The sequence below is a fragment of the Streptomyces tubbatahanensis genome, from assembly GCF_022699385.1.
In the GTDB taxonomy this organism is placed as follows: domain Bacteria; phylum Actinomycetota; class Actinomycetes; order Streptomycetales; family Streptomycetaceae; genus Streptomyces; species Streptomyces diacarni.
Window position 1 is genome coordinate 3,202,844 of sequence record NZ_CP093846.1, and the last position, 57,671, is coordinate 3,260,514.

Annotated in this window: 44 protein-coding genes, 1 tRNA gene and 1 pseudogene (1 of these 46 cut by a window edge); 17 read left to right on the forward strand and 29 right to left on the reverse strand. The window is 72.4% G+C overall.

Going from position 1 to position 57,671, the window contains the following annotated elements:
- Positions 1–41: 41 nt before the first annotated feature.
- The 6 genes from eno to MMF93_RS13700 form a co-directional block, all read right to left on the reverse strand.
- Positions 42–1,322, reverse strand: a complete 1,281-nt coding sequence (gene eno, locus MMF93_RS13670; protein ID WP_242751564.1) for a phosphopyruvate hydratase — start codon at positions 1,320–1,322, stop codon at positions 42–44.
- Between the two features lie 179 nt (positions 1,323–1,501).
- A complete protein-coding gene (locus MMF93_RS33350; RefSeq protein ID WP_274709462.1) occupies positions 1,502–2,623 on the reverse strand; it encodes a transglycosylase family protein in 1,122 nt (373 codons plus the stop codon).
- Positions 2,624–2,782: 159 nt separating this feature from the next.
- Positions 2,783–4,027, reverse strand: coding sequence for a cytochrome P450 family protein (locus tag MMF93_RS13685; RefSeq protein ID WP_242757547.1), 1,245 nt, complete (start codon positions 4,025–4,027; stop codon positions 2,783–2,785).
- A gap of 201 nt (positions 4,028–4,228) precedes the next feature.
- Complete coding sequence (locus tag MMF93_RS13690) at positions 4,229–5,209, reverse strand: nucleoside triphosphate pyrophosphohydrolase (protein ID WP_242751565.1); 981 nt, start codon at positions 5,207–5,209, stop codon at positions 4,229–4,231.
- Between the two features lie 141 nt (positions 5,210–5,350).
- Positions 5,351–6,010, reverse strand: a complete 660-nt coding sequence (locus tag MMF93_RS13695; protein WP_242751566.1) for a SurA N-terminal domain-containing protein — start codon at positions 6,008–6,010, stop codon at positions 5,351–5,353.
- Positions 6,011–6,243: 233 nt separating this feature from the next.
- Positions 6,244–7,014 (reverse strand): HNH endonuclease family protein, encoded by a 771-nt coding sequence (locus MMF93_RS13700; RefSeq protein ID WP_242757548.1) that lies wholly within the window; start codon positions 7,012–7,014, stop codon positions 6,244–6,246.
- Between the two features lie 398 nt (positions 7,015–7,412).
- Here MMF93_RS13700 and MMF93_RS13705 point away from each other — a divergent pair, with 398 nt between their 5' ends.
- A complete protein-coding gene (locus tag MMF93_RS13705) occupies positions 7,413–8,678 on the forward strand; it encodes an FUSC family protein (RefSeq protein ID WP_242751567.1) in 1,266 nt (421 codons plus the stop codon).
- A gap of 215 nt (positions 8,679–8,893) precedes the next feature.
- Here the strand turns inward: MMF93_RS13705 and mfd are convergent, their stop codons facing one another.
- From mfd to MMF93_RS13730, 5 genes are all read right to left on the reverse strand, one after another.
- Positions 8,894–12,460 carry a transcription-repair coupling factor gene (gene mfd, locus MMF93_RS13710; protein ID WP_242751568.1) on the reverse strand — a complete coding sequence of 1,189 codons (3,567 nt, stop codon included), beginning with the start codon at positions 12,458–12,460 and terminating at the stop codon, positions 8,894–8,896.
- A 366-nt stretch (positions 12,461–12,826) separates the two neighbouring features.
- Positions 12,827–13,759 (reverse strand): cellulose-binding protein, encoded by a 933-nt coding sequence (locus MMF93_RS13715; protein ID WP_242751569.1) that lies wholly within the window; start codon positions 13,757–13,759, stop codon positions 12,827–12,829.
- 88 nt (positions 13,760–13,847) lie between these two features.
- A complete protein-coding gene (locus MMF93_RS13720; RefSeq protein ID WP_242751570.1) occupies positions 13,848–14,858 on the reverse strand; it encodes an LCP family protein in 1,011 nt (336 codons plus the stop codon).
- A gap of 123 nt (positions 14,859–14,981) precedes the next feature.
- The gene (locus MMF93_RS13725; protein ID WP_242751571.1) at positions 14,982–17,729 is read right to left on the reverse strand and encodes an SUKH-4 family immunity protein; all 2,748 of its coding nucleotides are present in this window, start codon (positions 17,727–17,729) and stop codon (positions 14,982–14,984) included.
- A 7-nt stretch (positions 17,730–17,736) separates the two neighbouring features.
- Complete coding sequence (locus tag MMF93_RS13730) at positions 17,737–18,717, reverse strand: SMI1/KNR4 family protein (RefSeq protein WP_242751572.1); 981 nt, start codon at positions 18,715–18,717, stop codon at positions 17,737–17,739.
- A gap of 283 nt (positions 18,718–19,000) precedes the next feature.
- Between MMF93_RS13730 and MMF93_RS13735 the strand changes: the two genes are divergently transcribed.
- Together MMF93_RS13735 and MMF93_RS13740 are read left to right on the forward strand one after the other, a co-directional pair.
- Complete coding sequence (locus MMF93_RS13735; RefSeq protein WP_242751573.1) at positions 19,001–19,657, forward strand: YwqJ-related putative deaminase; 657 nt, start codon at positions 19,001–19,003, stop codon at positions 19,655–19,657.
- Positions 19,654–20,136, forward strand: a pseudogene (locus MMF93_RS13740) (SUKH-3 domain-containing protein); the annotation flags it as partial. The gene MMF93_RS13735 and the pseudogene MMF93_RS13740, both read left to right, overlap by 4 nt.
- A gap of 277 nt (positions 20,137–20,413) precedes the next feature.
- Here the strand turns inward: MMF93_RS13740 and MMF93_RS13745 are convergent.
- Positions 20,414–22,186, reverse strand: coding sequence for a sensor histidine kinase (locus tag MMF93_RS13745; protein WP_242751574.1), 1,773 nt, complete (start codon positions 22,184–22,186; stop codon positions 20,414–20,416).
- 179 nt (positions 22,187–22,365) lie between these two features.
- Between MMF93_RS13745 and MMF93_RS13750 the strand changes: the two genes are divergently transcribed.
- The 6 genes from MMF93_RS13750 to pth all read left to right on the forward strand — a co-directional run bounded on the left by MMF93_RS13750 (position 22,366) and on the right by pth (position 27,986).
- Complete coding sequence (locus tag MMF93_RS13750; RefSeq protein WP_242751575.1) at positions 22,366–23,235, forward strand: hypothetical protein; 870 nt, start codon at positions 22,366–22,368, stop codon at positions 23,233–23,235.
- Between the two features lie 7 nt (positions 23,236–23,242).
- Positions 23,243–23,315, forward strand: a tRNA-Gln gene (locus MMF93_RS13755).
- A gap of 162 nt (positions 23,316–23,477) precedes the next feature.
- Positions 23,478–25,028 (forward strand): bifunctional UDP-N-acetylglucosamine diphosphorylase/glucosamine-1-phosphate N-acetyltransferase GlmU, encoded by a 1,551-nt coding sequence (gene glmU, locus MMF93_RS13760; RefSeq protein WP_242751576.1) that lies wholly within the window; start codon positions 23,478–23,480, stop codon positions 25,026–25,028.
- 153 nt (positions 25,029–25,181) lie between these two features.
- Positions 25,182–26,159, forward strand: coding sequence for a ribose-phosphate diphosphokinase (locus tag MMF93_RS13765; protein WP_242751577.1), 978 nt, complete (start codon positions 25,182–25,184; stop codon positions 26,157–26,159).
- Between the two features lie 446 nt (positions 26,160–26,605).
- The gene (locus tag MMF93_RS13770) at positions 26,606–27,217 is read left to right on the forward strand and encodes a 50S ribosomal protein L25/general stress protein Ctc (RefSeq protein WP_242751578.1); all 612 of its coding nucleotides are present in this window, start codon (positions 26,606–26,608) and stop codon (positions 27,215–27,217) included.
- A 175-nt stretch (positions 27,218–27,392) separates the two neighbouring features.
- A complete protein-coding gene (pth, locus tag MMF93_RS13775) occupies positions 27,393–27,986 on the forward strand; it encodes an aminoacyl-tRNA hydrolase (protein ID WP_114024560.1) in 594 nt (197 codons plus the stop codon).
- 8 nt (positions 27,987–27,994) lie between these two features.
- Here the strand turns inward: pth and MMF93_RS13780 are convergent, their stop codons facing one another.
- Positions 27,995–28,642: a DUF421 domain-containing protein gene (locus tag MMF93_RS13780; RefSeq protein WP_242751579.1), complete on the reverse strand. Its 648-nt coding sequence runs from the start codon at positions 28,640–28,642 to the stop codon at positions 27,995–27,997.
- Positions 28,643–28,823: 181 nt separating this feature from the next.
- Here MMF93_RS13780 and MMF93_RS13785 point away from each other — a divergent pair, with 181 nt between their 5' ends.
- Complete coding sequence (locus tag MMF93_RS13785) at positions 28,824–29,339, forward strand: hypothetical protein (RefSeq protein ID WP_242751580.1); 516 nt, start codon at positions 28,824–28,826, stop codon at positions 29,337–29,339.
- A 108-nt stretch (positions 29,340–29,447) separates the two neighbouring features.
- Here the strand turns inward: MMF93_RS13785 and ppc are convergent, their stop codons facing one another.
- Positions 29,448–32,207, reverse strand: coding sequence for a phosphoenolpyruvate carboxylase (gene ppc, locus MMF93_RS13790; RefSeq protein WP_242757549.1), 2,760 nt, complete (start codon positions 32,205–32,207; stop codon positions 29,448–29,450).
- Positions 32,208–32,549: 342 nt separating this feature from the next.
- Between ppc and MMF93_RS13795 the strand changes: the two genes are divergently transcribed.
- From MMF93_RS13795 to MMF93_RS13805, 3 genes are all read left to right on the forward strand, one after another.
- Positions 32,550–33,659 carry an acyl-CoA desaturase gene (locus MMF93_RS13795; protein ID WP_242751581.1) on the forward strand — a complete coding sequence of 370 codons (1,110 nt, stop codon included), beginning with the start codon at positions 32,550–32,552 and terminating at the stop codon, positions 33,657–33,659.
- 307 nt (positions 33,660–33,966) lie between these two features.
- Positions 33,967–34,569: a TetR/AcrR family transcriptional regulator gene (locus MMF93_RS13800; protein ID WP_242751582.1), complete on the forward strand. Its 603-nt coding sequence runs from the start codon at positions 33,967–33,969 to the stop codon at positions 34,567–34,569.
- A 259-nt stretch (positions 34,570–34,828) separates the two neighbouring features.
- Positions 34,829–35,431, forward strand: a complete 603-nt coding sequence (locus MMF93_RS13805) for a GNAT family N-acetyltransferase (protein WP_242751583.1) — start codon at positions 34,829–34,831, stop codon at positions 35,429–35,431.
- Positions 35,432–35,514: 83 nt separating this feature from the next.
- On the opposite strand, the gene MMF93_RS13810 is transcribed toward MMF93_RS13805, so the two are convergent.
- The gene (locus MMF93_RS13810; RefSeq protein ID WP_242751584.1) at positions 35,515–35,943 is read right to left on the reverse strand and encodes a VOC family protein; all 429 of its coding nucleotides are present in this window, start codon (positions 35,941–35,943) and stop codon (positions 35,515–35,517) included.
- Positions 35,940–36,731 carry a trans-aconitate 2-methyltransferase gene (locus MMF93_RS13815; RefSeq protein ID WP_242757550.1) on the reverse strand — a complete coding sequence of 264 codons (792 nt, stop codon included), beginning with the start codon at positions 36,729–36,731 and terminating at the stop codon, positions 35,940–35,942. The genes MMF93_RS13810 and MMF93_RS13815 overlap by 4 nt, the downstream gene beginning before the upstream one ends.
- A 71-nt stretch (positions 36,732–36,802) precedes the next feature.
- Between MMF93_RS13815 and MMF93_RS13820 the strand changes: the two genes are divergently transcribed.
- The gene (locus MMF93_RS13820) at positions 36,803–37,300 is read left to right on the forward strand and encodes a MarR family winged helix-turn-helix transcriptional regulator (RefSeq protein WP_242751585.1); all 498 of its coding nucleotides are present in this window, start codon (positions 36,803–36,805) and stop codon (positions 37,298–37,300) included.
- 79 nt (positions 37,301–37,379) lie between these two features.
- Positions 37,380–38,141, forward strand: coding sequence for an SDR family NAD(P)-dependent oxidoreductase (locus tag MMF93_RS13825; RefSeq protein WP_242751586.1), 762 nt, complete (start codon positions 37,380–37,382; stop codon positions 38,139–38,141).
- A gap of 1,160 nt (positions 38,142–39,301) precedes the next feature.
- Here MMF93_RS13825 and MMF93_RS13830 read toward each other — a convergent pair.
- The 5 genes from MMF93_RS13830 to galT form a co-directional block, all read right to left on the reverse strand.
- Entirely contained in the window at positions 39,302–39,733 is a 432-nt protein-coding gene (locus MMF93_RS13830; protein ID WP_242751587.1) for a PPOX class F420-dependent oxidoreductase, read from the reverse strand.
- Positions 39,734–39,805: 72 nt separating this feature from the next.
- Positions 39,806–40,768, reverse strand: a complete 963-nt coding sequence (locus MMF93_RS13835) for a response regulator transcription factor (protein ID WP_242751588.1) — start codon at positions 40,766–40,768, stop codon at positions 39,806–39,808.
- Positions 40,769–41,056: 288 nt separating this feature from the next.
- The gene (galK, locus tag MMF93_RS13840; protein ID WP_423835419.1) at positions 41,057–42,262 is read right to left on the reverse strand and encodes a galactokinase; all 1,206 of its coding nucleotides are present in this window, start codon (positions 42,260–42,262) and stop codon (positions 41,057–41,059) included.
- 8 nt (positions 42,263–42,270) lie between these two features.
- Entirely contained in the window at positions 42,271–43,254 is a 984-nt protein-coding gene (gene galE, locus MMF93_RS13845) for a UDP-glucose 4-epimerase GalE (RefSeq protein ID WP_242751589.1), read from the reverse strand.
- The gene (gene galT / locus MMF93_RS13850) at positions 43,251–44,501 is read right to left on the reverse strand and encodes a galactose-1-phosphate uridylyltransferase (protein WP_242751590.1); all 1,251 of its coding nucleotides are present in this window, start codon (positions 44,499–44,501) and stop codon (positions 43,251–43,253) included. The genes galE and galT overlap by 4 nt, the downstream gene beginning before the upstream one ends.
- Before the next feature lie 280 nt (positions 44,502–44,781).
- Here galT and MMF93_RS13855 point away from each other — a divergent pair, with 280 nt between their 5' ends.
- Together MMF93_RS13855 and MMF93_RS13860 are read left to right on the forward strand one after the other, a co-directional pair.
- A complete protein-coding gene (locus MMF93_RS13855; protein ID WP_242751591.1) occupies positions 44,782–46,452 on the forward strand; it encodes a sodium:solute symporter family protein in 1,671 nt (556 codons plus the stop codon).
- 28 nt (positions 46,453–46,480) lie between these two features.
- Positions 46,481–46,858 carry a hypothetical protein gene (locus MMF93_RS13860; protein WP_242751592.1) on the forward strand — a complete coding sequence of 126 codons (378 nt, stop codon included), beginning with the start codon at positions 46,481–46,483 and terminating at the stop codon, positions 46,856–46,858.
- 123 nt (positions 46,859–46,981) lie between these two features.
- Here MMF93_RS13860 and MMF93_RS13865 read toward each other — a convergent pair whose 3' ends face one another.
- The 8 genes from MMF93_RS13865 to MMF93_RS13900 all read right to left on the reverse strand — a co-directional run.
- Positions 46,982–47,659, reverse strand: a complete 678-nt coding sequence (locus MMF93_RS13865) for a LuxR C-terminal-related transcriptional regulator (protein WP_242751593.1) — start codon at positions 47,657–47,659, stop codon at positions 46,982–46,984.
- Positions 47,660–47,929: 270 nt separating this feature from the next.
- A complete protein-coding gene (locus MMF93_RS13870; RefSeq protein WP_242751594.1) occupies positions 47,930–49,789 on the reverse strand; it encodes an outer membrane protein assembly factor BamB family protein in 1,860 nt (619 codons plus the stop codon).
- 355 nt (positions 49,790–50,144) lie between these two features.
- Positions 50,145–51,983, reverse strand: a complete 1,839-nt coding sequence (locus MMF93_RS13875) for an ABC-F family ATP-binding cassette domain-containing protein (RefSeq protein ID WP_242751595.1) — start codon at positions 51,981–51,983, stop codon at positions 50,145–50,147.
- A gap of 94 nt (positions 51,984–52,077) precedes the next feature.
- Positions 52,078–52,941 (reverse strand): DMT family transporter, encoded by an 864-nt coding sequence (locus MMF93_RS13880; protein ID WP_242751596.1) that lies wholly within the window; start codon positions 52,939–52,941, stop codon positions 52,078–52,080.
- On the reverse strand, positions 52,938–53,426 hold the full coding sequence (locus tag MMF93_RS13885) for a YbaK/EbsC family protein (protein ID WP_242751597.1): 489 nt from the start codon (positions 53,424–53,426) through the stop codon (positions 52,938–52,940). Before MMF93_RS13885 ends, MMF93_RS13880 begins: the two co-directional genes overlap by 4 nt.
- Positions 53,427–53,547: 121 nt before the next feature.
- Positions 53,548–55,194 (reverse strand): penicillin-binding transpeptidase domain-containing protein, encoded by a 1,647-nt coding sequence (locus MMF93_RS13890; protein WP_242751598.1) that lies wholly within the window; start codon positions 55,192–55,194, stop codon positions 53,548–53,550.
- Between the two features lie 313 nt (positions 55,195–55,507).
- Positions 55,508–55,942, reverse strand: a complete 435-nt coding sequence (locus MMF93_RS13895; protein WP_242751599.1) for a TIGR03668 family PPOX class F420-dependent oxidoreductase — start codon at positions 55,940–55,942, stop codon at positions 55,508–55,510.
- A gap of 42 nt (positions 55,943–55,984) precedes the next feature.
- Positions 55,985–57,671, reverse strand: partial view of a dolichyl-phosphate-mannose--protein mannosyltransferase gene (locus MMF93_RS13900; RefSeq protein ID WP_242751600.1) — the 3' portion only. Its footprint extends 110 nt past the window's final position; 1,687 of the gene's 1,797 nt are visible here — the last part of the coding sequence; its start codon lies beyond the right edge, outside the window; the stop codon is at positions 55,985–55,987.

The following is a 57,671-nucleotide window of genomic DNA, read 5'->3' on the forward strand; positions in this document are numbered from 1 at the left end:
CCGGGAGACCGGGCGGGGCCGGGGCGCTCGCGGCGCCCGCGTCAGCGCTTGTAGCGCGGGAACGCCGAGCGGCCGGCGTAGACCGCCGCGTCGTCGAGGATCTCCTCGATGCGCAGCAGCTGGTTGTACTTGGCGACACGCTCCGAGCGGGCGGGGGCACCCGACTTGATCTGACCGCAGTTGACGGCGACGGCCAGGTCGGCGATCGTCACGTCCTCCGTCTCACCGGAGCGGTGCGACATCATGCACTTGAAGCCGTTGCGCTGGGCCAGCTCGACGGCGTCCAGCGTCTCGGTGAGCGAACCGATCTGGTTGACCTTCACCAGCAGGGCGTTGGCGCAGCCCTCCTCGATGCCGCGGGCCAGGCGCTCGGGGTTGGTGACGAACAGGTCGTCGCCCACCAGCTGCACCTTCTCGCCGAGCTTGTCGGTGATGGTCTTCCAGCCCGCCCAGTCGTCCTCGAACAGCGGGTCCTCGATGGAGACCAGCGGGTAGTCCGCGACAAGCTGCTCGTAGTACTCGGTCATCTCGGCGGCCGAGCGCTTCTGGCCCTCGAACGCGTAGACGCCGTCCTCGTAGAACTCGGAGGCGGCCACGTCCAGCGCCAGCGCGATGTCCTGGCCCGCGTTGTAACCGGCCTTCTGGATGGCCTCGATGATCAGGTCGAGCGCCTCGCGGTTGGAGCCGAGGTTCGGCGCGAAGCCGCCCTCGTCGCCCAGGCCCGTGGCCAGGCCGCGCTCCTTGAGGACGCTCTTGAGCGCGTGGTAGACCTCGGCGCCCCAGCGCAGCGCCTCGGAGAACGACTCGGCGCCGATCGGCGCGATCATGAACTCCTGGATGTCCACGTTCGAGTCGGCGTGCGAGCCGCCGTTGAGGATGTTCATCATCGGCACCGGCAGCTGGTGCGCGTTGGGGCCGCCCAGGTAGCGGAAGAGCGGCAGGTCGGACGCCTCGGAGGCGGCGTGCGCGACGGCCAGCGAGACGCCGAGGATGGCGTTGGCGCCCAGCGAGGACTTGTCGGCGGTCGCGTCCAGGTCGAACATCGCCTGGTCGATCAGGCGCTGCTCGGTGGCGTCGTAGCCGACCAGCTCGGGGCCGACCTGCTCGATGACGGCGAGGACGGCCTTCTCGACGCCCTTGCCGCTGTAGCGCGCGGCGTCCCCGTCGCGCAGTTCGAGCGCCTCGAAGGCGCCGGTCGAGGCGCCGGACGGCACGGCAGCACGGCCGGTGCTGCCGTCGTCGAGGCCGACCTCGACCTCGACGGTGGGGTTGCCTCGCGAGTCGAGGATCTCGCGGGCTACGACGACGTCGATGGACGGCACGAGGTTTCTCCTTCGTGTGGGACGGACGGCTTTCTCCGCCCCGAGCCTAACCGTCCCGCACGCCCGGCCCCCGCCCCGCCGCACGATGAGGCCCACGTGCGGGTTCGCGGGGACCTCCTCGCGGCTCACCTGTCGGCGAGGCGGCTCACACGTGCCGGCTCACCTGTCGGCACAGCGGCTCACACGCGCAGCTGCTGGCCCGGCTTGATCAGGTCGGGGTCGTCGCCGATCGCGGCGCGGTTGTGCGCGTACAGCTCCGTCCAACCGCCCGGAACATCCTCTTCCGCGGCGATTCGGGAGAGGGAGTCGCCGGGCCGGACGGTGACGCGGTGCTTACCGCTCCCCTCGCCCTTGTCCTCCCGGTCGCCGCTCCGCGAGGCGCGGTCGCTCCCCTCGTCGGGCTTGCCCCGGTGCTTGCCCGTCCCCGGGGAGAGGACGTGGCCCTGCTCCCCGGACGAGTCCCTGAGCCGCTCCGGGCTGGACGGACCCTGGTTCGACCAACCGAAGCCGCCCTCGGCCGGGTCGGACGCGCCGGCGTCGGCGGGGTCGCCGGTGTCGGCGTCCCGCGAGTCCGAGGGGCTGGAGGGCGACGGGGTGGCGGACGGCCGCTCGGAGGCGGACCCGTCGGAGCCTCCCTCACCACCGGAACCGCCGTCCTCCCCTGCGGCCCCCTCCTCCCCCGAGGCCTTCTCGCCCGAGGGCTTCTCTTTGGAGGACTCCCCGTCCGACGCCTTCCCGTCGGAGGAGTTCTCTGAGGGGGTCTCCTCTTCGGACGGCTTCCCGTCCGACGCCCCGGCCTCGGGCGACTCCTGACCGGAAGGGTCACCGCCCGTGGCGCCGTCCTCGGCCCGGTCGCCGCCGTCCGGGTCCGTACCCTCGTCGGCGCCCGGGTCCGTGCCGTCGGGCGTGCCCAGATCGACGTCCGGGCTCACCTCGCCCGCGAGGACGGACCCGCAGTGCGGGAAGGAACGCGGGCCCTCCGCCTCCAGGATCTTCTCCCCGATGGCGATCTGCTGGCTGCGGCTGGCCAGGTCGGGCCGGTCGGCGTACACCGTGCCGCCGTAGTACTTCCAGGTGTCCAGGTCCAACTGGAGCCCGCCGTAGTACCCGTGTCCGTTGTTCGCGCTCCACACGCCGCCGCTCTCGCAGTCCGCGACCCGGTCCCAGGGCGAGGCGTCGGCGGCGTGCGCGCCGGTCGCGCCCAGCAGCGGCAGCGCGATGCCCGCGCCGGTGACCCCGGCCGCGACGAACAGGGCGGGTGCCTGGCGGGGGCGGCGGTGCCGACCGTTCCCGGAGCGCATGGTGGACCTCTCGTAAGGGACAAGCGGGACGACGACGGAGGACACCGGAAAGGGCAACCGAAGTCGGCGACCGAACGTAACCGCGAACGCCGGGCGTCACAAGCGAATGTCGCGGACATCACGCCGTGGTCACGTGGGTGACGGCCCCTCACACTCTCCTCACGCGCGGGCGGTGAACTCCACCGGCAGCGTCCGCAGGCCACGCATGATCAGCCCGCCGCGCCACCTCAACTCCTCGGGCTCCGCGGCGAGTCGCAGGTCGGGCAGCCTGTGCAGCAGCGTGGCGAGCGCGGTTCGGCCCTCCAGGCGGGCCAGTGGCGCGCCCAGGCAGTAGTGGATGCCGTGCCCGTATCCGAGGTGCTGGTTGTCGCTCCGCGTCAGGTCCAGAGTGCCGGGTGCGTCGAACTTGTCCGGATCACGGTCCGCGGCCGCGAGAACGACCAGCACCGGGTCCCCCTCCCGTACCCGCTGCCCGCCCAGCGTCAGCTCGCGGGTGGCGAAGCGCCAGGTCGCCAGTTCCACCGGCCCGTCGTACCGCAGCAACTCCTCGACGGCGGTGGCCAGCAGCCCGGTGTCCCCGTCCGCGACCGCCCGCTGGAGTACGGCCCGCTGACCGGGGTGGCGCAGCAGCGCGTACGTGCCGTTGCCGATCAGGTTGACGGTCGTCTCGAAGCCGGCGAACAGCAGGATGAACGCCATCGCCGCCGCCTCGTTCTCGCTCAGGTGCTCGCCGTGGTCGGAGGCGCGGATGAGACCGGAGATCAGGTCGTCGGCCCCCTCGCCCCTGCGCTCCAGCTCGGCCCTCTTGCGGTGGATGAGCTCGGCCAGGTAGCCGCGCATCCTCTTGACCGCGCGGCCCACACCGCCGCGCGGGCTGCCGGGCTGATGGATCATCATTCCGGCCCAGGAGCGGAAGTCCTCCTGGTCCTGTTGCGGGACGCCGAGCATGTCGCAAATGGCGTAGATCGGCAGCGGGAACGCGTACTCGTGGATCAGGTCCGCCGCACCGCGCGCCGCGAAACCGTCGATGAGCGTGTCGGCCAGCTCCCGTACGCGGGGCGCGAAGGCGGCGACGCGGCGCGGGGTGAAGGCCTTGGAGACCAGGCGGCGCAGCCGGGTGTGGTCGGGCGGGTCGATGTTGAGCAGATGCGTCATCAGGTTGGCGCTGCGCTCTCCGGGGATGCCGACCTTGCCCTTGCCGTGCGCGCCCTGTTCGCCGTGGTGGTGCGGGTTCTTGCTCAGCCTCGGATCGGCGAGCGCCTGCCGGGCGTCCGCGTACCGGGTGACCAGCCAGGCCTCCACCCCGCTGGGCACCCGCGTCCTGTGCACGGGCGCGTGCTCGCGCAGCCACGCGTACGCGGGGTAGGGGTCGGCGGCGAACCGCCAGTCGAAGAGCGACGGCATCTCGGGCACGGACGCCTCGGAGGGAGGCGAGACCGGCGTAGACGCGTCGGAGGGGGGCGAGACCGGCGTGGACGCGTCGGAGGGGGGCGAGGCGGGGCAGGCGGGGTTCTGGTCGTGCACCCACACGACCGTAGACGCACCCGCCGCCGACCGCACCGGCGGCCATGGCCCCCGGCCCCTTGCCGCCGTCCCGGCGCGCTCTCAGCCGTGCTGCTCCGCGGCGCGGATCGTGTCGCGGTAGGTGCGGGCGGCGGCCCGCAGGGCGGCCTCCGGATCGATGCCCTGCTGCTCGGCCTCCACGGCCAGGACGAGGAGCGCGTAACCCACGTCCCCGCGCGCCCCCTCGACGGGGACGTCGAGCCCGGCCGCACGGGCCCGGCCCGCCAGCTTCGCGGCCAGGGAGAGCGCCGGCTGGCCCAGCGGCACGCCCTCGGTCACCGAGACCCGCTCGTTCTTCTCCTGCGCCTTGCGTCGCTGCCAGTGCGCCTCGACCTCCTCGGCGGACTCGGCGACGTCGTCACCGAAGACGTGCGGGTGGCGGTGGACCAGCTTCGCCACCAGCGTCCCCGCCACGTCGTCGATGGAGAAGGCCTCGTCCGGGTGGTCCTGGGCGATGCGGGCGTGGAAGACGACCTGGAGCAGCACGTCGCCGAGTTCCTCGCGCAGTTCCACACGGTCGCCGCGCTCGATGGCGTCGATGAGTTCGTAGATCTCCTCGACGCCGTACTTGAGCAGGTCCTCGTGGGTGCGCAGCGCGCTCCAGGGACACTCGCGGCGGATACGGTCCATGACCTGGACGGCGTCCAGCAGCCGGGCCCCGGGCAGGTCGTAGGAGCCGGGCAGCAGTTCGAGAGCGGGCATCGTCTGGCGGCCGGAGCCCGCCAGGCGCGCGAGGCCGTCGGTGAGCGCCGGCTCGCCCTCGGTGGTCGCCAGCACCACGAGCGAGCGGCCGCCACCGCGCCCGCACTCGTCCACCAGCTCCCGCGCGTCCAGCTCCACCCCGGCCGCCACCTTCACGCCCGCGTCACGCACGTACGGCAGCTGCGGATGCGAGGGATCGGCGCACAGCACGCGGTCGGCCCCGCGAAGCGCCTCCCACGCGGGCCAGGACAGCAGCCCGGGCGCCACCCGGTGCGTGGTGGTGAGCAGGACGATACGGCCGGTCTCGGGGATCTCGTTCACCCTACGAACCTAACCCGATCGGCCCCGGCCGGGCCCGCAAGCCCCGGGGCCCGGAGACCCAGGCGGCCCGGAAGCCGCGAAGCTCCGAGCCACCGCATCAGGCATCAGGCATCAGGCACCAGCTGCCGGCGGGCGCGGACGTCACGCTCCCTGGGCGCGGTCGGCCTCGCCGGACAGCTCGCGCAGCCACGGCGCCTCATCCCCGCCCAGCGAGGAGGTGCGCGTGTTCCACTCCCCGTAGCGCGGGTTCACATTGATCTTCATGTCGTCCGCGACACGCGACAGCTCCGCGTTGATCCGCTGCGGCCCCTCCGGGGACATCAGGTCGATGCCCTTCGCAGCGGCGATCTTCTCGATGCGCAGCTGCATCCGGATGAAGTCGTCGATGTCGTCGGGTGCGAGGTGGTGCTGGCGCAGCCACACCGCCTCCAGCTGCTTCTTGCCGCCGGCCTGCTTGTCCAGCTCCCCGCGGACCTGCTGGACCTCACGGCGGCTGACGCCGGCCCCCGCGTCCTTCGCCGCCTGCGCGACGACGCGCTCGCGGATCATCCCGTCGAGCGTGGCGCGCGTCAGCTTGCCGCTCTGCTTGATCATCTGTTCGCCCTGCGGTTCCGCGCGCTGGGCGTCCCGCACGGCGCCCACCCGCGACTGGAGCTGCGCCATGCTGATCCGGTCCCCCTTCACCAGGGCCGCCGCACCCGGATGCGCGTCGTTGCCGCACGCCGTGAGCAGCGGGGCCGCGGCCAGAAGCGCCGCGACGGCGGAGAGGGTGAGCGCGGACCTGCGGCGTGGGCTTTCCATGGGGCCTCCCGGCGGCGGCGAGGGTCGGGCTCCGGCGCACGACCTGGCGATGATCGATGGTAGGGAGTCGAACGGCTCCGTGACCACCGGTTCGACACCAAATCGACCAACGATTCGGGGGCAGTTGAGTCGCTGCCCCGTTCACCGGTTCGGGTCGACACCCCGTGTTCCGGCACACCGGTTCGGGTCGCCACCCTGTTCGGCGGCGTCGGCTCGGGCGCCGGGCGCGGGCCTCAGCCCCCGCACTGCGCGAGCATCGTGCGCTTGTCGGGAGAGGTGACGGCCAGCTCGTACTTGTGCGCGACCTGGGCGAAGCGGACCGCGTAGGCGCAGCGGATCGTTCTGGAAGGCGGCAGCCAGGAGGCCGGGCCCGAGTCACGTTTGGCGGAGTTCGCGGGGCCGTCCACGGGCAGCAGGTTCAACGGGTCGTTGGCGATGCGCCGGCGCTTGTCCTCGGACCAGTGGGCGGCCCCCATCTGCCAGTCGTAGGACAGCGGCATGACGTGGTCGATCTGCACGTCCGTGGCGTGCCGCTTCGTCCAGTCGATGCGCCGTCCGGTGTAGGGGTCCTCCAGCGTCATCGACGCCACGACGCAGTCGGACCCTGAGCGGTGCCGCACCTTCGCACCGTCGCGCCGCAACACGTCGTTGCGGGTGTCGCAGCCGTTGCGGGCGAAGGGGACACCGTCGGCGGTGTCCATCCAGGCGTAGCCGAACGCGTCCCGCTCGTATCCTGTCCTCGGACCGCGTCCCTTGGTGCGCAAGTCCGCTATGAGGCCGCGGGCCTTCGCCCGGTCGGCGTCGGAGGTGACGGGCGCCAGGCCCGGCTCGGTGCCGTCCGGGTTGCTCAGCGGGCTGACGGCCCGACCGCCTGTCCCCCCGCCGCCGCCCGGCGAGGCGCTCGCGTCCTGTCCCTCCGGCATCCCCACCCCGTCGCACCCGGTGACGAGCGTGACGGCCGCGAGCACGACGGCGAGGGCGGCCCCCGCACGGCGCCCACGTATCCGGGGGACGCTTTCACGGGGCCCGGGTATTCGGGGGCGGGCGGGGCGCGGCTGGACGGCGTCGGCGATCACCGGCTGAGCATAGCCGCGGGACGACGGCACCTCGCGGGACGACGGCTCCTCGCGGGACGACGACACCTCGCGGGACGACGGCACCTCGTGAGGCGACCACGGCCGGCACCCCGGCACGGATCCGCCCGGCTCCCCGAGCGGTACCGCCCCCGTCCGCGAACGCCCCGCCGCCCCGGCGAGCGACGCGGCGGTGTGCGACGCGGCGGTGTGCGACGCGGCGGTGTGCGACGCACCTGTGAGCGCCGCACTGGTGAGCGACGCGGCCCGCGTCACCCCGACGGCGCTCTGCCTGTGGCAAAAGAGGGCAAAGCGGGCAGGAACGTGGGGTGCGCGAAGTCACCGACCCTCTGCTGAAACTGGTGCGGCGCCCGCACCACGAGCCCGTGGTCGCCCAGACGGCCCGCTCCACCATCGCCGCCGTGATCAGCTACGTCGTCGCCCTGCAGCTCAGCAGCGAGCCGGCGCCGCTGACCGCGCCACTCACCGCGTTGCTGGTCACCCAGGTCACCCTGTTCACGACGTTGCGGACCGGCGTCCGCCGCGTCAACGCCGTGGTGGCGGGCGTGCTGCTCTCCAGCGGTTTCAGCGCTCTGGTCGGGCTGACCTGGTGGAGCCTGGGCTTGGTCATCCTCGCCGCGCTGATCGTCGGCCGGTTCGTGAAGGCCGGCGAGTTCGTGCCCGAGACGGCGATCAGCGCCATGCTCGTCCTGGGCGTGACACAGAGCCAGGTCGCCTCAATGGCCTGGGACCGGGTGCTCGAGACGCTGATCGGCGCCATCGTCGGGCTGGCTTTCAACGTGCTGTTCGTGCCCCCCGTGTGGGTGCAGCCGGCCGGAGACGCCGTGCTCGACCTCGCGGGCCGCATGCGGAACCTGCTGTCCGGACTCGGCGACGACGTCCGCGGTCACACCCCCGTCAGCCGGGCCGCCGAACGGCTGCACCAGGCACGGCGGCTCGACCACGACATCGTCGAGGTCGACGTCGAGCTGCGGCGCGCGGAAGACAGCCTCCGGCTGAACCCGCGCGTACGGGAGGGGCTGCTCTCCCGCGTCGTGATGCGCACAGGACTCGACACCCTGGAGATCTGCGCCGTCGTGCTGCGCACCACCTGCCGGACGGTCACCGACCTGGCCAAGAAGCGCACCAGCGAACCGCTGTTCCGCGACGACATCGCCGAGGGCATGCACGAGCTGTTCGTCGAGATGGCCCGCGCGGTCGAGGCCTTCGCCGAGCTGATCACCACGCCCGTCAGCTCCAACGCGGAGGAGGCCGAGGCACAGCTCGTGCGCTCCCTGGAAGCCAGCCGCACCCGCCGCGACACCGTCGCCTTCCAGCTGCTGGACACCGTCCGCGCCCATCCGCGCCAGTGGCAGCTGCACGGAGCGCTGCTCGCCGAGGCCGACCGCATCCTCGACGAGCTGGACGTCGAGAAGCGTTCCGAACGCCTGTGGGAGGAGCTCGACCGCCAGTCCCGCGAGAAGCGCGAGAAGAACCCCCTCCTGCGGGGCCTGCGCCAGTTCCGGCACCGCGAGCGCTCCCGCCGCGAGGAGAAGGAGGAGGAACGCGAGCTGGAGTGGGAGGAGGATCGCTAACCCGTACTGTCCGGTGTCCACCAGGGTGGTGGCGTACTGCTTGCGCAGGGCCCGCACCACGGGCGAGCCCTCGCCGTAGGCGACCACCGCCATCGGCAGCGCCCGCCCGCCGCCGTTCTCCCCCTGACCGCCGCCACACACTGACCGCCCCGCCCGGCTCCGGGCCGCGCCCCACCGCGGGCCGGGCGAGGCCCACCGTCCCGGCGAACCCGTGGTCAGGCTCCCGGCACCGTCGTCAGGAACTCGCCCACCCAGGCCAGCAGGTCGCGGCCCGTCAGGGGTTTGCCGCCGATGCCGCCCGGCTTGGGGCGGGGCACCAGGACCTGATGGGTGGCCGACTTGATCACCGAGCCCGGGTACACCCGCTTGAGCCGCAGCTCCTGCGACTCCCGCAGCTCGACGGGGCTGAAGCGGATGTTGTTGCCCTGGAGGGTGATGTCGGTGACGCCGACCGTGCGGGCCAGCATCCGCAGCCCCGCGACCAGCAGCAGGTTCTCCACCGGCTCCGGCAGCGGCCCGTACCGGTCGGCCAGCTCCTCGCGCACGGAGGCGATGTCCTCCTCCGTGGTGGCCGAGGCCAGCGCCCGGTACGCCTGGAGGCGCAGCCGCTCGCCCGGCGCGTAGTCGTGCGGGACGTGCGCGTCGACGGGCAGCTCGATCTTGACCTCCGGCGGGGTCTCCTCCACGGGCCCCGCCTCACCGGACTCCAGCGCGGCCCGGTAGTCGGCCACCGCCTCGCCGACCATCCGCACGTACAGGTCGAAGCCGACGCCCGCGATGTGCCCGGACTGCTCGCCGCCGAGCAGATTGCCCGCGCCGCGGATCTCCAGGTCCTTCATCGCCACGTACATGCCGGCACCCATCTCCGTGTGCTGGGCGATGGTGGCCAGCCGCTCGTGCGCCGTCTCCGTCAGCGGCTTCTCCGGCGGGTAGAGGAAGTAGGCGTAGCCGCGATCCCGGCCGCGGCCCACCCGGCCGCGCAACTGGTGGAGCTGGCTGAGGCCGAAGTTGTCGCCGCGCTCGACGATGAGGGTGTTCGCGTTGGAGATATCGATGCCGTTCTCCACGATCGTCGTGGCCACCAGCACGTCCGACTTCTTCTCCCAGAAGTCGACCACCACCTGCTCCAGCGCCTGCTCCGACATCTGCCCGTGCGCGGTGGCGATCCGCGCCTCCGGCACGATCTGCCGCAGCCGCGCCGCCGCACGGTCGATGGACTCCACCCGGTTGTGGATGTAGAAGACCTGCCCCTCGCGCAGCAGCTCACGGCGGATCGCCGCGCCGATCTGCTTCTCCTCGAAAGGACCGACGAAGGTGAGCACCGGGTGCCGCTCCTCCGGCGGCGTGGTGATCGTCGACATCTCGCGGATGCCGGTCACCGCCATCTCCAGCGTCCTGGGGATCGGCGTCGCCGACATCGTCAGCACGTCCACGTTGGCCCGCAGCTTCTTCAGCTGCTCCTTGTGCTCGACACCGAAGCGCTGCTCCTCGTCGACGATGACCAGGCCCAGCTCCTTGAACTTCGTCTCCGACGAGAACAGCCGGTGCGTGCCGATGACGATGTCCACCGTGCCCTCGCGCAGCCCGTCCAGCGTCGCCCGCGCCTCGGTGTCCGTCTGGAAGCGCGACAGCGCCCGCACGTTGACGGGGAACTGGCCGTACCGCTCGGAGAACGTGGAGAAGTGCTGCTGCACCAGCAGCGTCGTCGGGACGAGGACAGCGACCTGCTTGCCGTCCTGCACCGCCTTGAACGCGGCCCGCACCGCGATCTCGGTCTTGCCGTAGCCGACGTCACCGCAGATCAGCCGGTCCATCGGGACCGACTTCTCCATGTCCTCCTTGACCTCGCCGATCGTGGTGAGCTGATCGGGCGTCTCCGCGTACGGGAACGCGTCCTCCAGCTCCCGCTGCCAGGGGGTGTCCGCGCCGAACGCGTGCCCCGGCGCGGCCATCCGGGCGCTGTAGAGCTTGATCAGGTCCGCGGCGATCTCCTTGACCGCCTTCTTCGCCCGCGCCTTCGTCTTCGTCCAGTCCGCGCCGCCCAGCCGGTGCAGCGTGGGCTGCTCGCCGCCGACGTACTTGGTGATCTGCTCCAGCTGGTCCGTCGGCACGAACAGCCGGTCGCCCGGCTGCCCGCGCTTGGCCGGCGCGTACTCCACCAGCAGATACTCGCGGGTCGCGCCCTGCACCGTGCGCTGCACCATCTCGATGTAGCGGCCCACCCCGTGCTGCTCGTGCACGATGAAGTCGCCCGGCTGGAGCGTCAGCGGATCGATCTGCTTGCGGCGCCGCGCCGGCATCCGCGTGCCGTCCTTGCCCGCCGCCTTCTGGCCCGACAGATCCGTCTCCGTCAGCACCGCCAGCTTCAGCCCCGGCGCGAGGAACCCGTTGTCCAAAGAGCCGCAGGCCACGTGCACCAGGTTCGGCTCCAGCGCCAGCTCGGAGCCCGCCAGCCGGGCCGGCACCCCCTCACCGCCCAGCACCTCCGCCGTACGGGACGCCGGACCGTGCCCCTCGGTGACGTACACGCAACGCCACCCCTGGGCCAGCCAGCCCTTGGTGTCCGCCAGCGCGCGCGCCGTGTCCCCCCGGTACGTCTCCGGCGCCTGCAGGCCCAGCGTGAGCGTGTCCCCGTCGCCGTCCTCCGCCGCCTCGACGTCGGCGGTGAACTGGCTGACCGACCACCACATCATGCCCAGCTCGCGCGCGTGCTCCCGCACCTCGGCGATACCGCGCAGCGAAGCGGCCCCCACGTCGATGGGGGCGGCGCCGCCCGCGCCGTCGCCGCCGCCGGCCGCCGCCGCCCACGACGCCTGCAGGAACTCCTGGCTCGTCGCCACCAGGTCCGCGGCGCGCGTCCGCACCCGCTCCGGATCGCACACCACCGTCATGCTGCCCGCGGGCAACACGTCCAGCAGCAGCTCCATGTCGTCCACCAGCACCGGCGCGAGGGACTCCATGCCCTCCACCGCGATCCCCTCGGCGATCTTGCCGAGCAGCTCGTGCAGCTCCGGATGGAGCTCCATCAGCTCCGCGGCGCGCCGCCGCACCTCGGGCGTCAGCAGCAGCTCCCGGCACGGCGGCGCCCACAGCCCGTGCTCGGCGACCTCCAGCGAGCGCTGGTCGGCGACCTTGAACCAGCGGATCTCCTCCACCTCGTCGCCCCAGAACTCCACCCGGACCGGGTGCTCCTCCGTGGGCGGGAACACGTCCAGGATGCCGCCGCGCACGGCGAAGTCGCCGCGCTTCTCCACCAGCTCCACCCGCGCGTACGCCGCAGCCGACAGCGCGTCCACGACCTCTTCCAGATCGGTGGTCTGCCCCTGCTTGAGGGCGACGGGAACCAGGTCCCCCAACCCCTTGACCTGCGGCTGGAGCACCGAGCGGATGGGCGCGACGACGACGGAGACCGGCCCGGTGGCCGGATCGCCCGGATCCGGGTGCGCCAGCCTGCGCAGCACCGCGAGCCTGCGGCCCACCGTGTCCGAGCGGGGGCTGAGCCGCTCGTGCGGCAGCGTCTCCCACGACGGGAACTCGACGATGCCCTCCTGGGGCAGCAGCGAGCGCAGCGCCCCGGCCAGATCCTCCGCCTCGCGGCCCGTGGCCGTCACCGCCAGCACCGGACGCTGCGCGGAGCGTGCCAGCGCGGCGACGGCGAACGGGCGGGCCGCGGCGGGGCCCACCATGTCGACATGGTGGCGGTTGCCGTCCGCCGCGGCCCTGACCGCCTCCTCAAGCGCGGGGTCCTCGGTGACGGCGTCGAGCAGACCGTGCAGGCTCATGGGCTTCGCTTTCGGCTTTCCGTCCGGTGGCGGGGGCGTGCGGGGCGTCCTCGGGGCACGCCAAAGGGCCCGACACAAGCTGATCGGGCCCTTCCAGACTACGCCGCCCGGCCGACACCCTCCCCTCGTCCGCCGCGGGCCCGGCTCCGCGCGGGGGCCGGCGGGGGCCGCCGGGGGTTCGCCGTCGCCGCTGGGTGCGGCTCTCGTTGTGCCCGCCATCCCCGGCCTCCGGCCGAAAGGACCCCGGAGCCTCCGGCCGAAAAGACCCCAGAGCCTCCGGCCGGGAGCACCCCCAGCCCCGCGGAGCGCCTGCCGGCAACGAAGGCACCTGCCCGCACCGAGCGAGTGGGGCGCGGTGTCCCCGGGTCAGTCCTGGGGAGCGGGGGCCGACTGGGGAGGAACGGTGGCGGTGTCGGGGGCCGCCTCGGGGGCGCGGCCGGTCAGCGCGGCGAGCGACGAGCGGACGTGCGCCATGTGCTGCCGCAGCTCGTCGGCCCGCTCGGTGTGCTCCCTCAGCACCCGCTCGGTCTCGCGCGCGATGCCCTCTTCGCGCACGCGGGCCTGCGCCAGCAGCTCCTCGCCCTGCGCCACCGCGTCCTCGTGCCGGTGCCGTGCCCACTCCTCGGCCTGGGCGTGCTGCCGCTTGGCGTCGGCCAGTGCCCGCGCTCCGCGCTCTTCGAGGTCGGCGGCGTGCGCCGCGAACGCGGCCTCGTTCTGCGCCCTCTCGCGCTCGGCGGCATCCGCCTCGGCCGCCTGTTCCTTCTCCTGTTCGGCCAGCAGCGCCGCGCACCTGCGGGACATCTCACGCAGCGCCTCGCCGGCCTCGCGGCTGGTCTTGTCCGCGTGCTCCCGTGCGTGGGTGCGCAGCTCGTCGGCGTGGTCCTGGGCGGCGTCGACGGTGCGGGCCGCGGCGGCCTCCGCGTCGGCGCGGCGGCGGGCCGCCGCTTCCCTGGCGCCGTCCTGGAGGGAGCGGGCCTCTTCCTCGGCCCGCCCGGTCAGCTCGTGGGCCGCGGCCTCGGCCGCCGCCCGCAGGTCCGCCGCCTCCGACTCCGCGGTGCCGAGGAGTCCCTGGGCGCGCGGGCCGAGCGCTTCGTAGGTCTGCGGGGGCAGGGCGGCGGCGACGTCGTGCAGCCGCTGCGCTTCCTCCGCGGCCTCCTCGGCGAGCCGGGTGAGCTGCGCGGTGCGGTCCCAGGCGGCCTCGCGTTCCGCGTTGAGACCGCTCACCCGGGCGTCGACCTGTTCGGGCCGGTACCCGCGGCCCCTGACGACAACGAAGCCGTGCGGCGACGACGCACTCATTTCGAGCCCCTTATCTCGGCTTATCCCGGTTCCCGGCTCCTGATGCGGTCCCGGCGACCACGTCGAGACCGGCTCGTCCCAGGATGCGCTACTTCACCGTGGTTGCCGTAATCGGCACATCCTGGCGCAACTGATCAAAAAGTTCGCGTGACCCGGATGGGTGCCAGACGACGACGCTTCCGACGCCCGGGACGCTGAGCCCGGGGTTCGCCACCGGAACGGTCGTCGTACCGCCCTCGCCCGCCGTCAGCCCCCTGATCTCCCAGCCCATCCGTGTGAGTGACCCGACGGAGTCCATCCGGTCGACGGTCACCGCGTCCAGGGCCGAACCGAGGAAGGGGTAGAACCGGAACGGGTCGGCCACCACGTCAGCGCCCGTGCCCTCCCGCACGAGGGCGCTCAGCAGTTTCCGCTGCCGCTTGACCCGGCCCAGGTCGCCCTCCGGATCGCTGTAGCGCGCCCGGACGAACGCCAGCGCCTGCTTGCCGTCCAGCGTCTGGCACCCGGCGTCCAGGTCGGCGCCCGCCTTCTCGTCGCGCAGGGGCTCGCCGAGGCAGATCCGCACACCGTCGAGAGCGTCGACGACGTGCGTGAAGCCGAGGAAGTCGATCTCCGCGTAGTGGTCGAGCCGCAGCCCCGTGGCCTCCTCGACGGTGCGCGTCAGCAGCTCGGCGCCGCCCAGCGCGTACGCCGAGTTGACCTTGCCCTTTCCGTGGCCCGGGATCGGCACGTAACTGTCCCGCGGGATGCTCACCAGATACGGTCCCGCCGCACCGTAGTGCAGCACCATCACCGTGTCCGTGTTGCGCTGGCCCCCGCCGCCGACGTGCAGTTCCTCGCGTTCCTCGCGGGTCAGGTCCGCACGGGTGTCCGAACCGATGATCAGCCAGTTGGTGCCCTCGCCGTGCGCCGGGCGGTCCGGGTAGTCGGTGAGGGCCTCCGTCTGCTGCAACCGGGTACCGGCCCACAGGTACGTCGCCGAGACGGCCGCCGCCGCGAGGAGGACCACAGCGAGCACCACCACGATCACGACCCGCGGCCACCGGCGCCTGCGACGCGGACGGCCCGCGCGATAGACGGTGCTGCTCTCCCCGTACATGGACCGAGGGTCCCGCGCGGCGGCCGGGACCGCGCGCCACCGTGGTCCGTCCGGCGGAGGGGGGCGCGCCGCACCGGCACGCCCCCTGGATCACCCTCGGCTCACGCGGGGGTCACTCCCGGATCAGAACAGTCCGTCCCACATCTGTTCGAGCAGCACGGACCACCAGTTCTCCGGCGACCCCAGGGCCGGGGCGTCGAGCGCCGCGAGCTGGGCCTGGAAGTCGACGGTCCACCGTCCGGCCTGCTCGGGCGTCAGCCCGAACCGCAGCCGCCACATCCGCCCCAGCATGGCCACACAGCGCACGAACTCCGGCAGCCCCGTGTTGACGAACTGCGGAGGTGCCGCCTGCCCGCCGGGCCCCGCCTCCAACGGCACGGCGACGATGTTCGCCGTGCCGTACTGCACGCACAGCTGCCGCCCGAAGTCGCTGCCCACCACCAGGTAGGAGCCGGCGTCGGACGCGGCGGCGACGCCACGCTCCTGCGCGAGTTCGGCCAGCGTGGGGATGGGACGCCCCGGCTGTGCCTGCCCCCAGAAGAAGGGGCCCAGGTCCAAAGGGACGCCCGCCCACACGAGGGTCTGCGCCACGATGTCGGGCACGCCCTGGCGGGAGACGGCCCGCTGGTCGAACCGGAAGACGCCCTGGGGCCCGAACGCCTGCATGAGCTCCTGCCCGATGGCGTCGGGCGGAATGGGCGGGGCGGGCGGGACCTGTCCCGGCGCGGGCAGCGGCACCGGGTTGGGCGCGGGCCGCGCGGGCCCGTCGGCGACCTGGTGCAGCTCGCCCTGATGCTCGATCAGGTGCCGCATCCCCTGCTGCCGGGAAGCGTGGTCGGCGCCGTACGACGCGGTGTGGCTGACCCGCACCTGGGGCCAGGTCTCGCGGATCATCCGGGCGCAGTAGCCGCCGGGCAGGTCGCAGGGCTCCAGCTCGGTGTGGAGCTCCACCACCTGCTGCGGAGGCACGTTCATGGCCCGCAGCTCGTGCAGCAGCTGCCACTCGGGGTGCGGGGTGCCGGGCGCTGAGCGGCGGATGAGCTGCTGCTCGGAGCCGTCGGGCGCGCGGTAGCGCAGGGCGGCCATGTAGCCGGGGCCCACGGTGGGCTGCCCCGGCTGCGGCTGCGGTGCGGCGCCGCCGCCGGGCGGAGGCGGCGTGCCTGCTCCGGGCACCATGCCGGGCCCGGGGGCGCCGGGCGCAGGGGTGCCGGGAGCCGGGGCCGCGGGGCCAGGGGCGCCGGGCGGAGGCGTGCCGGGAGCCGCGGGCGGGGCGCCGGGCGGCGGGGGCGTGGCGGGTCCGGCCACCCCGGGCCCGGCGAGCATCGTCGCCGCGTGGTGCACGTCCGCACCGCCGGTGCCGCCGGGCGGCGGTGTCCCCGTACCGCCGGGCGGGGGTGTGCCGGGTGCGTCGGCCTTCGGCTGGCTGCCGCTCTGGCTGATCTGCTCGGCCAGGTCGTCGGCCGAGACCAGCTGGGTCGGCACGTAACCGCCGCCGCCCGGTGCTCCCGGAGCACCCGGCGCCGAGGGCGGGGGCGGGGTGGACGGGCCACCCGGGGGCGGGGTGGACGGGCCGCCGGAGCGGACACCCGGGGTGCCGGGAGCACCGGGCGGCGGCGGGACGGACGGTCCGCTGCCGCGCGAGGGCCGCGGGGGGATGGAGCCGCGCGGGGCCTTGCTGGTGGCGGCGTCGGCGATGTCACCGGGCCCCGGAGTTCCGGGAGCGGACGGGGCGCCGGGAGCGGACGGGGCGCCCGGCATCGACAGTCCGCCCTGGGAGGGGTCGGCCAGCATGGTCGCGGCCGCGTGCACTCCGCCACCGGCCCCGGGACCCGAGCCGCCCGCGCCCTCGCCGGGGCCCTCACCGGTTCCGTCTCCCGGGCCGCTTGCCTGGCCGGTTCCGCTGCCGCCACCACCGGTGCCGGTGTCTCCGGTGCCGGTGTCAGCGGCACCGGCGCCAGCGGTTCCGGGCCCGCCGTGCTGCGCCGCCGCCTGTCCGGGCGCCTGCGGGGGCTGAGGTGCGTGGGGCGGGTGAGGCGGCTGGGCCGCGTCGGGGGCACCCGGCGCCTGCGGCGGCTGCTGCGGGGGCGGGGCGGAGCCGGTGGCCGGGTCCTCAGCGGGCTGCCCGCCCCCGGCGCCCGGCAGGTCGAGCGCGGGCGCGACGGCCGTCCTGGGCAGCACACTGCCCTCGGGCAGCAGTTCGGTCCTGGCCTCCGACCTGGAGCCCGGCGGCGGAGGCGGCGTGTCGTCCTCGTCGCTGCCCATCAGCGGCGGCGCGAAGACCGTCGCGGGCGGCGCCTGCGCCTCACCGCTGCCGACCCCACCGGTGTCCGCCCCGTCCCACGGACTGGCGCCGGACAGACCGCCGCCGGAGGAACCCCCCTGCGATCCACCGGCGACGGGAGCGGGCGGCGCGCCAGGAGCCGACGGAGCCCCAGGAGCGGGAGCGGGCGGCGCGCCGGGGGCCGAGGACGGCCCGGAGGCGTCGGCACGCCGGTCCGGAATGCCCATCTTGTCGGCGGCCTCCTGCAACCACTCGGGCGGCGTCAGCAGGAAGGACGTCGCCTCCAGGTCGAGCCGCTGCTGCGGGGCCGCAGCCGGGGCGGCCGCCTCCTCGGCGCCGTACTCCTCCTCGTAGCGCCGGATGACCTCGCCCACCGGAAGAGCGGGCCACAGCGTGGTGTCGCCGCTGTCCCTGGCGATGACCAGACGCAGGTTGCCGCCGTCCGAGACAGGCCCGCTCTCGCGGTCCTCGGCCCAGGCCACGAAGCCCAGGTCGAACTCGCGGACGCGCACCTCGCGGTGCTGGTATCCGGGTACGTCGCCGTTGACCCAGCGCTCGGCGCGCTCCTGGGCCTGCGCGAAGGTCACCATCGCGCTCTCACCTCTCCACAGGGACGGCGCGGGCGAAGCCGCCGTCCACCATCAGGTTCGCCACGGTCTCCAACTCCGGCGGGTTACCCGCGAGCCGCAACAAGAACGCGTCGAAATCCGCACCGCACGGCCGCAGCAGCCGCTCCACCCGCTCCTGCACCCCCATGCCGTCGGCGTCCCGCGCGTCGTCGTACGCGCAAAACCACACCGAACCCAGCGCCTCGCCCTTCACCTTCAGAGCGACCAGACCACCCTGCACGAAACCGACGCCCAGGAAGTCCTTGGTCAGGTGGTCGCGCAGGCACTTGTTGACGTAGACGAGGTCGTTGACGGCCGCGTCGTCCCGCACCGTGAAGAACGGCTGGTCCACCAGCAGGCCCAGCTCCGCGTCGAGCGCCACGCCCTCCGGAGCGCAGCCGCCCGCGGCCTTGAGGAAACCGCGGTAGGCACCAGGCAGCCGGTAGCCGAGCCGCTCCTCGACGTCGGCGACCTGCCGTTCGGTCACCGCCGGCTCCGGCCCGTGCGGCACGGCGAAGTGCGCCGGGCGGGTCTCCTGGAGCGGACGCGTACCGGTCTTGCCGTGGTCGACGGAGGCCGTCGCCAGACCGCCGTGGTGCCGCAGCAGCGCCTTCACCTCGACGGGCACCAGCTCCATGCGGCGGCTGTGCGCCACGTGGTGCCACGTCCAGCCGTGCGGAGTGGCCACGGGCGGCAGGTCCGTCCACAGCTCGTGCCCCTCGGCGTGCAGCGCGGCGTTGGCCGACACGTAGTCGGTCAGGCGCAGTTCGTCGCCACCGAAGCCGTCCGGGGGCTCGGCGATCTCGGCGGCCGCACGGGCGTACGCGGAGAAGTCGGGAAACCCGGCCGCATCGACCCGCACCCCCTGGGGGTGGCGGGCCGCCCTGACCGGATCCGGGAAATTCACGACCTGCCCGGCGTACGCCCGGTTCGGTGGCGCGGCGGCTTGTCCGAGCCGACCTGTCGTCATGGCGTTGGCCCCCTGCTGGTGCTGGCTGGTTCCGAACAGCCTATGCGGTACGGCAACCGCCAGACACCGCCCCCGGCACTCCCTCCCGACAGCCGCCTGCGGCGATGCCGTACCACCGCCTCCAGCACCCCCGCACCGGACCGCTCACCCAGAGGGCGTGGAAAACGGTCTCCCTCCCGCCCGCACAACCGTGACGCCCACGGGGGAATGAGCGACTCATGCGCCACACTGCATACTTGGGCGAGCCCCGGCACTTAAGGGGACACTCGGGGAGGAAGCTCCATTGCACACCGCACAACAGGCGCACACACCGCAGGCGCAGACCGCGCCCCCGGCACACCCCGCCGAACAGGCGCAACCCGCCACCGGTCACGGGGCGGGCGACCCGCGCATCGGCTGGACGAACGCCGCCGACTCCCTCAACGCCACCGCCCCGGTCCTCAGGCACCGAAGGGACGGCATCCTGCCCGCGGTCGCCGCCGCCCTGTCCATCCGCGGCGAGACCCTCACCTGCACCGGCAGCAAGAGCGAACGGCCACCCGCCCACCACCCCCTCGTGCAGGACTTCCTCGACACCCTCACCACCGAACGCCGCTCCCGCACGACAGGGCGCTGCCCCGAGGCCGTCCTCCTCTCCCGCTACCTCACCGCCACCGAGACCAACCGTGCCGCCAAACGCGGCGCCCGCAGACAAGGCAAGAACGCGAAGTCGAGCGGCACCAAGGCCAGCAGGGCGCCCCGCACCACGAAACCGCCCAAACCCCTGACACTGAGCGAGGCCAAGCGCGCCCTCAAGCACGCCAAACTCACCGCACGCCGCATCCGCGAGGACGGCGATCCCCTGCACGGCAGCTACATCCCGCCATGCCGCTCCTGCACCCCCCTGCTGGCCCACTTCGGGGTACGGGCCATCGACCCGGCACAGGAGCACGACCGGTGACCACCCGCTTCCCCGTCGCCGTCGACGACCCCCTGCGCAACGCCGGATGGGAACCAGGACGGTGGGACATCCGACAGGCCGAACAGTGGGCCGACACCCTGCGCGCCCACGTCTCCCCCGGCGGCCACCGGCACGCCGTCTTCCCCGCCGCCGTCGAGGTGTGGGCCGAGTTCGGTAGCCTGCACATCGCCCCCACAGGGCCGGGACGGCACCTGGCACCCGCACACGTCCACATCGACCCGCTGACCGGACTGCACGCCGCCCGCACCTTCAACGACCTCGGCCGCGCCCTGGGAACGCAGATCTGCCCGATCGGCACCGAAGGCGAGTACGGCGGCACCGACGCGCTGCTCGTCATCGACGCCCAGCGCCGCGTCTACAGCCTCGACCCGACAGGCGACTGGTACGTCGGCGCCGACTTCGACTCCGCGCTCTCCGCGCTGCTGATGGGCCTCGTCCCGGCCAAACTCAGTGCGGGCGCCCCGCCGCCTCCCCGCACAGCCCCCGACGACACCGCCGTGCACGCGACCGACACCGCCCCGCACCCGGCCGGCGGCGCGCCCCACCCGGCCGACGACACGGCCCCCACCCCCGAACCCGGCCAGAGCCACGGCTCTCGCTCCGACTCCTACTCGAGTTCCGGTTCCGGCTCCGGTTCCGGCTCCAGCTGCGAGGCGGGCACGGCGACGCACGGCACCTGGGCCACGGGCGACGACACGCACGCGCCCGACAGTGCGCGGAACTTCCCCGAAGGGCTCACGCCCGCGCATACGGAATGATCGCCGACACCCGGAACCCGCCGGAGTCCGTCGGCCCCGACACGAAGCCGCCGCCCAGCGCCGTGACCCGCTCCCGCATGCCCACCAGCCCGTTGCCCCCGCTGGGCAGCCCCGCGTCGGCGGCACCGTCCACCGCGGGCTCGTTCTCCACCTGCAAGGCGACCTCCGCCTCCCGGTGCGCCACCCGCACCCGGGTCGCGGCACCCGCGGCGTGCTTGTGCACGTTGGTCAGCGCCTCCTGCACCACCCGGTAGGCCGTCTGCTCCACCGTGGACGGACAGGCGCCGTCCGGGCTCCCCTCCACCCTCAGCTCCACCGCCATCCCGGCAGCGCGCGACTGGCCCACCAGCGCGTCCAACTGCGCGAGCGACGGCACCTGCGCGTACGGAGCCCTCTCCGGACCCCCGCCACCCGCGCGGACGATGGCCTCCTCACGCGCGGCAGCCGCTGTCCCGGCAGTCACCGGCGCGGACCCCGACGCGAGCTCCGATCCGGGCTCCGACGGGCGCGAGGGCGCCCGCCCGGCACCGTCCCCGCCGGGCACACCCTCGGGCGGCCCCTCCGAGCGACCAGCCGACGCGTCCGTGACGTCCAGGGCATCGGACACGTCCGAGACGGGCAGCGCCCCGACGGACGGCACCGGGGCGGCCGCGCTCTCCGGCACGGTTCCGTCCTCCCCCGCCGCCGTTTTCCCCGTCCCGGCGCGCACCCGCTTCTCGCCCCGCCCGGCCGTCTCGGCGTTTCCCGCCCCACCGGCGGCCGCGGTCCGCTCCCCGGCGCCCCCGGCCGCCACCGCCGCACCGGTCCGCGCGCCCGGCCCACGACCTCCGGCCCGACCGGCTCGGTCGGACTGGTCGGCTTGGCCGGCTTGGCCCGACTGATCGGACTGCTGGTCGGTGTGGCGGGCGTGCTCGGCCTGCGCCGGCTTCTCCGCCTCGCCGGACCGCAGCACACCCAGCATGGTCCGCAACTCGTTGAGAGCCTGACGGCCCATGTCGCCCACCAGCGCGGCGTTCCTGGACGCCTTCTTTGGATCCTTCAGCGTCACCGCCTGCAACGCCGCCGCGTGCACCACCATCAGGCTCACCCGATGAGCGACCACGTCGTGCATCTCACGGGCGATCCGGGTGCGCTCCTCGTTGCGCGCCCACTCGGCGCGCTCCTCCGCACGGTCGGCCAGCAGCGACAGCTCCCGCTCCAGACCGTCGGCCCGCTCGCGCAGCGACTCCACGAGCCGCCGCCGCGCCCCCACGTACAGGCCCAGCAGCACGGGCGGGGCCGTCACACCGATCGACATCAGCACAGCGGCCAACGGCACGAACCACGACGACGGGTTGAAATCGGGATCCTGCCCGACGCTCTGCTCCAGCCGGAACGTGGTCATCGCCAGCGTGCCCAGCGCGGTCATCGACGCCAGCAGCCCGGTGATCCGCCGCGGCACCTCGGTCGCGGCCAGGGTGTAGAGGCCCACCACGCACAGGGTCGCGCCCATGTCCGCGGGTATGACGGCGATGGCGACCAGGACGACGGCGATGGGCCAGCGCCGCCGCAGCACCATCGTCGCCCCCGCGACCACGCCCAGCACGACCGCCAGCCCGTCCGGAATGCCCGTCTCGCGGGCGAAACTCTGCCCTTGGAGCGCGCACTCGGCGGCGGAACCCGCCGCGAGGCCGACATCGAGCACCGCACTCCGTGGCCGTTCCCACCACCACGGCCCGCCCCGCGCACGGTTCTCCCCCGTCTCGGTCATACCGACCAGCCTACGACCGAAGAGCACCCCCTTTCCGGCCGAGCCCCGGAACACCCCCTTCCGCGCATCTGTCCGTGACCGGATGGTTCGGCAATCGAACACCGCGGAATTCACTCGAACTAAGCAAGCGACCGTCTTTTCGCAGCGCACGGCGCCATTCACCCACAAGACTCACCTGTATGGCACAGACGCACGAGACGTACGAACGCCTACGCGAACAAGCCCTCGCGCTGCGCCGCGAAGGCCTCAGCCGCCGCCACATCCGCGACCGCCTGAAGATCTCCAACAACGACCTCCTCAACCGCCTCGTCAAGGGCGAACCCCCACCCGCCTGGACCCGCCGTCCCCGCGCCAAGGACGCCCTGCGCGCCCGCGCCCGCGAGCTGCGCCGCCAGGGCTGGACCTACGACCGGATCGAACTGGAACTGGGCGTCTCGCGCAGCTCGGTATCCCTGTGGGTACGGGATCTGCCCAGACCGCCGCGCCGCAGCCCGGAGGAGCAGCAGGCCTTGATGCGGGCCGGTCTCTCGGAGCACCACAGAGCACTGGAGGAGCAGCGGCTCAGGACGAAGGCCGCGGCCTACGCGGAGATCGGTGAGCTGTCGGACAGAGAGCTTTTCCTGGTCGGCGTCGGCCTGTACTGGGCGGAGGGGGCCAAGAGCAAGCCGTACCGTCGCTCGGAGAGCGTCAGCTTCGTCAACAGCGACCCCGGCATGATCCGTGTCTTCCTCGCCTGGCTGAGCCTGCTCGGAGTGCCGAAACAGCACCTTCGATTCCATGTCACGATCCATGAGTCCGCCGATGTCGAGGGCGCGGAGCGCTACTGGGCAGACCTGGTCGGGGTTCCTGTGGACACCTTTCTCAAGACAGCACTCAAGAGGCACAACCCCAGAACGGTCCGCAAGAACGTCGGGGCGAGCTACCGCGGCTGCCTGGTGGTACGCGTCCGACGGGGCGCTGAGCTCTACCAGCGCATCGAGGGATGGTGGGCGGGCGTCTGCGCGTCGCAAACCCCGCCGACGGACCCGGGCGGGTCAGGTACGCTCTGAGCACCAATCCCCCGTGGTGTAATCAGGCAGCACCCTGAGTTTTGGTCTCAGTAGTCAAGGTTCGAATCCTTGCGGGGGAGCTCAGAGCGCACGGTCCTAGGTTCGAGTCCTGGCGGGGAGCCCACGCGCAGGCCGCGGAGCACCGCGCTCGCCCGCAGCCGGACGGCGGCCATCCCCTTCCTTCGGTTGACCCCCGGTATCCTGCGGGGCAGCACCCACCCCCGAAGTCGAAGGGCACCCCCGTGAGCGTCACTCGCCCGGCAGCCGTCGTCGTCCTCGCAGCGGGTGAGGGCACCCGCATGAAGTCGGCGACGCCGAAGGTTCTGCACGAGATCTGCGGCCGCTCCCTGGTCGGCCATGTGGTGAGCGCCGCGCGGGCGCTGGACCCGCGTGAGCTGGTCGTGGTCGTCGGGCATGCGCGCGAGAAGGTGACGGCGCACCTGGGCGAGCTGGACGCTCAGGTGCGGACGGCCGTGCAGTACGAGCAGAACGGCACCGGGCACGCGGTGCGTATGGCCCTGGCGGAGCTGGCCGACGGCGATCTGACGGGCACCGTCCTGGTGACCTGTGGTGACACTCCGCTGTTGACGGGCGCGACGCTGCAGCAGCTGGCGGACACGCACGTCGCGGACGGCAACGCGGTCACCGTGCTGACCGCCGAGGTCCCGGACGCGACGGGGTACGGGCGCATCGTGCGGGACGCGGCGGACGGCGCGGTTACCGCGATCGTGGAGCACAAGGACGCGACGGAGGCGCAGCGGGCGATCCGCGAGATCAACTCGGGTGTCTTCGCGTTCGACGGGCGGTTGCTGTCGGAGGCGCTGGGCAAGGTGCGTACGGACAACAGTCAGGGTGAGGAGTATCTGACGGATGTCCTCGGCATTCTGCGCGGCGAGGGGCATCGGGTGGGTGCGTCGGTGGCGGGTGACCACCGGGAGATCGTGGGGATCAACAACCGGGTGCAGTTGGCCGAGGCGCGGCGGATGCTGAACGGCCGGCTGGTGGAGGACGCCATGCTCGCGGGGGTCACGGTGGTCGATCCGGCCACGACGTGGCTGGATGTGGGGGTGACGTACGAGCCGGACGCGGTGGTGCAGCCGGGGACGCAGTTGCTGGGTGCCACGCATGTGGCCGCGGACAGTGAGGTGGGGCCGAACAGCCGGTTGACCGACACCTGGGTGGGTGCGGGTGCGTCGGTGAGCAACACGGTCTGCGAGGGTGCCCGGGTCGGCGAGGGCGCGTCGGTCGGCCCGTACACGTATCTGCGTCCTGGTACGCGGTTGGGCCGTGGGGTGAAGGCCGGCAGTTACGTGGAGATGAAGAACGCGGTGGTGGGTGACGGCACGAAGGTGCCGCATCTGTCGTACGTGGGTGATGCGGAGATCGGTGAGGACACCAACATCGGTGCGGCGAGTGTCTTCGTCAATTACGACGGTGAGAACAAGCACAGGACGACTGTGGGTTCTCATTGCCGGCTGGGTGCTGACAACATGTATGTGGCACCTGTCACGGTCGGCGACGGTGCTTACAGCGCGGCCGGTTCGGTGATCACGAAGGATGTGCCGCCGGGGTCGCTGGCGGTGGCGCGGGGGCAGCAGCGCAACATCGAGGGCTGGGTTGCGCGTAAGCGCCCTGGTAGTGCGGCTGCGCTGGCTGCGGAGGCGGCGATCGAGGCGGGCCGGGACGCGGCTTCGGGCGGGGGCGCGGCGGAGGCGTCCGGGGTGGCGCGGTCGGCTGGTTCGGCCCGTTCGTCGCAGGGTGCCGCCGGGCAGGTTCCGGCAGAGGAGGGTTAAGACCGGGTATCCGGTTGTATGACGTGGGGCGTACGGTTATGGGGAGCCTGATTGGCCACGCGGCCGAAAACCGACGCCGCCGCCCCCGCCAAACCGACGCCGCCGCCCCCCACTGAGCCGTCGTGCGGCGCACCACACAGGGAGACAACAGCAGTGACCGGGATCAAGACGACCGGCGAGAAGAAACTCATGCTCTTCTCCGGCCGCGCCCACCCCGAACTCGCCGAGGAAGTCGCCAAGCAGCTCGGCATCGGCGTGGTCCCGACCAAGGCTTTCGACTTCGCGAACGGTGAGATCTACGTTCGCTTCCAGGAGTCCGCGCGCGGCGCCGACTGCTTCCTGATGCAGAGCCACACGGCCCCCATCAACAAGTGGATCGTCGAGCAGCTGATCATGATCGACGCGTTGAAGCGGGCTTCGGCGCGGAGCATCACGGTGATCGTCCCGTTCTACGGCTACGCCCGGCAGGACAAAAAGCACCGTGGTCGTGAGCCGATCTCCGCGCGGCTGATGGCGGATCTGTTCCGTACGGCGGGTGCGGACCGCATTCTGACCGTGGATCTGCACACGGATCAGATCCAGGGCTTCTTCGACGGCCCGGTCGACCACCTGTTCGCGCTGCCGCTGCTGGCGGACTACGTGGGTGCCAAGACCGACCGCAGCAAGCTGACCGTGGTCTCTCCGGACGCGGGCCGGGTCCGGGTCGCCGACCGCTGGGCCGACCGTCTGGGCGCCCCGCTGGCGATCGTCCACAAGCGCCGTGACCCGGATGTGGCCAACCAGGTCACGGTGCACGAGGTCGTGGGTGATGTGGAGGGCCGGGTCTGCGTCCTCGTCGACGACATGATCGACACGGGCGGCACGATCTGTGCGGCGGCGGACGCGCTGTTCGCCAACGGTGCCGAGGACGTCATCGTGACGGCGACGCACGGTGTGCTGTCGGGTCCGGCGGCCGACCGGTTGAAGAACTCGAAGGTCAGCGAGTTCGTGTTCACGAACACGCTGCCGACCCCGGGTGAGCTGGAGCTCGACAAGATCACGGTGCTGTCGATGGCTCCGACCATCGCGCGTGCGGTGCGCGAGGTGTTCGAGGACGGCTCGGTGACCAGCCTCTTCGAAGAGAACGCGTGACCGGTCCCGCACGGGCCCTTGACCGGCCGACGCGGTCGGTGTGCCCGAGCGGGCCCGCCGGATCCTCGCGCTGAGCGATTTCGGCAGTTTCGGCACAGCAGGCCGCTCGTTTTCCGAGCGGCCTGCTGTGCGTTCTCCCACGAGCCTGCCGATCGGTTCCCGGCCGGGATTGCTCCTCGGTTGCCGGTCGGCCTGCCGGCCGGTTCCCGATCGGCCTGCCGGCCGTCTCCCGACCGGCCTGCCGACCCTTTCCGGCCGCCCTGTGATCGATTTCCGACCGGCCTCCCTCGCCGAGTAGACTTCGCGAGTCGCTCGGCGAGGGAGGCCGGTCCGGTTGTTTTCCGGGGCCGGATGCTCCGTTATCGACGCGCGCTCTTCGTAGCAGGTCCGTCGGGACCGAGTGGCAACGCACTGTCCGTCTTTTTGTTGCCTACGAGGAGCGCAGCATGGCTGATGTGAATCTCACCGCCACCACCCGCAATGAGTTCGGCAAGGGCGCCGCGCGCCGCCTGCGCCGCGAGGAGAAGATCCCCGCGGTCATCTACGGCCACGGTTCCGAGCCGGTGCACATCGCGCTGCCGAGCTACGACATGATGATGGCCCTCAAGACGCCGAACGTCCTGATCAACCTGGACATCGAGGGCAAGAAGCAGCTGGTCATCCCGAAGGCCGTCCAGCGCGAGGCGATCCGCCAGTTCCTCGTCCACGTCGACCTGCTGGTCGTCAAGAAGGGCGAGAAGGTCCAGGTCGACGTCCCGATCCACATCGAGGGCGAGCTCGCGCCGGGCCAGAACCTGCTGGAGCACGTCTACAACTCGCTGCCGGTCGAGGCCGAGGCCACCCACATCCCGGAGACCATCACCGTCTCCGTCGACGGCCTGGACGTCGGCGACTCCATCCTGGCCAAGGACATCAAGCTGCCGGGCAACACGGTGCTGGCCATCGAGGGTGACGAGACCGTCATCCAGGTCCTCGGCGCGCAGGCGGAGGAGCCGGCCGCCGAGGGTGCGGAGGGCGAGGAGGGCGCTGCGGAGTCCGCCGCGCCGGCCTCCGAGTAAGGACCCTGGCTGTACCTGTGCTGTGCGCGGGCGCCGGACGGGCTGTTCACGGCCCTGTCCGGCGCCCGCGCCGCACAGGGCACCGTGCGGCGTACCGCGCCGCGCTCTTCCTGCCCCGCACGCTGAGCGCCCCGACCGGCGCGCGCCTGACCGGATCGACCGAAGGACCACGCACATGGCGGCCACCACCGAACCCTGGCTCATCGCGGGTCTGGGCAATCCGGGCCCCGACTACGCCGGCAACCGCCACAACGTGGGCTTCATGGTCGCCGATCTGCTCGCCGGGCGGATGGGCGGCGCGTTCAAGTCGGCGAAGGGCGCCCGCGCCCAGGTGCTGGAGGGGCGCATCGGTGTTCCGGGGGTCAGCAGCACGCGTGTGATCCTGGCCAAGCCCATGTCGTACATGAACGTTTCGGGCGGCCCCACCAAGGCGTTGCTGGACTTCTACGGCGTGCCCGCCGCGCGCCTGGTCGCCGTGCACGACGAGCTGGACATCGACTACGGCGTTCTGCGGCTGAAGCTGGGCGGGGGTGACAACGGCCACAACGGCCTCAAGTCGCTCACCAAGCTGCTGGGCCGCGACTACTACCGCGTCCGTTTCGGTGTCGGCCGCCCTCCTGGCCGCATGCAGGTGGCCGACTACGTGCTCAAGAACTTCTCCTCCACGGAGCGCAAGGAGCTCGACTACTTCGTCGACCGTGCGGCGGACGCGTGCGAGGCCCTGGTGCTGGAGGGCCTGGAGAGGGCCCAGAGCACGTACAACAGCTGACGCGGCCCTCAGCCCTTGTCGCTCTGCTCGCGGCCCTTCGCGCGCAGGAGTTCCTCGATGGCGGCGAGACGCGTCTCGAGGCGGTCGATGTCGGCCCGGGTGGACTGTGCGGCCTGCGGGTCGGGGACGATGACGAAGCGGCCGTCAGGTTCGAGGCTTCCGCGTTCGACGGTCTCGATGCTGCCCCCGGTCTGCAGGCGTACGGCCTGCTGGAGTTCGCCGGAGCGCAGCCCGAGCCGGCGCATGGCCCGCCGTACGACGCGGCCGTCCTCGATGACGGTGGTCGGGTCGCCTTCCAGCAGCTTGGCCGCGCGCGTGTCGGCGGCCAGCCACCGGTTCATCAGCGCGTTGACGGCCACCAGGGTGGCGGCGCCGACGACGCCGCCGAGGAGGCTGTAGTCGCTGCCGATGATGGCGTTCTGCACGACGTTGGAGAGCAGGAAGACGACGACGAAGTCGAAGGTGTTCATCGAGGCCAGTCCGCGTTTCCCGGAGAGCCGGAAGAGCACGATGATGACGGCGTAGACCAGCACGGTGCGCAGGATCTTCTCGACGACGGGGATCTCGATCGTCATCATGTCGTGCCACATGCGGGCGGCCTCCCTCTCGGCGCTCGCTCCCACAGTGGTGCCGTCGGGCGCGGGAACGCTGCTCAACGCGCGGAGGGAGCGCGAAAAGGGGGCGGGGGCGGCGCGCCTGTGTGCGCGTTCCGCGGGGGCTCGTGACGACGCGGCCCACGTCGTTACCGGAGGGTCGACTTCCGATAGTGGCGCAAGCGCGCACAAGACGGTCGGTCGAGGTTGACCGGTAACCGTCAAGTACCCAAGGATCTCCGCCATGTCTTCACGAGTCGCCCAGACGAAGATCAAGCGGAGCCGCGTGCGGCGGCTCGGTGAGAGCGCGTTCGGGATGCTGTTGCTGGCGCGGGCCGCACTCATGGCGCTGATCGCGCTGGTGCTGGTGGTGGCGGGGGTGTGGACCTCGTGGGACACCGCTTCGGTCGCCATGAGGGGGGACGAGCGCGGCACGGTCACCGTCACCACGTGCGGTGACGAGAGGTGCAGCGGGACGTTCTCCCCCGCGGGGCCGGGCGAGGCGTCGAAGGTGACGGTCTCCCAGTTCGTCTCGGGCGGCCGGGGCGAGACGCTGGAGGTGGCGCGGAAGCCGGGTTCGGACCAGGTCGTGCGGACGGGGCCCGCCGGTGTGCTGTACGCCTGGGTGCCGCTGGGCGGCGCGCTGCTGCTGGCGTCGCTCGTGATCGCGGGCGGGCTGCGGATGCGGAAGACGGCGCTGGCCACCGGGGTGTGCGGGGCGCTGGTCATGGGCGGGGCCTGGGCCCTGCTCACCTTCTGAGTCACCCGCGAGAGGGGTCCCCCGCGAGAGAGTCCCTCGCGCGAAGGACTCTCTCGCGAGGAGAAGGAGCAGCAGCGCCCAGGCCCCGTCGGCCCGTCCGGCAGGGGCTCAGCCGGTGTTGCGCAGGCCCGCCGCCACGCCGTTGACGGTCAGCAGCAGGGCGCGGCCCAGGGTCTCGTCCGGCTCCTTGCCCGCGGCCGCCGCCTGCCGCTGGCGGTCCAGCAGGGAGACCTGGAGGTAGGAGATCGGGTCGAGGTAGGCGTCGCGGATCTTGAGCGTCTGCTGCAGGACCGGGTTGGACTCCAGCAGTTCACTCTCGCCTGTTATACGCAGGACTTCCTCGACGGTGAGGGCGTGTTCGGCCTCGATGGCGGCGAAGACGTGCCGCAGCTCGTCGGGGACGAGGGTCTCCACGTAGTGGCGGGCGATCCGCAGGTCCGTCTTGGCGAGCGTCATCTCGACGTTGGCCAGGAAGTTGCGGAAGAAGTGCCAGTAGGTGTGGGCCTCTTCGAGCACGCTGTCGAGTCCGGCTTCGCGGGCGGCCTTGAGGCCGGTACCGACGCCGAACCAGCCGGGGACGATCTGCCGCGACTGGGTCCAGCCGAACACCCACGGGATGGCGCGCAGCCCGTCGAGCCCGGCGCCGGTGTCGGGGCGGCGGGAGGGGCGGGAGCCGAGGTGGAGGTCGGCGAGCTGGTCCACGGGGGTGGAGGCGAAGAAGTAGGCGGGCAGGTCGGGGTCCTCGACCAGCTTCCGGTACGCGTGGTGGGCGGCGTCGGAGACGGTGTCCATGGCCGCGTCCCAGCGGGCGAGCGCCTCGTCGGACTGGCGGGGCGCGGTGTGCAGCGCCGAGGCCTGGAGGGTGGCGGAGACGGTCAGCTCCAGGTTCTCCCGCGCGAGGGAGGGCACCAGGTACTTGTCGGAGATGACCTCGCCCTGCTCGGTGACCTTGATCTCGCCTTCCAGGGTGCCCCAGGGCTGGGCGAGGATCGCGTCGTGGGTGGGGCCGCCGCCGCGTCCCACGGTGCCGCCGCGGCCGTGGAAGAGGCGCAGCCGCACGCCGTGCCGGTGGGCGACGTCGCGCAGCCGGCGCTGGGCGCGGTGGATCTCCCACTGGCTGGTGGTGATGCCGCCGAACTTGGAGGAGTCGCTGTAGCCGAGCATGACCTCCTGCAGGTCGCCGCGGAGGGAGACCAGCTTGCGGTAGGAGGGGTCGGAGAGCATCGCGTCGAGCAGCTCGTCGGCGATCTTGAGCTCGTCGGTGGTCTCCAGCAGCGGGACGATGCCGATCTTGGCCCAGCCGCCGTGCAGGTCGATCAGTCCGGCCTCGCGGGCGAGGACGGCGGCGGCGAACACGTCGTCGGCGCCCGCGCACATCGACAGGATGTACGACTCGATGACCTCGGGCCCGAAGGTGTCCAGGGCCTTGCGCACGGTCTCGAAGACGCCCAGGGTCCTGGCGCCCTCCGCGTCCAGCGGTGCGGGGCTCGGGGAGAGCGGGCGGCGGGAGCGCAGCTCCTTGGCGAGCAGGCGCTGGCGGTAGTCGCGCGGCATGTCCGCGTACCGCCACGACTCCTCGCCGAGGCGGTCGAAGAGCTGGCCGAGCGCGTGGTGGTGGGCCTCGGCGTGCTCGCGGACGTCCATCGTGGCCAGTTGCAGCCCGAAGGCGGCCACGGTGCGCAGGGCGCGCTCCAGGCGCCCGTCGGCGACCAGGCCGCCGCGGTGTTCGCGCAGCGACTCCTGGAGGAGCTCCAGGTCGTCGAGGAGTTCGCCGGTGCCCAGGTAGTCCCAGCCGGGCGCGTGGGGCAGCTTCTCGGCCAGCCGCGTGCGGGTGTTGAGGAGCTTCTGGCGGATGCAGGTGGCCTTGAGCCGGTAGGGCTCCTCGGCGTTGAGCCGCTTGTAGCGGGGGCTGATCTCCGGCAGCCGCGCCAGGTCGGCCTCCAGGGAATCCAGCAGGGGCTGGGTGGCGCCGCAGTTGCGGATGGAGTTGGACAGGGCCCCGCGCAGCTCGTCGACGTGGGTCAGCGCGTCGGTGATGCCGTGTTCGTGCTGGAGGATCAGCACGTCCCAGGTGACCTGGGGGGTGACGTTGGGGTTGCCGTCGCGGTCCCCGCCGATCCAGGTGCCGAACGTCAGCGGGCGGGTGCCCGACGGCAGCGGGGCGCCTGCCCGCTCCAGCTCGGCGGCCAGGTCCTCCAGCACGTCGCCGACGGCGCCGCGGTGCAGCTCGTCGAGGTAGTAGATGGCGTTGCGGGCCTCGTCGGCCGGTTCGGGGCGGGCGACGCGCAGCTCGTCGGTCTGCCAGATCAGGTCGACGTTCTCGGCCAGCCGCAGATCGCTGCGGCGCCGCTCGGCCCCGCCGATGGCGTTCTCGGACTCCTCCAGCAGCTCCGCGATCTTGCGCAGCTTGGTCAGGACGGAGCGGCGGGCCGCCTCGGTGGGGTGCGCGGTGAAGACGGGGCGTACCGACAGGTTGCGCGCGGTGTTCGCCAGGTGCGCGGGGTCGGCGTCCTTGAGCATGTCGGCGGTACGGGCCAGCATGCCGCCGTCGCCTGCGCGGCGGGCCCGCAGCTCGCGGCCGCGGTGCACCTGCTCGGTGACGTTGGCCAGGTGGAAGTAGGTGGAGAAGGCGCGGACCAGCTTGGTGGCGGTCTCGATGTCGGTCTCACCCAGAAGTGCCGCGGCTGCCTCACCGTCGCTGCGGGTGAGGGCGCGGACGCGCTCGACCAGGTCGAGGAGTTCCGCGCCTTCCTGGCGGACGAGCGTCTCGCCTAGCAGGTCGCCGAGCCTGCGGATGTCGGCGCGCAGGGCGGAGGTGGCCTCGACGGCGTCGGCGCCCTCGCCGTGGCCACCGCCGAGGGTGTCCACACCGAAGGTGTCGTCGAGCGGGGCGGGGTCACTCGATCCGGGCGCGTTCCGCGAGGGGGTCGAGGTGGGTGGATTGGTGTCGGCGCTGCTCACAGGTGCTGCTCCCTTGGGGGTTCTCGTCCCTTGCGGGGTGGCTTCGGGCAGGTGGCGGACCGCGCTGTCCGACGGCACAAGGATAGGTCGGCCCCAGCGTGGTACAGCACCTCTGTCCGAGGCGTGGGCACCGCGCGGCGTGATCGTGCCCGGTGCGCACCCCTCTTGTCCCGTGTCCTACGGCTGCCATACTTACGACGCCGTAGGTTACGGAACCGTAGCCAAGCCGAGGTCCAATGAGGGACATCTATGACGACTAGTCCGGACGTGCTCGACAGTTCGCCGGAGGCCGCCCCCGCCGCGGGAGCCGAGGCCGGCGCCTCCCCCGCCCCGGCTCCCTCCGCGACGTTGGGCGGTGAGCAGCGCCGCTCGATGGAGCAGATCGCGCTGCTCGCCTTCATCACCGTCCCGTTCATCGCGCTGGTGGCCGCCGTGCCGCTGGCCTGGGGATGGGGGGTGAGCTGGCTGGATCTGGGGCTGCTGGTCGCGATGTACTTCATCGGCTGCCACGGCATCACGATCGGTTTCCACCGGTACTTCACCCACGGCTCGTTCAAGGCCAAGCGGCCGCTGCGCATCGCGCTGGCCATCATGGGCTCCCTGGCCGTCGAGGGCCCGCTGGTGCGCTGGGTCGCCGACCACCGCAAGCACCACAAGTTCTCCGACGCCGAGGGCGACCCGCACTCCCCCTGGCGCTACGGGGAGACGATCCCCGCGCTGATGAAGGGCCTGTGGTGGGCCCACATGGCGTGGATGTTCGACGAGGAGCAGACGCCGCAGCACAAGTACGCGCCCGACCTGATCAAGGACCCGGCGCTGCGCCGCATCTCCCGCCAGTTCGTGCTGTGGACAGCGGTCTCGCTGCTCGTCCCGCCGCTGGTGGGCGGCCTGGCCACCTGGTCGTGGCAGGGCGCGCTGACGGCCTTCTTCTGGGGCTCGCTGGTGCGCGTGGCGCTGCTCCACCACGTCACCTGGTCGATCAACTCCATCTGCCACGCGGTGGGCAAGCGCCCCTTCAAGTCGCGGGACCGCTCGGGCAACGTGTGGTGGCTCGCGGTCCTCTCCTGCGGCGAGTCCTGGCACAACCTGCACCACGCCGACCCCACCTGCGCGCGGCACGGCGTCGAGCGCGGCCAGATCGACTCCAGCGCCCGTCTCATCCGCTGGTTCGAGAAGGCGGGCTGGGCCTACGACGTGCGCTGGCCCAAGCGCGAGCGGCTGGAGACCAAGCGGAACGAGGACGGATCGCCCCGCCGCAGGACCGGCGCGGGCGGCGCAGGCGAGGCGGCCTCCGCCGACTCCCGGGGTGCGGCCTCCGCCGACTCCCGGCGTGAGGAGCGGGTGGCCGGGGCGGCATGATGCTGTGCTGACCCAGGGGCGACGCCCCTGGGTCCCCGGGCGGCCAGCCCCGGGACCCCACACAGCCACACGACAGGGAAGGCCCCACCCCGTGCCGACCGACGAGACGCCGCAGCCGTTCGGCGACACGCCGCAGCCGTACACCGGTGCGCCACCGGCACCTGACGGTGCGAGGCCGAGGGCGCACCCCGGTGCGCCGTCCGGGCCGAGCATCCCCGACGGCACGAAGGGGGGCAAGCTGGATAGAGGGGATAAGGGGGGCAAGGCGGCCAGGAGTGCCAAGCCCCCCAAGCGCGCCCGCCGCCGGATGACGGGCAAGGAGCGCCGCGAACAGCTCCTGGACATCGGCCGCACCCTCTTCGCCGAGCGCGGCTTCGAGGGCACCTCGGTCGAGGAGATCGCCCACAAGGCCGGGGTGTCCAAGCCCGTCGTCTACGAGCACTTCGGCGGCAAGGAAGGCCTCTACGCCGTCGTCGTGGACCGCGAGATGCGGCGGCTGCTGGACATGGTGACCGGAGCGCTCACCGGCGGGCACCCCCGCGAGCTGCTCGAACAGGCCGCCTTCGCGCTGCTCGACTACATCGACCACTACACCGACGGGTTCCGCATCCTGGTGCGCGACTCCCCGCTGCCGCAGTCCACCGGCACCTTCGCCTCCCTCATCTCCGACATCGCCACCCAGGTCGAGGACATCCTCGGCCGCGAGTTCAAGTCCCGCGGCTTCGACGCGAAACTCTCCCCGCTGTACGCGCAGGCCCTCGTCGGCATGGTCGCCCTCACGGGACAGTGGTGGCTCAACGTCCGCAAGCCGAAGAAGTCCGAGGTCGCCGCCCACCTGGTCAACCTTGCCTGGCACGGGCTTGACGGCCTGGAGCAGAAACCGCGCCTGATAGGGCACCGCAGGTCGTAGCCGGCCGCCCGCGCCCCTCCGTGACGGCACCTGGCCGACCGCGTGACGCCGTTCGCCACGGCTCCTGGACGTCGCCTTCGACGGTGGCGCGCGGCGGAGGCCGTCGTGGGCGCCGCGGGCACCTCCGAGGTCCGGAAAAATCGGCCGCGACCGGGGGAAACCTGTGCGAGGATCCCCCGCGTGGCGCGTGCGTTGCCGGCGTGCGCGGCGTGCGCGGTGTTGGCGGTCGTCGACCGCCCGGATGCGTGGAGGTCGGGTCATGTTCGCGATACCCCTGGGGGACGACGGCGCCGAACTGCGCCCGCTTGAACCCTGGCAGGCCGAGGAGTTCCTCGCCCACATGGAGCGGGGCAGGGAGTTCATCGGCAGGCACATCGGCTTTCCCGACCAGGCCACCGACCTGGAGTCGAGCCGCGCCTGCCTGCGGTCGTACGCGGACAAGGCCGCAGCCGACAGCGGGCGGATCTTCGGCATCTGGACGGAGGTCCCCGAGGGGACGCGCGGCAGCGGCGGCAAGCTGGTCGGCGGGGTGCTCTTCCGCACGATGAACGCCGCGCAGGGGGTCGCCGAGGCGGGCTGCTGGCTGGAGCCCGCCGCCGTGGGCAAGGGGCTGATCACCAGGGCGTGCCGGGTCGTCGTCGACTGGGTGATCGAGGAGCGGGGCTTTCACCGGGTGGAGTGGCTCGTCTCCGCGGCGAACGAGCCCAGCATCGCGGTGGCCCGCCGCCTGGGCATGACGAGGGACGGCGTGCTGCGCGAGAGCCATCTGTACCGGGGGAAGCGGACCGACATGGAGATCTGGTCGGTGCTGGCCCCGGAGTGGCGCGCGGCCAAGCGGGCGGCGGCCCGGCCCACCGGCTGACCCCGCCGGGCGCCCCGACGGCCGGTCACACCGCCCCGACGACCGGTCACACCGCCCGATACCGGCCGGCGCCCGGCACCGCCTCAGCGCGGGCCGAAACCCGAGCGCGGGGGCTGGATACCTTCCGTGAACTCCAGGCGGTTGCCGAAAGGGTCCGTCGTGTGGAAGCGGCGGGTGTGCGGGACCCGGTCGTCCCACGCCACCACGGCGCCCGCCGCGCTCAGGCGGGCCGCCAGCGCCTCCGACGCACCGGGGGCGACCCGAAGCGCCGGGTGTGCCTTGCGGGCCGGACGGAAGCCGTCCTCCACGCCCAGATGCAGCTCGGCGGCCCCCGCCGTGAACCAGCAGCCGCCCCGGGCGGCCAGAGCGGCCGGTTTGGGGCGTTCCGTCATGCCGAGGACTCCCGCGTGGAAGGCGCGCGCCGCTCGTTCGCAGCCGGGCGGGGCCGCGAGCTGCACGTGGTCCAGACCGACCACTTCCGCGCCGCCCGGCGAAGCGGCGGCACCGCTCACCGTTTGACCGCCACCACGAAGATCCGGCGGAACGGCACCGCGGTGGTGCCGTCGGCGCCGGGCGGGTACGCCGCGCGGAGGGCCGCGCCGTACGCGGTGAGGAAGGCGTCGCGGGCGTCCTGGTCGTCACCGAGGCGGGCGAGGGCGGGGCGGAGGGTGGTGCCCTTGGTCCAGTCGAGGACGGGGTCGGGTCCTGTGAGCCTGTGGAGGTAGGTGGTCTCCCAGGTGTCGATGTCGCAGCCGAGGGGTGCGAGGACGTCCGCGTAGCCCGCCGGGTCGAGGGCCTCGGGGCGCGCCACGTCGGCGAGGCGGTCACGCCAGCGGGGCGAGGCGCACAGTTCGGCGAGGAGCGTGTGGCTGGGGGCGCGGAAGTTGCCGGGCAGCTGGCAGGCGAGGACGCCGCCGGACGGGAGGGCGGCGATCCAGTCGGGGAACGCGTGCTGGTGCCCCGGCACCCACTGGAGGGCCGCGTTGGAGAAGAGCAGGCCGAAGTGTTCGTCGGGGGCGGGGCGCCAGTCGGCGAGGTCGGCGTGGGTGAAGTCGAGGCGCCCTGGGCGGGTGTGGGCCGCGGCCTCCTTGAGCATGTCCTGGGAGCTGTCGTATCCGGTGATGTGCGCCTCGGGCCAGCGTGCGGCGAGGACTTCGCTGGGCCCGCCGGGGCCGCAGCCGAGGTCGGCGATGCGGGGGGCGGGATGCCCCGGCAGGTCGTCGGGCACGCGGGCGAGGAGGTCGCGGAGGGGGCGTAGACGGTATCCGGCATGACGGAGATACTGCTTCGGGTCCCACATGGCAGCAGCCTGCACCGGACTTCTCTTGACGTCAAGAGACTTCACGTCGACAGAACCTTTACACTGATCCCATGGAGGACGAGGTCGACCGTTTGGTGGCAGCATGGCGCCGGGAGCGCCCTGACCTCGACGTCGAGCCGCTGGAGGTACTCAGCCGGGTCAGCAGGCTCGCCCGGCACCTGGACCGTGCCCGCCGGATCGCGTTCGCCGAGCACAACCTGGAGCCCTGGGAGTTCGACGTGCTGACCGCGCTGCGCCGCGCGGGCACCCCCTACCAGCTCTCGCCGGGCCAGTTGCTGACGCAGACGCTCGTCACCTCCGGGACGATGACCAACCGCATCGACCGCCTCGCCAAGAAGGGCCTGGTCGAACGGCTGCCCGATCCCAGCGACCGGCGCGGTGTGCTGGTCCGGCTGACCACCGAGGGCCAGGACCGCGCCGACAGCGCCCTGGCCGGGCTGCTCGACCAGGAGCGCGCCCTCCTCGCCGAACTCTCCACCCCGCAACGCGACGAACTGGCCTCCCTGCTGCGCCGGCTGACAGCTCCGTTCGACAACATCCCCATCTGACGGCCCTCCCGCCACCCGCACGGGCGCCACCCGCGCCGTGCCCTACCGGACCGGGCGCCGTGCCCCTACGATCACGCGCATGGCCATGGGCGCGCGGTTCGCATCACGTACGGTCCTCATCTCCGGTGGAGGCTCCGGGATCGGGGCCGCGACGGCGCACCGGCTGGCGGACGAGGGGGCGGCCGTCGTCCTCCTCGACAGGGAGGAGCCCGGGGCGCATCGCACGGCCCGCGAGATCACGGCGTCGGGCGGACGTGCCGCCTTCGTCCTGGGGGACGTCACGGACGAACCCGCGTGGGCGCGCGCGGTGGCGACCGCGCACGAGGGGTTCGGGCCGGTGGACGGGCTGGTGTGCAACGCGGCGATGGCACGGCACGGCGCCGCCGACGAGATCTCCGTCGCCGACTGGGAGAGCCAGCTCCAGACCAACCTGACGGGCGCGTTCCTGGGAGTGCGCGCCTGCGTGGCCGACCTGCAACGGCAAAACGGCGCGGTCGTGCTGACATCCTCCGTGCACGCCCTGGTCGGGCTGCACGGGCGGCCCGCGTACGCCGCGAGCAAGGCGGGTCTGACCGGGCTCGGCCGCCAGCTGGCGGTGGACTTCGGGCCGCAGGTGCGGGTCAACTGCGTGCTGCCGGGCCCTGTCATGACACCGGCCTGGGACGGGGTCGAGGAGGAGGACCGGCGGCAGGCGGCGCACGAGACGGTCGTCGGCCGCCACGGCCGCCCCGACGAGGTCGCCGCCGCCATCGCTTTCCTGCTGTCCGAGGACGCGTCGTTCGTGACAGGCGCCGGCCTGGTCGTGGACGGCGGCTGGAGCGTCTTCAAACACTCGGTCTAACCCCCCGAAACGACCAGACCGCGGGGCCGCGGGCCGCGAGGCCGCGGGACCGCCAGGCCGCGTGGCCGCGAGGCCGCGAGGCCGCGAGGCCGCCAGACCGTCACGCCGCCAGGCAGCCAGGCCGCGAAGCCACGTGGCCGCAAGGCCGCAAGGCCACGAAGCCGCAAGCCCGCCAAGCCGCCAAGCCGCTAGGTCGCCAGGCCGCGTGGCCACGAGGCCGTCAGGCCGTCAGGCCGTCAGGCCGTCAGGCCGTCAGGCCGCCAGGCCGTCAGGCCGCCAGGCCGCCAGGCCGCCAGGCCGCCAGGCCGCCAGGCCGCGAAGCCGCGAAGCCGTCAGGCCGCCAGGCCGTCAGGCCGCCAGGCCGCGAAGCCGCGAAGCCGTCAGGCCGCCAGGCCGTCAGGCCGCCAGGCCGCCAGGCCGCGAAGCCGCGAAGCCGTCAGGCCGCCAGGCCGTCAGGCCGCGAAGCCGTCAGGCCGCCAGGCCGCGAAGCCGCGAAGCCGTCAGGCCGCCAGGCCGTCAGGCCGCCAGGCCGCCAGGCCGCGAAGCCGCGAAGCCGTCAGGCCGCCAGGCCGTCAGGCCGCGAAGCCGTCAGGCCGCCAGGCCACGAAGCCGCGTGGCCGCAAGGCCGCCAAGGCCGCCTAGGCCGCCTAGGCCGCGAAACCGTGAGCCGCCAAGCCGCCAACCCGCTAGGTCGCCAGGCCGCGAAGCTGCGAAGCTGCGAAGCCGTGAGCCCGCAAGATCTCATGGCCACGGAACGCAAGGCCACGAAGCCGCAAGGCCGCCAAGCCGCCAGGCCACCAAGCCGCGAGCCCGCAAGGCCCCGTGGCCGCCGGGTCGTCACGCCGCCAGGCCGCCAAGGCCGCGAAACCGTGAGCCGCCAAGCCGCGAGGCCGCGTGGCCGTGAGCCCGCGTGGCCGCCAGGCCACGAAGTCGCGTGGCCACGGAGCTGCGTGGCCGCCAGGCCGCCAGGCCGCAAAGCCGCCAGGCCACGAAGCCACGAGGTCGCAAAGCCGCGAGCCCGCTCCGTCTGACCATGTGGCGCCGGGCCGCCGGTCCGCCCGGGCTGGGCTGGGCCGGCGGTCCGCCCGGGCTGGGCTGGGCTGGGCCGGCGGTCCGCCGCGGGCGGACCGGCGGCTCGCTCAAGCGAGCCGGCGGCTCGCTCAGGCGGCGATGTCCGCGTAGGCGATGGCCCGCGTGACGCGTGCCCGCACCAGGTACTCGCCGGGGACCGCGTTGCGCTCGCCGAACGCGGTGGCCTGCTCGCGCCCCATGTAGCGGCCGCCGATCCTGGTGGCCCAGTCGCGCAGGACGTCGAGGTCCTCGACGAACTCCTCGGCGACGCATTCGAGCATCACGAAGCTGAACGGGGGCTCCTGGTCGTCGACGCACAGGGCGAAGCGGGGGTCGCGGTGCAGGGAGGCGGACTTGAGGGAGTCGCTGCCGGTGGTGAACAGCAGGCGTCCCTCGTCGTCCAGCAGGAACCACACGGGCGTCACGTGGGGGCGGCCGTCCTTGCGGACGGTGGCCAGCTTGCCCGTGCGGGTCCCGGTGAGGACGAAGTCGCGCCACTGGGCCTCGGTCATCTGCTGCATCGTCGCTGCTCCCACGCTCGTCCCGGTAGAGGCGGCACAGCATAGACACCGGGTGCGGCGCCTGGTGGGATCTCAGCGCGCCGCCGCGGGCTCCAGCTCGGCCGGGCCCACGCCGGCGCGCCGGGCGAGGGCGACCGCGGCCAGGGTGGAGTGGACACCCAGCTTGCCCAGGACGTTCTGCATGTGGGTGCGCACCGTGTGCGGCGAGAGGTAGAGCCGCTCGGCGACGGCCTTGCGGCCCAGTCCTGCGACCATGCAGCGCAGCACCTCCCGCTCGCGCGGGGTGAGGGATTCGACGAGGCGTTCGCTCTCGGTGCGGTGCTTGCGGGTGGCGGTCAGTTCTCTGAGCACGCCGGTGAGGAGGGCGGGCGGCAGGTGCGTCTCGTCCTTGAGGACCCCCCGGATGACCTGGAGCAGCCGGGAGAGGGAGCAGTCCTTGGCGACCCAGCCGCCTGCCCCTGCCTGGAGTGCCGCAGCGGCGTGCCGGGGGTCGTCGCGCTCGGCGAGGACGACGGTGCGCACGGCCGGGTACTCGGTGCGTACGCGTGCCACCAGCGGTAAGCCGCCGGAAGGCGCGGAGACGGCGGTGGTGGAAGAGGCCGAGGAGGTAGCGGTGGCCGTCACGTCGGCGGGCTGCTCCTCCAGCGGCCCGGCGCCCAGGTGCCGGGCCGGGAGGGAGGCGGAGGCCGGGAGCGTCGCCGTGGCGGCGGCTGCCGGGACGGCGGCCGGGAGCGGGCCCGGCGCCTGGGCGGCGGACCGCTCGCCGTTCGTGCGGACGGACAGTGACGGCGGGGACGGCGGGGACGGCGGGGACGGCGGGGGCGAGGTGCCGTTCATGGGTGTGCCCAGGTCGGCGTCGACCAGCAGTACGTCGAACCTGCGGCCCTCCGCCGCGCCCCGCTCCAGATGGCGCAGCGCTGCCGTTCCGCTGCCCGCCGCGCCCACTTCGACGTCCTGTTCGGCCGCGAGCGCGGCGGCCAAGGACTCGGCGAAGATCCGGTGGTCGTCGACGACCAGCACGCGAATACGTTGCATGGCACCCCCTGGCAGTGCGGGCACGGCGCCCATGTGCGGGAAGCGCGCAGCGACACGGCCGCCGCCGTGTTCGTCTGTCTACCCCGCCCCTGGGCGTCGTACCCGGCTGTCTCGCCCCCTGATCAGCGCCGGCCCCCACCGGCGCTGTGCATACGACTCAGGGTACGGCTGGGCTCTGGCATGGGAAGGCAAATCACAAAACTTGTGGGCACCTTGTGAGCCGAGGGACCGCTCACCGCAGCACACCGGGAGCGCGCACAGCGCTCGCCGGGGCGCTCACGGGGGCGCTCACAACCGCCGCGCCCCCGCACTCGGTACGGCCTCGAACAGGTGCGGCACCAGGTGGCCCGCCGACGCGAACGCGGAGGTGACGGCCGCCCCGACCTTTTCGGTGTCCGCCTCCTCCACCAGCACGAGCGCCGAGCCGCCGAAGCCGCCGCCGGTCATCCGGGCGCCGAGCGCGCCGGCGGCCAGCGCCGTGTCCACGACCAGGTCCAGCTCCTGGCAGGAGACCCGGAAGTCGTCCCTGAGCGAGGCGTGTCCGGCGCTGAGCACGGGCCCGACCTCGCGGGTGCGGCCGGCGTCGAGCAGCGCGATGGTCTCCTCGACCCGCCGGTTCTCGGTGACGACGTGGCGCACGCAGCCGCGCACCTCGGGATCGTCGAGGCGCTCGTCCAGGCGGGCCAGTGCCGCATCCAGTTCCTCGTGGGAGACGTCGCGCAGCGCGGGCACGCCGAGCGCCGCTGCCCCCGCCTCGCAGGCCCGGCGGCGTCCGGCGTAGGCGCCGTCGGCCAGGGTGTGCTTGACGCGGGTGTCGACGACGAGCATCCGCAGCCCCTCGGCCGCCAGGTCGAAGGGGACCTGCCGCTGCGCCAGGTCGCGGGTGTCCAGGTGCAGCACGTGCCCGGCGGTGCAGCACGCGGAGGCCATCTGGTCCATGATGCCGCAGGGCATGCCGACGAAGTCGTTCTCGGCCTGCTGGCACAGGCGGGCCAGCGATTCGCGCGAGAGGTCCAGGTCGTACAGCTCGGACAGTGCCGCTCCGGTGGCGACCTCCAGCGCGGCCGACGAGGACAGCCCGGCGCCTGTGGGCACGGTGCTGGCCAGGTGGATGTCCGCGCCGCCGACGGGCGCAGAGGCCTCGCGCAGCGCCCAGGCGACGCCCGAGGGGTACGCGGCCCAGCCGCCGTCCCGGCCTGGAGTGAGCGCGTCGAGCGGCACCTGGTAGGCGGCGCCGGGGACGTCGCCCGAGTGCAGCCGCACGATGCCGTCGTCGCGGCGGGCCGCGGCCAGGTGCACGGTGTGCGGCAGTGCCAGCGGCATCACGAAGCCGTCGTTGTAGTCGGTGTGTTCACCGATCAGGTTGACCCGCCCGGGGGCCGCCCACACGCCGTCCGGCGTGCGCCCGTAGACGGCCTCGAAGCCTTCCCGCACGTCTTCCCTGGTGCCTTCGTTGTCGCCTGCCGCGGCGTCCTGGCGCGTTTCCTGGCTCACGTGCGGGCTCATCCCCTGGCCTCCGCCGTGGCGTGCTGGGCGAACCGCCAGGCGTCCTGCACGATCTCGGCCAGCCCGCTGCGCTCGGGCTGCCAGCCCAGTGCGGTGCGGGCGCGCTCGGCGGAGGCGACGAGCACGGCCGGGTCACCGTCCCGGCGCGGCGCGACCGTCTCGGGTACGTCGTGCCCGGTGACCTTGCGGACCGTCTCGACGACCTCGCGGACGGAGAAGCCGTTGCCGTTGCCCAGGTTGCAGATCAGGTGTTCGCCCTCGGCGGCCTGCTCCAGCGCCAGCAGATGGGCCCTGGCCAGGTCGGCGACGTGGATGTAGTCGCGCACGCAGGTGCCGTCCGGGGTGGGGTAGTCGTCGCCGTAGACGGAGATCGACGCACGCCTGCCCTGGGCGACCTGGAGCACCAGCGGGATCAGGTGGGACTCGGGGTCGTGGCGCTCGCCGTAGGCGGTGCCGTCGGAGGCGAAGTAGGCGCCGGCGACGTTGAAGTAGCGCAGGGAGGCGGCCGCCAGCCCGTGCGCCCGGCACTCGCCGCTGATCATGTGGTCGACGGCGAGCTTGGAGGCGCCGTAGGGGCTGGTGGGCGCGGCCGGGTCGGTCTCGGTGATGGGGGTGCGTTCGGGTTCGCCGTAGACGGCGGCGGTGGAGGAGAAGACGAGTGTGCGCACGCCGGCGTCGCGCATGGCGGCCAGCAGGTCGAGGGTGCCGCCGACGTTGTTGCGCCAGTACTTCTCCGGGTGCTCGACGGACTCGCCCACCTTGGAGTGCGCCGCGAAGTGCAGCACGCCGTCGTAGGAGGGGTCGAGCACGCGGGCGGCGTCCTGGATGCGGCCGCTGACGAACGTGGCCCCCTCCGGCACCCCCTGCGGGAAGCCGGTGTCCAGGTCGTCGAGCACGGTGACGGTGTGTCCCGCCTCCAGCAGGTGTGCCGCCACCACACCGCCGACGTAGCCGGCTCCGCCGGTCACCAAGTACTTCATCGAGAAGCCACCTCCCGCAGTCGTTTCGCCGCTGCTTCCGGCGGCACGTCGTTGATGAACACGTTCATGCCGGACTCGGAACCCGCGAGGAACTTCAGTTTGCCGGGAGCCCGTCGGATGGTGAAAAGCTCCAGATGGAGGGCGAACTCCTCGCGCGCCGCGCGCCGCGGCCCGCCACCGCCCGAGTCGGCACCGCCGCCGTCCGAGTCGGCACCGGCGACGTCCGAGTCGGCACCGGCGACGTCCGAGTCGGCACCGGCGCCGTCCGCGGGACCGGCGCCGTCCGCGGGACCGGCCGTGCCGCCGCCACCGCCGTCGAAGGGCGCCTGGTGCCAGGCGGCGATGTAGGGGGTGCGCGGTTCGTCCTCGCCGAAGAGGCGGTCGAAGCGGCGCAGCAACTCCAGGTAGATGCCGGGGAACTCCGCGCGCGCCGCCTCGGGCAGTGCGAGCAGGTCGGGCACCCGCGCCTTGGGGTAGAGGTGCACCTCGTAGGGCCAGTGCGCCGCGTAGGGCACGAACGCGGCCCAGTGCTCGCCGTCGATGACGACGCGCTCCCCCGAGGCGAGCTCGGCGGCGAGCAGGTCGTCGAAGAGGTTGTCGCCCGGGTGCCGCGCGCCGTACGCGGCCACGGAGTGCAGCATGCGCGCGGTGCGCGGGGTGGTGAAGGGGTAGGCGTAGATCTGTCCGTGCGGGTGGGAGAGGGTCACCCCGATCTCCTCGCCGCGGTTCTCGAAGCAGTAGACCTGCTCGACGCCGGGCGTGCGGGACAGTGCGGCGGTGCGGTCGGTCCACACGTCGAGGACGAGCCTGGCCTGCTCCTCGTCGAGGTCGGCGAAGGAGGCGTTGTGGTCGGAGGTGAAGCTGACGACCTCGCAGCGCCCGGCGCCCGGCGCGTGGCGGAAGAGGGCGGCGGGGTCCTCGTGCCGCACGGCACCCGGCGCGCCGTGGAAGGAGGGGAAGCGGTTCTCGAAGACGGCGACGTCGTACGTCGGCTCGGGGATCTCGCTCATCCGTCCCTCGCGGGAGGGGCACAGCGGGCACTCGTCGGCCGGCGGGTGGTAGGTGCGCGCGTTGCGGTGTGCCGTGACGCCGACCCACTCGTCCAGCAGCGGGTCGTGCCGGATCTCGGAGTGCGCCTCGACGGGCGGCATGGGGCGCTGGTCGGCCGCGGTGCGGGCGGTGTCGTCGTGCAGGTCGTAATAAACGATCTCGCGGCCGTCGGCAAGGCGGCCTGAGGTCTTCTTCACCGGGTGGCTCCTCGTTCTGTGACCTCAAACATAATCGCACACAAGGAACCACGAGCCAACAGAATGTTCAACGCCGACCCCGTCGCGCAGCACACCCTCCCTCACGGAGCACCCTCCCGTACCGCGCAGGGACCAACCAGGACACAAAGGGACTTTTCCCTGTTGTTGGACCCTAACAATCATCACAATCAAACAAACCTCTGCAACACGTCCCTTCAAAAGTCGAAGCATTGTCGGTACGTTCGCGATCGTTCCGATCGCGCGATGAAGCGAGTGACTGATGTTGCACCTGGCCGAAGGGCTACGGCTCCCCACCAACGGACTCGATTACACACTTCTTGGCATCTACTTCGTCGTCGTGCTCGGGATCGGCTTCGCCGCCCGGCGCAGCGTGAAGACGAGCCTCGACTTCTTCCTCTCCGGCCGGTCGCTCCCCGCGTGGATCACCGGCCTGGCCTTCGTTGCCGCCAACCTCGGCGCCACCGAGATCCTCGGCATGGCCGCCAACGGCGCCCAGTACGGCGTCTACACCGTGCACTGGTACTGGGTGGGCGCCATCCCCGCCATGGTCTTCCTCGGCCTGGTGATGATGCCCTTCTACTACGGCTCGAAGGTGCGCTCCGTCCCGGAGTTCTTGCTGCACAGGTTCGGGCCCTCGTCCCACCTGCTCAGCTCCATCATCTTCGCCGTCTCCTCGGTTCTGATCGCCGGCGTGAACCTCTACGCGCTGGCGCTCGTGCTCAAGGCGCTGCTGGGCTGGGAACTGTGGGTCTCCATCGTGATCGCGGGCTTCTTCGTCCTCGCGTACATCACGCTCGGCGGACTCTCCTCGGCCATCTACACCGAGGTCCTGCAGTTCTTCGTCATCCTCGCCGCGCTGATCCCGCTCACCGTCGTGGGCCTCAAGCGGGTCGGCGGCTGGGGCGGCATCAGCGACACCCTCTCGGGCGAGAAGGGCAACGCCTTCATGACCGCCTGGGACGGCACGGGCATCGGCTCGGGCAACCCGCTGGGCGCCAACTGGCTGACCATCGTGCTCGGCCTCGGCTTCGTGATGAGCTTCGGCTACTGGACGACGAACTTCGCCGAGGTGCAGCGCGCCCTGTCGGCCAAGAACCTCTCCGCGGCCAAGCGCACCCCGCTGATCGCCGCGTTCCCCAAGATCTTCATCCCGGCCGTCGTCGTCATCCCCGGCCTGATCGCGCTCGTCATGGAGCCCACCCTCGGCAAGACCAAGGACGGCCTCCAGTACAACGACGCCATCCCCGTGCTGATGCGCGACCTGCTGCCCAACGGCGTGCTCGGCATCGCGGTGACCGGTCTGCTGGCGGCGTTCATGGCCGGCATGGCGGCGAACATCTCGTCGTTCAACACCGTCTTCACCAACGACATCTACGCGGCCTACCTGAAGAAGGACAGGCCCGACGAGCACTACGTGCAGACAGCCCGCTGGGTGACGGTCGTCGGTGTGCTGATCGGCATGGGGACGGCGTTCATCGCCTCCTCGTTCAGCAACATCATGAACTACCTGCAGACGCTGTTCTCCTTCTTCAACGTGCCGCTCTTCGTCGTCTTCATCATCGGCATGTTCTGGAAGAAGACCACGCCCGCCGCCGGGTTCTGGGGTCTGCTGAGCGGCACCGTCGCCGCGATGGTGAACTACTTCTGGTTCTACAAGCAGGGCGTCATCGACATCCCCACCGACCAGGGCGCCAACTTCGTCTCCTCGATCGTCGCCTTCGTCGTCGGCTCCGTGGTGATGGTGGCCGTCACCCTGTTCACCAAGTCCAAGCCGGCCGAGGAACTCGCGGGGCTCGTCTACGGCACCAGCTCGCCCGGCGCCCCCGAGCTGCCGGAGAAGGGCGACGACGTCTGGTACCGCAAGCCCGCGCTGCTGGGCTGGGGCGCCATGATCCTCGCCGCCCTCTGCTACATCCCCTTCTCCTTCTGAGCCGCGACGCGAAGGACACTGAAGCGCAATGAGCGACATGAGCAACGAGTCCGCCGCCCAGCAGGCGGCAAGGGACGTCGAGGAGCTGGAGCAGCGCTCCCAGACCGCCGCCCGCCTCTTCGACGTGCGGCGCATCATCGGCGGCCTCTTCGTGGTCTACGGCGTGATCGTCACCCTCGCGGGCGTCTTCGCCTCCGACGAGGACCTGAAGAAGGCCCAGGACATCAACATCAACCTGTGGACCGGCATCGGCATGCTGGTCCTCGGCCTGGCCTTCCTCCTGTGGCTGCGCCTGTCACCGACCATCCCGCCGCCGGACGCGGCGAAGGAGGCCGGCGAAGGCACGGCAGGCGACGACGGCACGGCAGGTACGGAACGCGGCGAGGGCGGGGACTCCGGGAAGTAGGAGACCCCCCTTCGAGGCCGGCGCGGGCCCGCATCGCCCACCACGGGCGACGGGTCCGCGCCGCACGCGCCGGGGGTGAGTCCGCGCCGCCCGGCGCGGGCCGCGGCCCGCGCCGCACGCGTCTCAGGCGCCCGCGCTGCCGCCCGCCCGCTCCAGCAAGCCCGTACGGGCGGCGAGCGCGGCGGCCTCCAGCCGGGAGCCGACGCCCAGCTTCATCAGCACACGCTGCACATGCGTGCGCGCCGTCGACGGCGCGATCCCCATGCCGGCCGCGATCAGCCGGGTGTCCTCACCCTCGGCGACCCGCACCAGGACCTCGACCTCCCGCGGCGTGAGCATCTGCAACAGCCGCGCCCCCTCGTCGTCGGGCTCGGCGGCGGGGTTGAGGAGCTCGGCGAACGACTGCGCCAGCAACTGTGGTGCGACGGCCGCCTCACCGGCGCGGGCCTTGACCATGGCCCGCTCGACGCCCTCGATCCGCTCGTCGTGCCGCACGTAGCCCGAGGCGCCCGCGGCGAAGGCCGCGGCGATGCCGCGCGGGCTCGGCACCGGGCCCAGCACGACGAGAGCTATCTGCGGTTTCTCCCTCTTGATGCGCACGACGGGGTCGAAGACGCCCGGTTCGGCGGGCGTCGCCGTGCCCAGCAGGCACACTTCGGGCGCCCGGCTGATCACCAACTCGGCAGCGCCCGCGCTGGGCGCGGCCGCCGCGAGCACCCGGTGCCCGCGCAGCTTCAGCGCCGAGGCGAGGGCCTCCGCGAGCAGGCGATGATCGTCGACCACCATGAGCCGTACGCTCATAAAAGTTCGCTCCCCCACACACTGCTGCCACTGCCGAAGGCCCCGCGCCCCCTCCGCAGCCCCTCCTCCTGTCTCCGGGAAGCTACACGCTCACTCGCGGTTCCGCTCCCCTTACGAAGCGAAATCCCGGGGGGAGAGCTTGAACGCTCCGCCTCGGGCAGCCGGCCAGGGCACCGCGCCCCAGCGCTCCTCGAGGAGCACCCCGCGCACACGCGTCGGCCCGCCACGGAGCCACCGTGGCGGGCCGGGAATCCTCTCGCGAGGGGCGCGTCAGCCGCCGGTGGGTCCGTAGCCGACGGCCAGGCGCGGCGTCTCGTCGTCGGACGAGCGACGCTCCGAGATCAGGGTGTCCTGGAGGAAGAGCCTGTTGTTCTCGAAGATGATCGGCGCGTCGACCGAGTAGGCGTCGACCGAGAAGGCCTGCTCGCCCTGGCCGATGTCGGAGGCCGGCATCTTCAAAAGACGCGTCTGCTTGCCCTTCTTCGGCTCGATGGTGACGATCTCACCGCCGTGCCCGTAGCTGGGCGTCTTGTAGCCGAGGACGTTCGAGCCCTGCATCTTGAACGGGATGATCGTGCGGTCCTCGCCCGCGCTCGACTTCCACTTGGCCTTGCCCGTGTCGAAGTCGAAGGCCATGACCTCGTTGGTCTCGGACAGGTCGGAGGAGCCGTCGTGCTCGGTGGTCGACAGGTAGACGGTGTCGGGTCCGACCGCCATGGCGTAGCAGCCGTTGACCTCCAGCTCGCAGGGCTTGTTGTAGCGCTCGCCCAGCGAGATCTTCGCCTTGAGCTTCTTGTCCTCGCCGACGGTCAGCACGTCGCTGGTCAGCTCGTCACCGGCGCCGGCGACCAGCACCAGCGGGTCGGTGGAGGCCACCCGCACGTCCTTGACGCCCTTGGGCGGCTCGTACTTCCACTTGGCCTTGCCGGTGTCCGGGTCGAGCTTTTGGACGGAGACCTGCGGCTTGTCGTAGTCGCGGCCGCACTCGACGACGGCGACCAGCGACTTGCCGCCCTGGTAGCCCTTGTCGCGGCAGTTGCTCGGCTTGGCCTCCCACACCTTCTTCTTGTCGGAGATCTTGTAGCCGACCGAGCCGCCGATCCAGGCGGAGGCGACGGTGTCGCCGCTGATGGCGACGTTGTCGACCGACCGGGTGTCGGCGTTGGGCATCGTCTTGTCCCAGGCGATCTTCTTCGCGTCCAGGTCGACGATGACCATGCGGTTGCAGTCGGCCGCCGGGGAGATCGTCGCCTGTACGACGACGGCGACCTTGTGGTCCTTGGTCATCTCGTTGGAGGCCGCGCAGACGTTGCCCTTGAGCGAGATCTTCGTCTGCTTCTTCGTCTTCAGGTCCTGGAGGATCATCTCGTGGACCGAGGACTTGGCGAAGACCTTGTCGGTGGCCCACGCGCCGGCGACGCTGGTGACGTCGTTGACGCTGGGCGCCTTCATGTCGACGATCTGCTGGGCCTGGGTGTTCTTCGGCGGGGAGTTGGGGTTCTTCTCCGCGGCCGGGCTCGGATCGTCCTTGCCGCCCCCGCCACCGCCGCCGCCGTCGTCCTTGGTCAGGAAGAAGACGCCACCGCCGGCTATCAGCACGACGGCGACGACGGCCGCCACGATCATGAGGACCTTGGAGTTGTTCCTGGCGCCCCCGCCGCCCGGCATGCCGCCGGGGGTGTTGGCGTACGGGTAACCACCGGGCGGCTGCTGGCCGTACCCGCCGGGCATCTGCTGCTGGCCGTACCCGCCGGGCGGCGGCCCGGGCGGGGCCGGAGGCCCCGGCGGGGTGGGCGGACCCGACGGCGGGGGCACGGCGCCGAACGCCGCCTGGGTGGGCGCCGCGTGGCCCTGGCCCTGGCCCTGGCCCTGGGGATAGCCGTAGCCGGGGGGCGCCGCGGGTGTCGGCGGCTCCTTGGAGAACGAACCGGGCGCCTGCGGCGGCTGGGGAGGCTGCTGCGGCGCACCGTACGGCTGCTGGCCCGGCTGCTGGGGATAGCCGTACGGCTGCTGGCCGGGCTGCTGGGGATAGCCGTACGACGGCTGCCCCTGCGCGTCCTGTGGCGGTTCCTGCGGTGCGCCGAAGCCTCCTGATGGCGGCTGACTAGGCGGCGGAGGCGGCTGCGACATGAACTGTTCCCTCGTGACGGGCAGACCGACGCCGGACCCTCAAACCCCCGTAGGGCGGAGCGAATCGGACATGTGGCCTGCCAATGGCAGACTTCGGAGCGGAAGTTCTTTCTACCATCGGACACGATCCGGCCACGGGGTCGGTTCCGGCCCCCGTTCACCGTGACACCGACTCGCAACAACCTCGGGACCGATCCGGAACCCGCACCGCCCCCTTTGCCCGCATAAGAGCGCTGCGCGACGGTACGCCCGGAAGGGGCGCGGGGAACTGCGCGACAAGCCACGACCCACCCGCGGACCGCACGCGACGAGCAGTGGCACCCTCTCACCGGATCCACATTCCGCAGGGCAAACCCTAGGCACCCTCGGACTCCGCCAGCTCCAGCCAGCGCAGCTCCAGTTCCTCCCGCTTGTCCCTGACCTCGCGCAGCTGAGCATCCAGCTGGGCCACCCGCTCGAAGTCGGTGGCGTGCTCGGCCATCTCGGTGTGCAGGTCCGCCTCGCGCTGCTCGGCCTTCTCCAGCTGGCGCTCGATACGCTGCATCTCCTTCTGCGCGGCACGCGAGAGCGCGGCCGGCTTCCCCGCGGGCTTCGCCGCCTCCGCCGCGGAAGCCCCACCGGTGCCACCGGCGGGGGGCGCGGCCCGCGCCTCCATGCGCGCGCGGCGCTCCAGGTACTCGTCGATGCCGCGCGGCAGCATCCGCAGCGTCCCGTCACCGAGCAGCGCGTGGACGCGGTCGGTGGTGCGCTCGACGAAGTACCGGTCGTGCGAGATGACCACCAGCGAGCCAGGCCAGCCGTCCAGCAGGTCCTCCAGCTGCGTGAGCGTCTCGATGTCCAGGTCGTTGGTCGGCTCGTCCAGGAACAGGACGTTCGGCTCGTCCATCAGCAGCCGCAGGATCTGCAGCCGCCGCCGCTCACCGCCCGACAGGTCGCCCACCGGCGTCCACTGCTTCTCCTTGGCGAAGCCGAAGCGCTCGCACAGCTGCGAGGCCGTCATCTCGCGGCCCTTGCCCAGGTCCACCCGGGAGCGGACCGCCTCCACGGCCTCCAGGACGCGCAGGGCCGGGTCCAGCTCGGCCACCTCCTGGGAGAGGTAGGCCAGCTTCACCGTCCTGCCGACCTTGATCCGCCCCTCGGTCACCAACGGCGAGGGGTGCTCACCCTGGGTACGGGCGGTGTCGGCGAGGGCCCGGAGCAGGGAGGTCTTGCCCGCCCCGTTGACGCCGACCAGGCTGATCCGGTCACCGGGCCCCAGCTGCCAGGTCAGGTGCTTGAGCAGCACCTTCGGCCCGGCCTGCACCGTCACGTCCTCGATGTCGAAGACGGTCTTGCCAAGCCGCGAGCCGGCGAACCGCATCAGCTCCTGGTTGTCCCGCGGCGGTGGCTCGCCCTCGATCAGCGCGTTCGCCGCCTCGATCCGGAAGCGGGGCTTGCTGGTGCGCGCGGGGGCGCCGCGCCGCAGCCAGGCCAGCTCCTTGCGGACCAGGTTCTGCCGCTTGGTCTCCTCCTGCTGCGCGATGCGCTCCCGCTCGGCGCGCGCGAAGACGTAGTCGGAGTAGCCGCCCTCGTACTCGTGCACGGCGCCCCGCTGCACGTCCCACATGCGGGTGGCAACCTGGTCGAGGAACCACCGGTCGTGGGTGACGCACACCAGCGCGGAGCGCCGCGCCCGCAGGTGCCCTGCCAGCCAGGAGATCCCCTCGACGTCGAGGTGGTTGGTCGGCTCGTCCAGGACGATCAGGTCCTGCTCGGCGATCAGCAGCTGGGCGAGCGCGATACGGCGGCGCTCGCCGCCGGACAGCGGGCCGATCACCGTGTCGAGACCCTGCGGGAAGCCCGGCAGGTCCAGGCCGCCGAAGAGGCCGGTGAGCACGTCGCGGATCTTCGCGTCGCCCGCCCACTCGTGGTCGGCCATGTCGCCCACCACCTCGTGGCGGACCGTCGCCCGCGGGTCGAGCGAGTCGTGCTGCGTGAGCACGCCGAGGCGGAGGCCTCCCGTGTGGGTGACCCGGCCCGCGTCCGGCTCCTCCTGGCGGGCCAGCACCGTGACGAGCGTCGTCTTGCCGTCGCCGTTGCGGCCGACGACGCCGATCTTGTCGGTCTCGTTGACGCCCAGCGAGACGGCATCGAGAAGGGTGCGGGTGCCGTGCGCCTTGGTGACGGCTTCGAGGTTGACGAGATTGACAGCCATCTCACTCCTGTTGGGGACCAGCCCTCAAGGGTAGTACGTGCCGCGCGGCGACCAGGGGCTCTTGTCCGGGGCCTGCCGGGCTCGCGGCCCTGCCCTACGTGCCGTGCAGCATCAGGGCTATGCCGCTGACCATGAGCACGCTCGCGGCCGTCCGCGGCCAGCCGAAGCGCTCCTTGAAGAAGAGCGCGCCGATGGCCGCCCCGGCGATGATCGAGGACTCGCGCAGCGCCGCCACCGGGGCCAGCGGCGCCCGCGTCTGCGCCCAGAGCACCAGCCCGTACGCCAGCACGGACAGCGCGCCGCCCAGCAGGCCGCGCAGCGCGATCGGCCTCAGCTGCGCCACCAGCCCGGAGCGCCGGGTGGCCAGCGCCCACAGCGGAATGGCGATCCCTTCGAGCAGCATCAGCCACGCGATGTAGCCGAGCGCGGACCCGGAGGCCCGCACGCCGACCCCGTCCACGACGGTGTACGAGGCGATGGCGAGACCCGTGCAGACGGCCGCCGTCAGGGCGGGCCACTGCGGGGCACCGCCCGCCCGCTCCTTCTTGCCGCGGAGCCCCCACAGCGCGACCCCGACCAGCCCGGCGGACGCCAGCAGCACACCGGCGAGCTGCCAGGGGCCCGGCATCTCGTGCACGAACACGGCCGCGAGCACGGTCACCACCAGCGGCGCCGTCCCCCGCGCGATGGGGTACATCTGCCCGAACTCCCCCATCTGGAAGGAGCGCATCAGCAGGAGCTGGTAGACGACGTGCAAGGCGGCCGACGCGAGCAGCGCGGGCCACGCGCCCGCGGCGGGCAGGGGTGCGAAGACGGCGAGGACGGCGCCGCAGAGCGCACCGCCCGCGCCGACCAGCGTGAAGGCCAGGAGCTGGTCCCTGATGCCGTGCGCGAGCGCGTTCCAACTGGCGTGGGTGAGCGCCGCGGCCAGGACCGCGGCGACGACTATCGGGGTCACGCGGCGCCTTCGCGCACGTCCACGAGCGTGCCGCCCGTCTGCTCGATCAGCGTCGCGGGGGCGAGCTCGAAGACGCTGTGCGGGGTGCCGGCCGCCGCCCACACGGCGGTGTGCCGCAGCAGGCCGCGGTCGGCCAGGACGCGCATCTCGGTGGCGTGCCCGAAGGGCGGCACCCCGCCGATCGCGTAACCGGTGGCCGCGCGCACGGTGTCCGCGTCGGCGCGCTGCACGGCGGCGCCGCCGAGGGCGTCGCGGACCAGGCCGACGTCGACACGGGAGGCGCCGTCCATCAGGACGAGGACGGGCGCCCCGTCGGCCGTGAAGACGAGGGACTTCACGATCTGGCTGAGCTCGCAGCCGATGGCGGCCGCGGCGTCGGCCGCCGTGCGGGTGCCGTCGGGGAACGTGCGGACCTCGACGTCGTCGAGGCCGCGGGCGGTCAGGGCTTGCGCGAAGCGTGGGTGAACGGTGGCGGACTGCGTCATGTACGGGACGCTACCTGTAGCGGCGGGCGCGCCCGCCGCGCCCCTTCCCCGCGCGGGGCCCCGCAGCCCCCCGGGGCCCCGACCGCGCTCACCTGGCGGGCCGGTGCGGGCGCGCCGGGGCTCAGCCGCCGGCGGCCTGGAGCACCTTCTTCACGATGGGTCCCGCGTTCTCCCCGCCGTGCCCGGAGGCGGGCACGACCGCGGCGGAGGCCACGTCACCGGAGTAGGCCGTGAACCAGGCGTTGGGCTTCTTCTGCCCGTCGACCTCGGCCGAGCCCGTCTTGGCCCCGATGTCGCCGCTGAGCCCCGACATCGCCTCGGCCGCCGTGCCGCTCTGCGCGGTGAGCTTCATCAGGGACTTGAGGTCCTTGTGGACGCCCGGCTTCATGGTGCGCGACGCCTTGGCGAGGGTGCGGTTGTCGACGGAGGCGGGCACGATGACGGGCTGCCGGAAGGTGCCGCTCTGGGCCGTGGCCGCGACGGAGGCCATGTTGAGCGGGTTCATCCGGACGCCGCCCTGGCCGATGAGCGAGGACGCCATCTGGGCGTCGGACTGGACGGGGACGCTGCCGTCGAAGGTGCCGGTGCCGGTCTGCCAGTTGAGGCCGATGCCGAAGACGTCCCGGGCCTCCTTGGTGAGGTCGTCGTCCTTGAGCTTGGGCGCCTGCGAGATGAAGGCGGTGTTGCAGGAGCGGGCGAAGCTCTGCGCGAAGGTGCCGCCCTTGATCTCGAACTTGTCGTCGTTGTGGAACTTCCAGCCGCCGTACTCGAAGTACTTGGGGCAGGGGTGTTCCTTGCCGGGCGAGGCGAGCCCCTTGTCGAGCAGCATGGCGCTGCTGATGACCTTCATGGTGGAGCCGGGGGCCAGCGAGCCGCTCGTGGCGATGTTGAAGGCCTTCGCCGGGGCGTTGGCGACGGCCAGGATCTCGCCCGTGCTGGGCTTGATGGCGACGACGGCCGCCTTCGACTTGCCGTCGACGGCCTTCTCCGCCGCGCTCTGGACGCCCTCGTCCAGCGTCGTCTTGAGCTTGCCGGGGCTCGGCTTGGTGAGCTGGCGCAGGACGTGCTTCGTCTTGCCCTTCGCGTCGACGATGCGCACCTGCAGCCCCGGGGTGCCGTCGGTCTTGTCGCCGTAGCGCTTGCCGATGTCGGTGATGACGCGGGCGAGCGTGGGGTGCGCGGAGGCCTCCAGCGGCTTGCCGTTGCGGTCGACGGCCTCGACGGGCGGCGTGCCCTTCTCGTCCGTCCTGATGGACTGGCCTTCCTTGAGCTTCGGGTGGAGCACGGACGGCTTCCAGTCGACGACGGGCTTCCCCGTGGAGGCGTCGCGGACGATCTCCAGCGCCGAGTCGTAGGACCAGGAGCCGTTCTTGCTGCCGTAGGAGATGTCCGCGGTGGCGCTGAACGGCACCTTCTCGCCCTCGGCCGCCTTCGGGGTCAGGGCGAGCTTGGAGACGTGGGCCTTGCTGCGGAAGGCGGCCAGTGCCTTGCCGGCCTCGCCGGAGTCGTCGGTGAGGGCCGCGGCCTTCTTGGGCTCGCCCTGCGCCCAGGCGCCGAGGAAATCCTTGGCGGCGGAGCGCACCTCCTTGGCGCTGAGGGGGCCCTTCTTGACCTCGCGCGCCTTGCCGTCGCCCGCGGCGGAGACGGTGCCCTTGCCGTCCTCACCGTCACCGTCGTCACCGACCAGGGCGTAGACGCCGACGCCGGTGAGTCCGACGACGGCGGCCGCGACCCCGCCGATCACGGCCATCTTCTGTGTGTCGCGCATCCGAGTTCTGCCCCTCCACCCCGCCTTGGCCCGTGCGGCCGAAGTCCTGACGCGAGGCACCCTAGAGCACGCTCATGACAGCTCGTGCCCTGGTATGCCCGTTTAGCCCCGTCGTCCGGAGATGTGCGGTGCGCGATTCACCGGTTCCGGGGTTTCGGGACCGGGAGTGGAACCGCCGTACGGCGGCCGCCTATTCCCGTGGCCCATGGGAAAGACGAGCGGCGCGTGGCGATCGGTTCCGGTACCCGACACCGTGTCCGAATCGCGATCTTCGCTTGCCGATTCCGTGCTCTTGCGGACCGGGAGCCGCCCCCTACCGGACTGGGGGCCGCCCTTCACCGTACGCCCAGCCCGTCAGCCGCGTCAGCGTGAGAGCGACGAGCGGCCCCTCGGGCCGACGCCGCGCGTACTGCGGGTACTTGGCCACCAGCAGGTCGGTCAGGGCCGCGCCCTCGTCGCCGTCCACGAGGCGGGCCAGGCCGTCCGCGCGGACCCACCACAGCCGCGTCCAGTCCTCGTCGTACTCGTCCACCAGCGCGCACACCGCGGGGTTCCGCTCGATGTTGCGCAGCCGGCGCAGGTCGCGGTGGCGCTTGGGCTTGTGGTCCACGGCCGTCACCAGCGTGTCCCCGGCGACCGCGAAGGTGGCGGGCACCAGATGCGGCACCCCTTCGGGGTCGGCGGTCGCCAACCGCAGCACCCGCGCCCCGCTCAGCCTGCGCCGCGCCTCCGCCTCACCGAGCCGCATTCCGCCTCCCGGTGCGGCGTCCCGCCTGCCGGTGGTGCTCCGTCAGATCCACGTGTCCAGCCACATCCGGTGCCGCCACTCCTCCAACGGGATCGTCTGTCCTGTGTAGATGGGCCAGAAGTAGACGAAGTTCCAGACGATGAGCAGGCCGATGACGCCGACGGCGACGATGCCGATCGTGCGCCGTCTCTCGTCCGTGCCCGGCGGTCCGGCCAGCGCCCCGGCCGCCATGGCCAGGCCGAGGCAGAGGAACGGCAGGAAGACCACCGCGTAGAAGAGGAAGATGGTCCGCTCCTGGTAGGCGAACCACGGCAGGTAGCCCGCGGCGACACCGCACAGCAGGGCGCCCGCGCGCCAGTCGCGGCGGAAGAACCAGCGGTAGAGGACGTAGACGAGCGCCGCGCAGGCCGCCCACCACAGCATCGGGGTGCCCAGCGCGAGGACTTCGCGGGCGCAGCCCTCGCCCTTGTCGGTGCAGCCGTCCGTGCCCGCCTTGGGCGACTCGTAGAAGTAGGAGACGGGGCGGCCCAGCACCAGCCAGCTGAACGGGTTGGACTGGTAGGTGTGGTGAGAGGTGAGGTTGACGTGGAAGGAGTAGACCTCGCTCTCGTAGTGCCACAGGCTGCGCAGCGGTCCTGGCAGCCACCCCCACGGGCCCGCGGCGCCCTGCTTGTCCGCCCAGTCGCGGAAGTAGCCGCCCGAGGTGGCGAACCAGCCCGTCCAGGAGACGGCGTAGGTGACCAGCGCCAGCACGGGCAGCGACACGAAGGCGGGCAGCGCGTCCTTGCGGAGCATCGCGAGGAAGGGCCGCGAGGCGCCGGCGGTGCGGCGCGCGCCCATGTCCCACAGCACGGTCAGGATGCCGAAGGCGGCCAGGACGTACAGGCCGTTCCACTTGGTGGCGAAGGCCAGCCCGAGGCAGAGTCCGGCCAGCAGCCGCCAGGGGCGCCTGCCCAGCCCGGTGCGGTCGCCCACGTAGGCGTCGGGCAGCGGCGCGCCCTCTCCAAGGCCGTCGTCGGTGCCGCCGCGCGGCAGCCTGGCGGCCAGCAGCGCGCGGGACTTGTCGCGGTCGACGAGCAGGCAGCCGAAGGCGGCCAGCACCCAGAACATCACCACGAGGTCCAGCAGCGCGGTGCGGCTCATCACGAAGTGCAGTCCGTCGACGGCCATCAGGGCACCGGCCAGGCAGCCCAGCGCCGTGGAGCGGAAGAGGCGGCGCCCGATGCGGCACAGCATGAACACCGAGAGGGTGCCGAGCACCGCCGTCATGAACCGCCAGCCGAACGGGTCGAGCCCGAACAGTGCCTCACCCAGGCCGATGATCCACTTACCGACGGGCGGGTGGACGACGTAGGAGCCTTCCGGCGAGAGGGGGATCTCCTGCGGGTGGGCCAGGATGCGGTCGTTGGCGTTGTCCGGCCAGGTCCCCTCGTATCCGAGGTGGATGAGCGACCAGGCGTCCTTGGCGTAGTAGGTCTCGTCGAATATGACGGCGTGCGGGGAACCCAGGTCCCAGAACCGCAGCGCCCCCGCGACCAGGGCGACCAGCAGCGGCCCTCCCCAGGCCGCCCAGCGGGCCAACCGCACGGCCGTCTCGGGGCCCAGCCCGAACAGGGCGCCCAGGCGCGGGTCGGGCGCGGGGAAGCGCGGGGTCAGCCGGTCGGCGACGCCGGGCCGCGGCCTGGCGGCGTAGCCGAACCTGCGCAGTCGCGCCTGCCACCTGGGCAGC

Coding starts and splice junctions, on each gene's coding strand:
- MMF93_RS13800 (WP_242751582.1), top strand. CDS start 33,967: ATGACGGGCAAGGAGCGCCGCGAACAGCTCCTGGACATCGGCCGCACC.
- MMF93_RS13805 (WP_242751583.1), top strand. CDS start 34,829: ATGTTCGCGATACCCCTGGGGGACGACGGCGCCGAACTGCGCCCGCTT.
- MMF93_RS13785 (WP_242751580.1), top strand. CDS start 28,824: ATGTCTTCACGAGTCGCCCAGACGAAGATCAAGCGGAGCCGCGTGCGG.
- MMF93_RS13870 (WP_242751594.1), bottom strand. CDS start 49,789: ATGTCGCAGCCGCCTCCGCCGCCTAGTCAGCCGCCATCAGGAGGCTTC.
- MMF93_RS13695 (WP_242751566.1), bottom strand. CDS start 6,010: ATGGAAAGCCCACGCCGCAGGTCCGCGCTCACCCTCTCCGCCGTCGCG.
- mfd (WP_242751568.1), bottom strand. CDS start 12,460: ATGAGCCTGCACGGTCTGCTCGACGCCGTCACCGAGGACCCCGCGCTT.
- MMF93_RS13715 (WP_242751569.1), bottom strand. CDS start 13,759: ATGAGTGCGTCGTCGCCGCACGGCTTCGTTGTCGTCAGGGGCCGCGGG.
- MMF93_RS13730 (WP_242751572.1), bottom strand. CDS start 18,717: ATGACGACAGGTCGGCTCGGACAAGCCGCCGCGCCACCGAACCGGGCG.
- MMF93_RS13685 (WP_242757547.1), bottom strand. CDS start 4,027: ATGCCGTCGCTCTTCGACTGGCGGTTCGCCGCCGACCCCTACCCCGCG.
- MMF93_RS13820 (WP_242751585.1), top strand. CDS start 36,803: ATGGAGGACGAGGTCGACCGTTTGGTGGCAGCATGGCGCCGGGAGCGC.
- MMF93_RS13825 (WP_242751586.1), top strand. CDS start 37,380: ATGGCCATGGGCGCGCGGTTCGCATCACGTACGGTCCTCATCTCCGGT.
- MMF93_RS13830 (WP_242751587.1), bottom strand. CDS start 39,733: ATGCAGCAGATGACCGAGGCCCAGTGGCGCGACTTCGTCCTCACCGGG.
- MMF93_RS13815 (WP_242757550.1), bottom strand. CDS start 36,731: ATGTGGGACCCGAAGCAGTATCTCCGTCATGCCGGATACCGTCTACGC.
- MMF93_RS13725 (WP_242751571.1), bottom strand. CDS start 17,729: ATGGTGACCTTCGCGCAGGCCCAGGAGCGCGCCGAGCGCTGGGTCAAC.
- MMF93_RS13890 (WP_242751598.1), bottom strand. CDS start 55,194: ATGCGCGACACACAGAAGATGGCCGTGATCGGCGGGGTCGCGGCCGCC.
- MMF93_RS13750 (WP_242751575.1), top strand. CDS start 22,366: ATGGCACAGACGCACGAGACGTACGAACGCCTACGCGAACAAGCCCTC.
- MMF93_RS13770 (WP_242751578.1), top strand. CDS start 26,606: ATGGCTGATGTGAATCTCACCGCCACCACCCGCAATGAGTTCGGCAAG.
- MMF93_RS13885 (WP_242751597.1), bottom strand. CDS start 53,426: ATGACGCAGTCCGCCACCGTTCACCCACGCTTCGCGCAAGCCCTGACC.
- MMF93_RS13865 (WP_242751593.1), bottom strand. CDS start 47,659: ATGAGCGTACGGCTCATGGTGGTCGACGATCATCGCCTGCTCGCGGAG.
- MMF93_RS13745 (WP_242751574.1), bottom strand. CDS start 22,186: ATGACCGAGACGGGGGAGAACCGTGCGCGGGGCGGGCCGTGGTGGTGG.
- MMF93_RS13795 (WP_242751581.1), top strand. CDS start 32,550: ATGACGACTAGTCCGGACGTGCTCGACAGTTCGCCGGAGGCCGCCCCC.
- MMF93_RS13875 (WP_242751595.1), bottom strand. CDS start 51,983: ATGGCTGTCAATCTCGTCAACCTCGAAGCCGTCACCAAGGCGCACGGC.
- MMF93_RS33350 (WP_274709462.1), bottom strand. CDS start 2,623: ATGCGCTCCGGGAACGGTCGGCACCGCCGCCCCCGCCAGGCACCCGCC.
- galE (WP_242751589.1), bottom strand. CDS start 43,254: ATGAAGTACTTGGTGACCGGCGGAGCCGGCTACGTCGGCGGTGTGGTG.
- MMF93_RS13720 (WP_242751570.1), bottom strand. CDS start 14,858: ATGTACGGGGAGAGCAGCACCGTCTATCGCGCGGGCCGTCCGCGTCGC.
- MMF93_RS13895 (WP_242751599.1), bottom strand. CDS start 55,942: ATGCGGCTCGGTGAGGCGGAGGCGCGGCGCAGGCTGAGCGGGGCGCGG.
- MMF93_RS13860 (WP_242751592.1), top strand. CDS start 46,481: ATGAGCGACATGAGCAACGAGTCCGCCGCCCAGCAGGCGGCAAGGGAC.
- MMF93_RS13835 (WP_242751588.1), bottom strand. CDS start 40,768: ATGCAACGTATTCGCGTGCTGGTCGTCGACGACCACCGGATCTTCGCC.
- MMF93_RS13855 (WP_242751591.1), top strand. CDS start 44,782: ATGTTGCACCTGGCCGAAGGGCTACGGCTCCCCACCAACGGACTCGAT.
- pth (WP_114024560.1), top strand. CDS start 27,393: ATGGCGGCCACCACCGAACCCTGGCTCATCGCGGGTCTGGGCAATCCG.